The sequence below is a fragment of the uncultured Campylobacter sp. genome (genome assembly GCF_905372745.1).
In the GTDB taxonomy this organism is placed as follows: domain Bacteria; phylum Campylobacterota; class Campylobacteria; order Campylobacterales; family Campylobacteraceae; genus Campylobacter_A.
Genome location: NZ_CAJPQR010000009.1, coordinates 1 through 57,671 on the forward strand (window position 1 = coordinate 1; position 57,671 = coordinate 57,671).

The 57,671-nt window shown below is 46.1% G+C and carries 52 protein-coding genes and 1 tRNA gene (1 of these 53 running past the window's edge); 16 read left to right on the forward strand and 37 right to left on the reverse strand.

All coding sequences use genetic code 11. The features are described 5' to 3' along the window. Positions 1-44: 44 nt before the first annotated feature. From QZ157_RS03865 to QZ157_RS03895, 7 genes are all read right to left on the reverse strand, one after another. The gene (locus QZ157_RS03865) at positions 45-800 is read right to left on the reverse strand and encodes a glycosyltransferase family 25 protein (protein ID WP_295142055.1); all 756 of its coding nucleotides are present in this window, start codon (positions 798-800) and stop codon (positions 45-47) included. After that, positions 797-2,311, reverse strand: a complete 1,515-nt coding sequence (locus QZ157_RS03870) for an MATE family efflux transporter (RefSeq protein ID WP_295142056.1) — start codon at positions 2,309-2,311, stop codon at positions 797-799. The genes QZ157_RS03865 and QZ157_RS03870 overlap by 4 nt, the downstream gene beginning before the upstream one ends. Then, complete coding sequence (gene tviB / locus QZ157_RS03875; protein ID WP_295142057.1) at positions 2,311-3,543, reverse strand: Vi polysaccharide biosynthesis UDP-N-acetylglucosamine C-6 dehydrogenase TviB; 1,233 nt, start codon at positions 3,541-3,543, stop codon at positions 2,311-2,313. The genes QZ157_RS03870 and tviB overlap by 1 nt, the downstream gene beginning before the upstream one ends. Beyond that, positions 3,540-3,983, reverse strand: coding sequence for an ecotin family protein (locus QZ157_RS03880; protein WP_295142059.1), 444 nt, complete (start codon positions 3,981-3,983; stop codon positions 3,540-3,542). The genes tviB and QZ157_RS03880 overlap by 4 nt, the downstream gene beginning before the upstream one ends. Further along, the gene (locus tag QZ157_RS03885; RefSeq protein WP_295142061.1) at positions 3,980-5,302 is read right to left on the reverse strand and encodes a UDP-glucose/GDP-mannose dehydrogenase family protein; all 1,323 of its coding nucleotides are present in this window, start codon (positions 5,300-5,302) and stop codon (positions 3,980-3,982) included. The genes QZ157_RS03880 and QZ157_RS03885 overlap by 4 nt, the downstream gene beginning before the upstream one ends. Then, a complete protein-coding gene (galE, locus tag QZ157_RS03890; protein ID WP_295142063.1) occupies positions 5,299-6,285 on the reverse strand; it encodes a UDP-glucose 4-epimerase GalE in 987 nt (328 codons plus the stop codon). Before galE ends, QZ157_RS03885 begins: the two co-directional genes overlap by 4 nt. Before the next feature lie 77 nt (positions 6,286-6,362). After that, positions 6,363-6,566 (reverse strand): hypothetical protein, encoded by a 204-nt coding sequence (locus tag QZ157_RS03895; RefSeq protein ID WP_122866393.1) that lies wholly within the window; start codon positions 6,564-6,566, stop codon positions 6,363-6,365. 107 nt (positions 6,567-6,673) lie between these two features. Between QZ157_RS03895 and QZ157_RS03900 the strand changes: the two genes are divergently transcribed. Continuing rightward, positions 6,674-6,952, forward strand: coding sequence for a helix-turn-helix transcriptional regulator (locus tag QZ157_RS03900; RefSeq protein WP_295142227.1), 279 nt, complete (start codon positions 6,674-6,676; stop codon positions 6,950-6,952). Positions 6,953-7,258: 306 nt separating this feature from the next. Here the strand turns inward: QZ157_RS03900 and QZ157_RS03905 are convergent, their stop codons facing one another. From QZ157_RS03905 to QZ157_RS03920, 4 genes are all read right to left on the reverse strand, one after another. Further along, positions 7,259-8,167, reverse strand: a complete 909-nt coding sequence (locus QZ157_RS03905; protein WP_295142068.1) for a DNA ligase — start codon at positions 8,165-8,167, stop codon at positions 7,259-7,261. Further along, entirely contained in the window at positions 8,164-9,222 is a 1,059-nt protein-coding gene (locus tag QZ157_RS03910; protein WP_295142071.1) for an NAD-dependent epimerase, read from the reverse strand. The genes QZ157_RS03905 and QZ157_RS03910 overlap by 4 nt, the downstream gene beginning before the upstream one ends. 75 nt (positions 9,223-9,297) lie before the next feature. Then, positions 9,298-10,026, reverse strand: a complete 729-nt coding sequence (locus tag QZ157_RS03915) for a hypothetical protein (protein WP_295142074.1) — start codon at positions 10,024-10,026, stop codon at positions 9,298-9,300. 125 nt (positions 10,027-10,151) lie between these two features. Then, entirely contained in the window at positions 10,152-11,069 is a 918-nt protein-coding gene (locus tag QZ157_RS03920; protein WP_295142076.1) for a 3'-5' exonuclease, read from the reverse strand. Between the two features lie 63 nt (positions 11,070-11,132). Here QZ157_RS03920 and waaC point away from each other — a divergent pair, with 63 nt between their 5' ends. Genes waaC through rfaQ form a run of 4 tightly spaced genes read left to right on the forward strand, consistent with a single transcriptional unit; the run spans position 11,133 to position 14,857 of the window. Beyond that, positions 11,133-12,119, forward strand: coding sequence for a lipopolysaccharide heptosyltransferase I (gene waaC / locus QZ157_RS03925; protein WP_295142078.1), 987 nt, complete (start codon positions 11,133-11,135; stop codon positions 12,117-12,119). Next, positions 12,112-13,005 (forward strand): lipid A biosynthesis lauroyl acyltransferase, encoded by an 894-nt coding sequence (locus QZ157_RS03930; protein ID WP_295142080.1) that lies wholly within the window; start codon positions 12,112-12,114, stop codon positions 13,003-13,005. Before waaC ends, QZ157_RS03930 begins: the two co-directional genes overlap by 8 nt. Further along, positions 12,999-13,772: a glycosyltransferase family 2 protein gene (locus QZ157_RS03935; RefSeq protein ID WP_295142082.1), complete on the forward strand. Its 774-nt coding sequence runs from the start codon at positions 12,999-13,001 to the stop codon at positions 13,770-13,772. Before QZ157_RS03930 ends, QZ157_RS03935 begins: the two co-directional genes overlap by 7 nt. Then, a complete protein-coding gene (rfaQ, locus tag QZ157_RS03940) occupies positions 13,769-14,857 on the forward strand; it encodes a putative lipopolysaccharide heptosyltransferase III (protein WP_295142085.1) in 1,089 nt (362 codons plus the stop codon). The genes QZ157_RS03935 and rfaQ overlap by 4 nt, the downstream gene beginning before the upstream one ends. 186 nt (positions 14,858-15,043) lie before the next feature. Here the strand turns inward: rfaQ and QZ157_RS03945 are convergent, their stop codons facing one another. From QZ157_RS03945 to QZ157_RS03960, 4 genes are all read right to left on the reverse strand, one after another. Beyond that, positions 15,044-15,457 (reverse strand): hypothetical protein, encoded by a 414-nt coding sequence (locus QZ157_RS03945; protein WP_295142088.1) that lies wholly within the window; start codon positions 15,455-15,457, stop codon positions 15,044-15,046. Between the two features lie 75 nt (positions 15,458-15,532). After that, the gene (locus tag QZ157_RS03950) at positions 15,533-16,360 is read right to left on the reverse strand and encodes a hypothetical protein (protein ID WP_295142090.1); all 828 of its coding nucleotides are present in this window, start codon (positions 16,358-16,360) and stop codon (positions 15,533-15,535) included. 117 nt (positions 16,361-16,477) lie between these two features. Further along, entirely contained in the window at positions 16,478-17,236 is a 759-nt protein-coding gene (locus QZ157_RS03955; protein ID WP_295142093.1) for a polysaccharide deacetylase family protein, read from the reverse strand. Then, a complete protein-coding gene (locus QZ157_RS03960; protein ID WP_295142096.1) occupies positions 17,226-18,569 on the reverse strand; it encodes a hypothetical protein in 1,344 nt (447 codons plus the stop codon). Before QZ157_RS03960 ends, QZ157_RS03955 begins: the two co-directional genes overlap by 11 nt. A 162-nt stretch (positions 18,570-18,731) precedes the next feature. Here QZ157_RS03960 and QZ157_RS03965 point away from each other — a divergent pair, with 162 nt between their 5' ends. Next, positions 18,732-20,021, forward strand: a complete 1,290-nt coding sequence (locus QZ157_RS03965; protein ID WP_295142099.1) for a lipopolysaccharide heptosyltransferase family protein — start codon at positions 18,732-18,734, stop codon at positions 20,019-20,021. Here the strand turns inward: QZ157_RS03965 and QZ157_RS03970 are convergent. Genes QZ157_RS03970 through QZ157_RS03985 form a run of 4 tightly spaced genes read right to left on the reverse strand, consistent with a single transcriptional unit; the run spans position 19,969 to position 24,194 of the window. Next, positions 19,969-21,156 carry a glycosyltransferase family 4 protein gene (locus tag QZ157_RS03970; protein ID WP_295142102.1) on the reverse strand — a complete coding sequence of 396 codons (1,188 nt, stop codon included), beginning with the start codon at positions 21,154-21,156 and terminating at the stop codon, positions 19,969-19,971. The genes QZ157_RS03965 and QZ157_RS03970 overlap by 53 nt on opposite strands. Continuing rightward, positions 21,153-22,226, reverse strand: a complete 1,074-nt coding sequence (locus tag QZ157_RS03975; RefSeq protein ID WP_295142105.1) for a glycosyltransferase family 9 protein — start codon at positions 22,224-22,226, stop codon at positions 21,153-21,155. Before QZ157_RS03975 ends, QZ157_RS03970 begins: the two co-directional genes overlap by 4 nt. Then, positions 22,213-23,265 carry a glycosyltransferase family 4 protein gene (locus QZ157_RS03980; RefSeq protein WP_295142108.1) on the reverse strand — a complete coding sequence of 351 codons (1,053 nt, stop codon included), beginning with the start codon at positions 23,263-23,265 and terminating at the stop codon, positions 22,213-22,215. Before QZ157_RS03980 ends, QZ157_RS03975 begins: the two co-directional genes overlap by 14 nt. Next, positions 23,262-24,194: a glycosyltransferase family 9 protein gene (locus QZ157_RS03985; RefSeq protein WP_295142111.1), complete on the reverse strand. Its 933-nt coding sequence runs from the start codon at positions 24,192-24,194 to the stop codon at positions 23,262-23,264. Before QZ157_RS03985 ends, QZ157_RS03980 begins: the two co-directional genes overlap by 4 nt. Positions 24,195-24,327: 133 nt before the next feature. Here QZ157_RS03985 and QZ157_RS03990 point away from each other — a divergent pair, with 133 nt between their 5' ends. Beyond that, positions 24,328-25,359 (forward strand): glycosyltransferase family 4 protein, encoded by a 1,032-nt coding sequence (locus QZ157_RS03990; protein ID WP_295142114.1) that lies wholly within the window; start codon positions 24,328-24,330, stop codon positions 25,357-25,359. A gap of 28 nt (positions 25,360-25,387) precedes the next feature. Beyond that, positions 25,388-26,524, forward strand: a complete 1,137-nt coding sequence (locus QZ157_RS03995; RefSeq protein ID WP_295142229.1) for a glycosyltransferase family 9 protein — start codon at positions 25,388-25,390, stop codon at positions 26,522-26,524. 703 nt (positions 26,525-27,227) lie between these two features. On the opposite strand, the gene QZ157_RS04000 is transcribed toward QZ157_RS03995, so the two are convergent. The 3 genes from QZ157_RS04000 to QZ157_RS04010 are packed head-to-tail and all read right to left on the reverse strand — an operon-like array spanning position 27,228 to position 32,052. Continuing rightward, positions 27,228-28,616: a CAP domain-containing protein gene (locus QZ157_RS04000; RefSeq protein WP_295142116.1), complete on the reverse strand. Its 1,389-nt coding sequence runs from the start codon at positions 28,614-28,616 to the stop codon at positions 27,228-27,230. 19 nt (positions 28,617-28,635) lie between these two features. Continuing rightward, complete coding sequence (gene pckA, locus QZ157_RS04005) at positions 28,636-30,213, reverse strand: phosphoenolpyruvate carboxykinase (ATP) (protein ID WP_295142118.1); 1,578 nt, start codon at positions 30,211-30,213, stop codon at positions 28,636-28,638. Positions 30,214-30,231: 18 nt separating this feature from the next. Further along, entirely contained in the window at positions 30,232-32,052 is a 1,821-nt protein-coding gene (locus QZ157_RS04010) for a biotin/lipoyl-containing protein (RefSeq protein WP_295142121.1), read from the reverse strand. 109 nt (positions 32,053-32,161) lie between these two features. On the opposite strand from QZ157_RS04010, the gene QZ157_RS04015 reads away from it, so the two are divergent. After that, positions 32,162-33,163 carry a hypothetical protein gene (locus tag QZ157_RS04015; RefSeq protein ID WP_295142123.1) on the forward strand — a complete coding sequence of 334 codons (1,002 nt, stop codon included), beginning with the start codon at positions 32,162-32,164 and terminating at the stop codon, positions 33,161-33,163. A gap of 642 nt (positions 33,164-33,805) precedes the next feature. Here the strand turns inward: QZ157_RS04015 and QZ157_RS04020 are convergent. The 5 genes from QZ157_RS04020 to QZ157_RS04040 are packed head-to-tail and all read right to left on the reverse strand — an operon-like array spanning position 33,806 to position 39,884. Further along, a complete protein-coding gene (locus QZ157_RS04020; RefSeq protein WP_295142125.1) occupies positions 33,806-35,245 on the reverse strand; it encodes a DUF4139 domain-containing protein in 1,440 nt (479 codons plus the stop codon). A gap of 54 nt (positions 35,246-35,299) precedes the next feature. Then, positions 35,300-36,625 carry a TRAP transporter large permease subunit gene (locus tag QZ157_RS04025; RefSeq protein ID WP_295142128.1) on the reverse strand — a complete coding sequence of 442 codons (1,326 nt, stop codon included), beginning with the start codon at positions 36,623-36,625 and terminating at the stop codon, positions 35,300-35,302. Beyond that, positions 36,622-37,203 carry a TRAP transporter small permease subunit gene (locus QZ157_RS04030; protein WP_295142130.1) on the reverse strand — a complete coding sequence of 194 codons (582 nt, stop codon included), beginning with the start codon at positions 37,201-37,203 and terminating at the stop codon, positions 36,622-36,624. The genes QZ157_RS04025 and QZ157_RS04030 overlap by 4 nt, the downstream gene beginning before the upstream one ends. Further along, positions 37,204-38,544 carry a sodium-dependent transporter gene (locus QZ157_RS04035; RefSeq protein ID WP_295142133.1) on the reverse strand — a complete coding sequence of 447 codons (1,341 nt, stop codon included), beginning with the start codon at positions 38,542-38,544 and terminating at the stop codon, positions 37,204-37,206. A 2-nt stretch (positions 38,545-38,546) separates the two neighbouring features. Beyond that, positions 38,547-39,884, reverse strand: a complete 1,338-nt coding sequence (locus QZ157_RS04040; protein WP_295142136.1) for a sodium-dependent transporter — start codon at positions 39,882-39,884, stop codon at positions 38,547-38,549. 271 nt (positions 39,885-40,155) lie between these two features. On the opposite strand from QZ157_RS04040, the gene QZ157_RS04045 reads away from it, so the two are divergent. The 7 genes from QZ157_RS04045 (at position 40,156) to QZ157_RS04075 (ending at position 45,600) form a co-directional block, all read left to right on the forward strand. Then, entirely contained in the window at positions 40,156-40,455 is a 300-nt protein-coding gene (locus QZ157_RS04045; protein WP_122874270.1) for a F0F1 ATP synthase subunit C, read from the forward strand. A 44-nt stretch (positions 40,456-40,499) separates the two neighbouring features. Then, positions 40,500-40,583, forward strand: a tRNA-Leu gene (locus QZ157_RS04050). Positions 40,584-40,791: 208 nt separating this feature from the next. Next, on the forward strand, positions 40,792-42,000 hold the full coding sequence (locus QZ157_RS04055) for a tyrosine-type recombinase/integrase (RefSeq protein ID WP_295142141.1): 1,209 nt from the start codon (positions 40,792-40,794) through the stop codon (positions 41,998-42,000). 129 nt (positions 42,001-42,129) lie between these two features. Further along, positions 42,130-43,485, forward strand: a complete 1,356-nt coding sequence (locus QZ157_RS04060) for a hypothetical protein (protein ID WP_295142143.1) — start codon at positions 42,130-42,132, stop codon at positions 43,483-43,485. Between the two features lie 65 nt (positions 43,486-43,550). Then, entirely contained in the window at positions 43,551-43,865 is a 315-nt protein-coding gene (locus QZ157_RS04065; RefSeq protein WP_295142146.1) for a hypothetical protein, read from the forward strand. A gap of 150 nt (positions 43,866-44,015) precedes the next feature. Continuing rightward, complete coding sequence (locus tag QZ157_RS04070) at positions 44,016-44,969, forward strand: mobilization protein (protein WP_295142149.1); 954 nt, start codon at positions 44,016-44,018, stop codon at positions 44,967-44,969. A 28-nt stretch (positions 44,970-44,997) separates the two neighbouring features. Continuing rightward, positions 44,998-45,600 (forward strand): hypothetical protein, encoded by a 603-nt coding sequence (locus tag QZ157_RS04075; RefSeq protein WP_295142152.1) that lies wholly within the window; start codon positions 44,998-45,000, stop codon positions 45,598-45,600. Positions 45,601-46,853: 1,253 nt separating this feature from the next. Here QZ157_RS04075 and QZ157_RS04080 read toward each other — a convergent pair. From QZ157_RS04080 to vsr, 10 genes are all read right to left on the reverse strand, one after another. Next, the gene (locus QZ157_RS04080; RefSeq protein WP_295142154.1) at positions 46,854-47,705 is read right to left on the reverse strand and encodes a universal stress protein; all 852 of its coding nucleotides are present in this window, start codon (positions 47,703-47,705) and stop codon (positions 46,854-46,856) included. Between the two features lie 16 nt (positions 47,706-47,721). Then, entirely contained in the window at positions 47,722-49,917 is a 2,196-nt protein-coding gene (locus tag QZ157_RS04085; protein ID WP_295142157.1) for a polyribonucleotide nucleotidyltransferase, read from the reverse strand. Next, positions 49,902-50,612 (reverse strand): phosphoribosyltransferase family protein, encoded by a 711-nt coding sequence (locus tag QZ157_RS04090; protein WP_295142159.1) that lies wholly within the window; start codon positions 50,610-50,612, stop codon positions 49,902-49,904. The genes QZ157_RS04085 and QZ157_RS04090 overlap by 16 nt, the downstream gene beginning before the upstream one ends. Continuing rightward, positions 50,612-52,783 (reverse strand): LPS assembly protein LptD, encoded by a 2,172-nt coding sequence (lptD, locus tag QZ157_RS04095; RefSeq protein WP_295142162.1) that lies wholly within the window; start codon positions 52,781-52,783, stop codon positions 50,612-50,614. The genes QZ157_RS04090 and lptD overlap by 1 nt, the downstream gene beginning before the upstream one ends. Beyond that, entirely contained in the window at positions 52,773-53,222 is a 450-nt protein-coding gene (locus QZ157_RS04100) for an RDD family protein (protein WP_295142165.1), read from the reverse strand. Before QZ157_RS04100 ends, lptD begins: the two co-directional genes overlap by 11 nt. Next, positions 53,219-54,472 carry a phosphoribosylamine--glycine ligase gene (purD, locus tag QZ157_RS04105; protein WP_295142166.1) on the reverse strand — a complete coding sequence of 418 codons (1,254 nt, stop codon included), beginning with the start codon at positions 54,470-54,472 and terminating at the stop codon, positions 53,219-53,221. The genes QZ157_RS04100 and purD overlap by 4 nt, the downstream gene beginning before the upstream one ends. A 232-nt stretch (positions 54,473-54,704) precedes the next feature. Beyond that, positions 54,705-55,337: a uroporphyrinogen-III synthase gene (locus QZ157_RS04110; RefSeq protein ID WP_295142169.1), complete on the reverse strand. Its 633-nt coding sequence runs from the start codon at positions 55,335-55,337 to the stop codon at positions 54,705-54,707. A gap of 83 nt (positions 55,338-55,420) precedes the next feature. Then, positions 55,421-56,641: a PIN domain-containing protein gene (locus QZ157_RS04115; protein ID WP_295142172.1), complete on the reverse strand. Its 1,221-nt coding sequence runs from the start codon at positions 56,639-56,641 to the stop codon at positions 55,421-55,423. Positions 56,642-56,679: 38 nt separating this feature from the next. After that, positions 56,680-57,324 carry a cupin domain-containing protein gene (locus QZ157_RS04120; RefSeq protein WP_295142175.1) on the reverse strand — a complete coding sequence of 215 codons (645 nt, stop codon included), beginning with the start codon at positions 57,322-57,324 and terminating at the stop codon, positions 56,680-56,682. A gap of 133 nt (positions 57,325-57,457) precedes the next feature. Continuing rightward, positions 57,458-57,671, reverse strand: partial view of a DNA mismatch endonuclease Vsr gene (vsr, locus tag QZ157_RS04125; RefSeq protein WP_295142178.1) — the end only. Its footprint extends 221 nt past the window's final position; only the last 214 of its 435 coding nucleotides appear in the window; its start codon lies beyond the right edge, outside the window; its stop codon occupies positions 57,458-57,460.

Here is a 57,671-nt window from a genome sequence, read left to right on the forward strand (position 1 = left end):
ATTATTGATTTTATAAATTTTGAGCTTTATAATCGCTTAGTTTCTTATCTTTTAAATATCCGCTCATAGCCTAAAATTGCCGCTTCAAAGCGCGTTGCGGCGACATATTTTAAGCTGTTTAGGCGAGCTAGAGGCGAGACTTTTGTCTGCGCTCTTTGCACCCGCTCGGCTTGGATATTCGAGCCCGATAGATCAGTTGGATGCGCGAAGATATCGCTAAAATACATCTTTAAGCCGTTTTGTAAAAGCAAAATCCGCCAAAAATCAGCCACGCAAAGCGCCTTTTTGTGCGTTTGCAAGATCTTTTCCGCCGCGCGCCTATCAAGCACGTAGGCCGCCGCTCTGTAAATCGTGCCGTAAGATCGCTTTGAGACTAGCCAAAAATCATCTTCTAGCTTTTTACCAAAGGCGCTAAATCGCCCCTCCAGCCCGTCTTGCGCGCCGCAAATGAGAGCCGAACCCTCATCCATCTTTGCAGCCGTTTCAAACGCCTTTTTCACGCCATCCTCGTCTCCGATAACGTCGTCTTCTAAAATGAGAGCAAACCGGGCGTCGCTTTTTAAAAACTCCTCGTAAGCGCGCACGTGAGAGAGCGAGCAGCCGACCTCGGACGGGCTTAACAGCCTGCCGTAGGCCTCGAGGCTAGCTAGCGCGTAGCCATAGTACTCCTTTGCGCTCATCGCTCTACCGTCGGTCGCTTCGACGAGCTTAAATTTGTCATAATTTTTAAACCGCTCTTTTAACTTTTCACGCCGCACTACGTCGCTTTTTAGCGAAATAACGAATACTAAATTTTTCATCTTTTAAACTTCGATTTGATTTTATTTATCACGATTAGTTGCTCTCTTTTATCAAATATCAAAAATAGGCTCGCGGCGTAACCGAGCGCAAGTAAAACCGCCGAATACGCGGCAAATTCGCTCCAGCTTGAAATCTGCACGAAATTTCGCAGCCAAAAAAACAGCCCGCAAACAGCTACAAAAACGGCCAAATTTTTAAAATAAACGCCATAAAAAGTGGTAAGCGGCAAGCTCAAATTTAAGGCGGCATTTATGAGGTCAAACCCCAAAATGCGCACCGAATAAAGCGCGGCGCCAACGGCCGTCATACCGTAAATACCGTAAGGCGTAAATTTAAGCACGGCAATCTGCGCCAAAATCGTGCCCGCGCCCAAAATCGTGTTTGCTATCGCTGGGCGTTTTAGTTTATTCGTCGCGCTGTCGAGATTAAAAAGCGAAAAAACGTAGCTGATAAATATAATCGGCACTAGAGTTATCATCGAGAGATTATAGATTAGATTTATCTCGTCCGCGCTTTTAAAAGGCAACCAAAGCGTGTAAAATTCGCGCCCGAAAGCCACGAAAATAGCCGCCGGTACGCTCATAACAAAAGCCGTAACTCGCATCGAAAATTTAGCCTCCGCAACAAGCGCGATCAAATTTGATTTGGAGTAGTGCTCGACGAATTTTGGCGCAAATATCGCGCTAAGCTGCGCCACGAAGCTCTCTAAAATGATCGGAGCCGCCTTTGAAACGGCTAAAATTCCCGTCGCGTTGCCGCTTAAAAAGATGTTGCAGATAAACAGATCCATACCGCTCATAAGCACGCGGTTTAGGGCGTTAAAGCTATTATAGACGCCAGATTTCAAAAGCTCTTTTATCCGCGCAAAGTCAAATTCGCGTGGGTTAAATTTAAGCTCCGGAGTAATGCGGCGCGAAACCCAAACGCTCGTAAAAAAAACAAATAGCGACGCGACTAGAGCGGAGATCGCGATATAGGCGATCATCGGCCTGAAAAAATAAAAAAGCGCCACGATGAGAGCGGCCAAAATGGCGCTAGATGCCGCGTTGCGAACGGAGATGATGTAGAGCTTGTTTTTGATAAACATCGAGACGCTGATGACGCCGTTAAAAAGCCCGACGCAAAAATTTATAAAATAAAACGCGAAAGTAAGCCGTACGTCGCCTAACAGCGCACCGCTCACGTTTAGCACGCTTTGTAAATTTAAGATAAAAATGCCAGCGCCCAGCAAAATAAGAACGCAAAAAAAGATATTTACGACTAGAACCGACGAGTAGTAGGCGTTAGCCGCGCGCGTGCCCCCTCTGTGCCACTCGTACGCGACGAAGCGGCCGCTAACCGAGTTTATCGCAGCGGTTACGACCAAAGCGTAGGCCACGATAGCGTTAGACAGCCCGACAAAGCCGTAGGCTTCGTTGCCTAGGCTCTTTAGGATGTAGGGCGTGAGGAAAAAATTTATCCCCATCGAGACGATAAAAACGACGATGGAGCTGATCAAATTTACGAGCATTACAGCCTTGCGTCGGCGTTTTCGTAAACGTTTTTGATATCGTAAACGAGAGCTTTGCTAAATTTTAACCCTTTAAATTTATCGTGAGCGACGGCGATCACTACGCAGTCGTAGTCCGCCTCGTCAAAGCTTTTTAGAGGCGTCAAGCCGTATTCGCGCTTCACCTCGGTTTCGTCCGCCCACGGATCGTAGACGTCCACGCGACAACCAAAATCCCTAAGCTCCTCGATCACGTCTATCACGCGCGAGTTGCGGATGTCGGGGCAGTTTTCCTTAAACGTAAGCCCAAGCACCAAAACGCGAGCCGAATTTATCAAAACGCCCCTTTTTATCATTAGTTTTACGACCTGATCGGCGGCGTATTTGCCCATATTATCGTTTATACGGCGACCTGCTAGGATCATTTCCGGATGAAAGCCAAGCTCCTGCGCCTTGTGCGTGAGGTAATAAGGATCCACGCCGATGCAGTGGCCGCCCACTAGTCCCGGGCGGAAATTTAAGAAATTCCACTTCGTGCCCGCCGCCTGCAAAACAGCGTTCGTGTCGATGTTCATCTTGTTAAATATCATCGCAAGCTCGTTCATAAAGGCGATGTTTATATCGCGCTGCGTGTTTTCGATGACCTTTGCGGCCTCGGCGACCTTGATAGTAGGCGCTTTGTGCGTGCCGGCCGTTATGATCGAGCGGTAGACCTCATCGACCTTGTCGGCGATTTCCGGCGTCGAGCCGCTAGTGATTTTTTTGATTTTAGTTACGGTGTGCTCTTTGTCGCCCGGATTTATGCGCTCAGGCGAGTATCCGCAGAAAAAGTCCTCGTTAAATTTAAGCCCGCTTTGCTCAAGCAGCGGCACGCAGATCTCCTCCGTAACGCCCGGATACACGGTGCTTTCATACACGACGATATCTCCCTTTTTTAGCACCTTTGCGACGCTTTGCGTGGCTTTTACGACGGGCGTCAAATCAGGGCGCTTGTTTTTGTCTATCGGCGTCGGGACGGTAACGATAAAGAAATTACAATCCTTTATATCGTCCAAATTTAGGCTAAATTTCATACCGTTTTCTATCGCTTTTTTCATCTGCTCGCCGCTAAGCTCTAGCGTGCGGTCAAACCCGCTTTTAAGCTCCTCGATGCGGGCAGCGTTTACGTCAAAGCCCGTGACTTCGTATTTCTCGCTAAACGCCGCCGCCAAAGGCAGCCCGACGTATCCTAGTCCGATAACGGCTATTTTCATTTATTTTTCCTTTTTAATTTTTTTGGTTCTATCGTTTTTACGCGTTCATACACTCTTATTTCCGCGCCTACGCCTTGCGGAGTTATGATTTTAATAGGGCTAACGCCAGGTAAAATTTGAGTGAACTCATAATAAACCCGCCTATTTTTCTTTCCGTCCTTGCAGAGCATCATCGTTTGCGCTAGCTCGTCACCGCCGCTAAATTCGTAATAAATCCCGCGCGCGTCCTCTTTTTCCTCGAGCTTTCCGCCGAGCAAAAAGGCGAAGTTGCAGTCGATTTGCATCTCTTTAAAAAACGCGACTTCGTATTTAAAATAATCAGGCGGCATCTTTGAGATAGGTAGCTCAAAAATATTTTCCTCGGTTTTTGCCGCATTTTCGCCAGCCAAAAGCGCAAATGGCAGCGCGCAAGCCGCGATAAAAAGTAAAATTTTCCTCATGATTTCACTCCTATTTGGAAATACTTAAAGCCCAAATTTGCCAGATTTCTCGCGTCGTATTGATTGCGTCCGTCAAAGATCACGGCGTTTTTTAGCCGTTGTTTCATCTCTATAAAATCAGGCGACCTAAACTCGCTCCACTCGGTAACAAGCGCGAGCGCGTCGGCGCCGTTTAGCGCGTCGTATTTGTTTGGGGCGAATTTTAAATTTGAGTTAGGTAGATATTTTTTAGCTTCGTTTGCGGCTTTTGGATCGTAGGCGACGACGTTTGCGCCCGCGTTTTCTAGCGCCTTTATAAGCACTAGCGAGCTAGCTTCGCGCATATCGTCAGTGTTTGGTTTAAACGCTAACCCCCAAATCGCCACCGTTTTGCCGCTCAAATTTCCGCCGAAAAATGCTGAAATTTTTTCAAAAAGTACCGTTTTTTGCGCCGCATTTCTGGCCTCCACCGCGCTTAAAACCTGCGGTTCAAAGCCGTTTTGTCTGGCGGTGTAGATGAGCGCCTCGACATCCTTTGGAAAGCAGCTACCGCCGTATCCGCAGCCAGGATATATAAAGCTATAGCCGATGCGAGAGTCGCTGCCGATGCCTTTTCGCACCAAATTTACGTCCGCTCCCACGCGCTCGCAGATACCTGCGATCTCGTTTATGAAGCTGATTTTAGTCGCTAGCATCGCATTTGCGGCGTATTTGGTCATCTCGGCCGATTTCACGTCCATAGCGATAAATCTATCGTGATTTTTCATAAACGGCGCGTAAAGCTCGCGCATGACGTTTTGACCCCACTCGCTGCTAGCGCCCACTACGACGCGATCGGGCTTTAAAAAGTCCTCGACCGCCGCGCCCTCTTTTAAAAACTCGGGGTTTGAGACAACCTCAAATTTGACGTCCATATTTCTCTTTTTTAGCTCGCCTGCGATCACTTCGGTTACCTTTTCCGCAGTGCCTACTGGGACGGTTGATTTATCCACGACGATTAGCGGCGAGGTTAAATTTTGCCCGATGCTTTTTGCGACTTCTAGCACGTAACGTAGATCAGCCTGCCCGTCCGCGCCCATAGGCGTGCCCACTGCGATAAATAGCACGCTAGCGTGTGCTAAGGCCTCTTTTATATCGACGCTAAATTTGAGCGCGCCGTTTGCCCTGCACTCGGCCACGATCTCGCCAAGACCCGGCTCATAAATCGGTATGATGCCGTTATTTAGCGCGTTTATCTTGGCTTCGTCCACGTCCACGCATATGACGTCGTTGCCCATTTTAGCTAGGCACGCGCCGCTAACTAGCCCCACGTAGCCAGTGCCTACGACTGCGATCCTCACAGCCTTTTCTCCCAGTCAAGCGCGGTTTTTATGATGAGCGATAAATCCTCTCTTTTAGGCTGCCAGTTAGTTAAATTTCTTATCTTTTCAGGCTTTGCGATGAGGCACGCTGGATCGCCCTGCCTGCGAGGCGAGTTAATAACCTTAAAATCAACCCCGCTTACTTTTTTAGCCGTTTCTATAACCTCTTTTACGCTAAAGCCGCGGCCGTAGCCGACGTTAAAGATTTCGCTTTTTTCGTGCTCGCTTAGATACTCTAGAGCGCTTAGATGCGCGTCGGCTAGGTCGCTCACGTGGATGTAATCTCTCACGCAGGTGCCGTCTGCGGTTGGATAGTCGCTGCCGAAAATTCCCATACTCTCGCGCTTGCCCAGAGCCGTCTGCGTCGCGACTTTGATTAGATGCGTGGCGTTTGGATAGTTTTGCCCGATGAGCCTCTCTTCGTCGGCGCCCGCGACGTTAAAGTAGCGCAAAATCGCAAATTTGAAATTTTCATTTGAGGCGGCGTAGTCTTTGATGATCCACTCGCTCATTAGCTTGCTTCGGCCGTACGGATTTATCGGATTTGCCGCGGTTTGCTCATCGACCTCGCCGATTTCTGGCTCGCCGTAAACCGCCGCGGTAGAGCTAAATATAAATTTATTTACGCCGTACTCTTTGCAATAGGTTAAAATTTTAGCTACGTTTGCGGTGTTGTTTAGGTAGTATTTTAGCGGATCTTGAGTGCTTTCAAAAACCTCGATAAATGCGGCAAAATGGATAATCGCGTCAAATTTGCCCTCCGCAAAAATCCCGCTTAAATCATCTTCCAAATTTGCCTTTACGAACTTAAATTTACCGATTTTCTCAAGCGCGTCAAGCGCCTTTGTAGTGCCTTTGCAGAGATTATCCACGACCGTTATCTCGTGTCCGCCTTGCTTTAAAAGCGCCTTTAGCACGTGAGAGCCGATGTAGCCCGCTCCGCCTGTTATTAAAATTTTCATTGTTTGCCTTTTTGCTTTTTAGTTTGTGGAATTATATCAAAACAAATAACTGGAGGGGCTTAAAATAAAACTACAATTTAGTATTCACAATAATTATTTCCAAAAAATACGGTATATATTTTATTGTCGCTACCGCGGTAATATCCAACATAGCCCATTTGATAACCAACTTGTTCATAGTTGCAGTCTAAAAGCGTTGCATACATTCCATTAATTTGATAAGCATAAACGCTACTTTCAAATCCCAAAAACACCAATAATGGCACTAAAACTTTTTTCATCATCCGCTCCTTAAAAAAATTACTGCTATAGGAATAATCGCCATAGCAAGTTGATAAAGAATTATATGATAAATAAACTTATAGAAAACTTTTCTATAGGAATGGGCGTGTTAAATTTACCTGAGATAACGACAGAAGAGGAAAACGAGCAGTTTTTTGATACCGTAGCTTCAAATGTAAAAAGGATGCGGCAAGAGAAAAATCTAAGCCAGCTCGAAACGGCTCTAAGTATAGGCCAGGCCTCGGGCGGATTTTACGCAAATATGGAAAACAACGCACACGGCAAGCACTTTAATCTACTTCACCTTTTTAAGCTTTCAAAACTTTTTAACTGCGATATAAATGAATTTTTTAAGGAAATTTCCAAGCAAGACGGTGGCATGTAGAGTTAGATTAGGCATTAAATTTAATTTGAAATGAGCATCAAGAATAGCAAATCCAAATGTAAATTTTTAATGAAACGATGTTTGTATCTTTTAAACTAGCAGAGCGCAAATCAAGGCGATAAAAGAAGCCAAATTTAACCAAAAGACCGTCAGAATTCTTAAAATTTGAGTCCAAGCAAGCATCAAAGCGGCAAATTTGTCCGAAAGCGCTTCGTAAATTTAGCCGCCCTATCACACGCTTAGCGTAAATTTACGGCACCCTTCTCAAAGCAAACAAGCGGACAAATTTGCCCAAAACAGCTAAATTTAATCCTCTCTAACCCGCAAAAATACCGGAAATCTCGGCACTCCTTTCGCGGTTAAATTTTGATATTTATAGGTTAGTATAGAGCCGATTTTAGGCGGGTTTGCGCGGTTACGATCGCTAAAGCCCGAGCCTACCTTAAATTTGACTCCGTGCGGGATCTGCTTGTCTTGGGTTGAGCCGGCCGCGCCGAGCGATTTGCATGTTACCGAGCCCATGAGTCCCGCATACTTACCCGTGCCCGCATTTATCGCCGTTACTTCGCACTCGGCGTCTTTAAATTTTTTATATTTCAGCGCATTTTTGCTTCGTTTTCGCTCGTAGGGCACGTTTGGCTCGCGCACGACCGCACCCTCTCCGCCATTTGCGATGACAGCCTCCGCAAACGCCTCAAATTCGGCGTTATCTTTTACTTTTACTTGTTTGATTATCTTTAAATTTTGCCCTGCCTGCGGATTTTTTAGGATAAATTTTTCAAGCTCGCTAAGGCGCCCTAAAAGCCCGCCGCTAGCCTCAGGCACGTCAAAAACGTGAAATTTGATCTCGCTCCACGCCGTAACATTTGGCGTTTTATCCATCACGGTTGATTGGATTTTTTCAAATTCGCCCCGAGCCGTATAGAGCTCGCCGTCAAGTGCAAACGGCGGAAAATGCGTGCTCCAGCCCTCAGGCGCGGCTAGAATTTTGCCGTTGCGCGAGAGCAAATTTCGCCCGTCCCAGTAGGCGCGCACGCCGTCTAGTTTCTCGCTAACCAGCCAGCCGCCGACGTTTTGGCCTTTGTATTCGCTAAGTTTTAAAAGCTCAAATTTAGCCTTTTTAGCGGTATCTACACCCGCGTCGCTTATGTTTTTGCTCTGCGCCGCCAAAGCAAAATTTAAAAAGGCGGCGATCAAGAGCGCGAAAAATCTCAAATTTTAACCCCGTAAAACTCGCAGTACCACTCGATAAACCTCGCTACGCCGTCATTTACGCTAGTGTTTGGCTTGTAGTCAAAGTCCGCTACCAGATCGCCCACGTCCGCATAGGTCGCAGGCACGTCGCCGGCTTGCAGCGGGAGGAAGTTTTTCTCTATCTCGCGGCCGATTTTTAGCTCGACAGCCTTGATGTAGTCCATGAGCTCGACGGGGTTATTGTTGCCGATATTATAGACCTTAAACGGCGCGCTTGAGGTGGCGGGATCGGGATGCTTCGCGTCCCACGCGGGATTTGGTTTTGCGGGGTTGTCGATGCATTTTATGATGCCCTTTACGATGTCGTCCACATAGGTAAAGTCGCGCTTCATCTTGCCGTAGTTAAAGACGTCGATTTTCTTGCCTTTTAGCGCGGCATCTACGAACAAAAACAGCGCCATATCAGGGCGTCCCCACGGACCGTAAACGGTGAAAAATCGCAGTCCCGTAGTCGGCACGCCAAATAGATGCGAATACGTATGCGCCATCATTTCGTTGCTTTTTTTGGTCGCGGCGTATAGGCTGATCGGGTGATTTACGCCCTCGTGCGTGCTAAAGGGCATATTTTCGTTTAGGCCGTAAACCGAGCTCGAGCTTGCGTAGACTAAATTTTTAGTTTGGTTGTGGCGGCAGCATTCAAGGATGTTCATAAAGCCCGTAATGTTGCTGTCGATATAGGCTTGCGGGTTTATTAGCGAGTAGCGAACGCCCGCCTGCGCGGCTAAATTTACGACGCAGTCAAATTTCTCGCTCTCAAATAGCCTCTTCATCGTCTCGGCATCGACCAGGTCAGCTTTTATAAATTTTAAATTAGGCTGCGTTTTTGAGCTTATCAGCTTGCCCTGCTCAACCTCACTCACGTCAAAATCGGCCGTTTTTAGACGTGCAAGCTTTAAATTTACGTCGTAGTAGTCGTTTATCACGTCGTATCCGACGACCTCGTCACCTCTTTTTACGAGGGCGTTTGCCAAGTGAAACCCGATAAATCCCGCCGTTCCGGTTACTAAAATTTTCATGTTTTTCCTTTGTGATTTGACGCTATTTTAGCGTATTTTAAAAATCAAAGCTCGTAAATAAAATTAGCGTCAACTCTACGAACAACGCGCTAAGCCGAGCAAACATCCAAGCCCCCAACCTACGAAAAAAGTACCGTAAAAAGCCGCCCCGACTACAAATACGGCGGGAAAAGCCACTATCATCCCCGCGCTAGCGACGGGCAAACCAACGATCATCGCGGCACCGCCGAGATCTATCCCCGCACCGCCGCTGCTTGCGCCTATTTTTTCGCAATCTACATTCGTATATACTTTGATTGGATTTTGAAATTTACCCGAGGTTAAAATTTCTTTTCTTTTAGCGTCGCTTATGTTTGCCGTACTTCCGCTCAGATAGTAATAACCGGTTATATATCCGGACTCCAAAAAGCTTTTTATAGTCTGAGACCCTTGCATATTTTTGCTTGGATCAAACATCTCAAAAGACGCTTTTAGCGCAGCATATCTCTCATCCGAAAATAGCTTTTTATCAAGAAAAATGACGTATGTTCCGACCATCTTTTCATCGTTGCCGTATATGCAAATAGACGCAAAATCGTCTTTTATGTCATTTGCAAACTCGCTAGCGTAAAAGTGTTTGGCTTCGTTTATTTTTGCCGTTTCGTTTAGCCTAAAGCTATATTTGTCGCCGACGACGTAGTATCCGTCGTTATACGCATAAAGTCCTTGTATCTCGTCTATTTTTTTGACGCCGGCGCTTTTATCTGCGCAACCTGAAAATAGCAATGCAAATATCGCCGAAAAAGCTACGATCTTTTTATACATCGATTATCCTTTTATTTTATAAATATTAAACTATCTATACTTGCTGAAATTAAATTACGCTTTAACAAAAGCAAGCCGTTTAAATTTAGCCAAACCGGTAAAATACGCTAAATTTGCGCCCGTTCTTACTGCTCGTCTAAATTTATCTCGGGCATATTTTCTTCGGTGTAGTACTCCTCTGTCCCGGCTTGCTCGTCGTCATCATTAAGCTCCGGCTCGTCCTCGTAGTTTTGCGTTTCAAGGCGCACCAGCTCGCGCTCCACAGCCTTGCAAAACACCGGCGTATAGCCCATCTGAGCGCAGTTTGCCCCGAGCCACTCGCTCATCACCGAGATGTCGTCCGCGTAATCATCAAGCGTCAAATTTCCGCGCAAAAGCTCGTATTTTAGGAAAAGCCAGTAGGTGTTTAGCACGTCGCTTTCGCAGTATTCGTTGATCTTATCTATCTTGCCGTCAAAAAACAGCTCCATCACCTGATCGCCGTGCACGTCGTATTTGCCTGGTAAATTTAAGCTAGCGCAGAGCGTATCGAGCTTTAGCCCGCGCACGGAGCCAAACTCGCTCACGTGGTCAAGCAGATCAAAGTGAAATTTGCCGCTGTACCTGTCGCGGTAGTTGCCGTCCCATTTGCCTTTACCGAGCTCCTTGTTTTCGACCTCGTAAAAGCTCGGAAACGAGACGTTGTACCTCATCGCGCGAGTTAAAATCATCGGCAGGTCAAAGCCCCGCCCGTTAAAGCTCACGAGGCGCGGATTGTACGAGTTTACGAAACCGATAAATTTATTTAGGATTTCGCGCTCGTTTGCGCCTTTCATAGTGCTTACGCGCAAAAATTTACCGTACTCGTCCGCCATCACCGCAGAGATCGCCACGACGCGGTGAAACATCACGGGCAAAAACTCGCTTCCGCTTGCTGCCTTTTGCGCGGCAAACGCCTGCCTCGCCACCTCCGCGTCGCTTCCCTCATACCCGTAAATTTTACGCAAAAGTGCGGTATCGGGCACCGTCTCGCAGTCAAAAACGCAGATATAATTTTTAGCCATTTCAAACCTTTTTTAGCTATTTTTGCCTAAAATGATAGCTAAAAATCTTTATAAAAGCGGTAAATGAGTAAAAATTTAAGCCCAAACATCGCCGTTATCAAGCTCTCCGCTCTGGGCGACATCGTCCATGCGGCGACCGTGTTGCAGTTTATCAAAAAGCACTTGCCGCAAGCCAAAATTACGTGGTTTGCCGACGCTAAATTTAGCGAAATTTTATTTCTTTGCCCGCAAATTTCGCGCGTCGTATCGCTACCGCTAAAAAACGGCGAATACAAAAAAAGCTTGGAGCTGATCGCCTCTGCTAAGAAAGAGGGCAAATTTGACTACGTTATCGACTTGCAAGGGCTTATCAAATCCGCCGCGGTTGCGAAACTTCTTGGCAAAAACGGTTACGGATTTGATAAATTTAGCGTCAAGGAACCGCTTGCGGCGCTGTTTTACAAGCATAAATTTAGCTGCGACTACGGAGAAAATATTATCTTGCGAAATTTGGGCCTTACGGCTTTTGCTTTAGGCTTTAGTTTTAGCGAGGATGAAATTTTAGCCAAACAGCCTTGTTTTAGCGTTTCTCAAAGTAAATCACAAAGCTTAAAAAAGAAAATTTTGATAGCGCCCTTTGCTAGCGAGCCGAGTAAAATTTACGATAAATTTGGAGACGTTATCGCTCTGCTAGACGAGCCGCAAAATGAAATTTTCGTCTGCTTTAACGGCGAAAAAGAGGAGAAAAAAGCCATAAATTTGATCAAAAACTCAAACGCGAAAATGCTAAATTTGAGCCTAAAAGAGCTCGTGAGTTTTATCACAAGCTGCGATCTAGTTATCGGCAACGATAGCGGCGTGACGCATATCGCCTGGGCGCAAAATCGCCCCTCTATCGCGCTTTTTGGCAACCGCCCCGCAGAGCGAAACGCCTTTGCTAGCCCCGTAAATTTAACACTAGACGCAGGCAAGAAAATAGACGCGAAAAAGATAGATAAAAGCGACTTTTGCGTGCGAGATATCGCGCCGCAGACTATCGCAAACGCGGCAAAAAGGCTACTTGATGCGTGATTTGTTCTACCTTTGGCTTTATAGATTTTTTAAATTTATTTTTACCGCTACGCCCGCGTTTTTGCTGGATCCTTTTTTAAATTTCATCGCGTTTTTGTTTTATAAATTTGACGCCAAGCACACCAAAATCATCAGAGCAAATCTAAATTTCGCCTACGCGGGCGAGCTTACGGCCACGCAAAAAGAGCAGATCATAAAAGACACGTACCGCAACTACGCCAAATTTGCGGTAAATTTTATAAAAAACCAAAACGCGAGCAAGGAAAAAATCCTAGAAAAAGTCGAATTTAAAAACGAGCAAATCTTTCAAAACGCGCTTGCCTCTGGCCGCCCGATCATCGTGCAAACGGCGCACTACGGGCAGTGGGAGCTCTTTTCGCTGGCGATGGCGGCAAAATTCGGCGGCGTTAGCATCGTCGGACGCGCTCTTGATAGCGCGGTCATGCAGCGCATTTTGGCGGCAAACCGCACCCGCTTTGATATCGAGCTCATCGATAAAATGGGCGGCGCCAAGCAAATCCTAAAAGCGGTCAAGGCGCGCCGATTAGTCGGTATCCTAGTCGATCAAAACACCGCCAAAGACGAGGGCGTAGAGGTCAAGTTTTTCGGACGAAAAGTCCTGCATACGCCTGCGGTTAGCATATTCGCGCAAAAAACGGACGCACTCATCGTGCCAGCCTTTATCCGCGAAAAAGGGCGCAACCTTAGCGAAATTTGCTTTTTCCCGCCGATTGACGTTAAGGATTTTGATAAAGACGAAGCCGTGCTAAAGGCCACGCAAGCTCAATCAGACGCCACCGAGGCCGCCGTACGCGAGAAGCCGGACGAGTACTTTTGGTTTCATAAACGCTTTAAGCATTTTAACGAGGAAATTTATAAATGCTAAGCGTCGTAATCCTCACGCTTAACAGCGAAAAATACCTCGCCGAGGTGCTAAAAAGCTGCGAATTCGCAGACGAAGTCGTCGTGGTTGACAGCGGCTCGCAGGATGCTACGGAGCAAATTTGCTCTGGGTTTAAAAACGTCAAATTTCACAAGCAAAGATGGCTGGGATTTAGCGCGCAAAAGCAGCTGGGAGTGGATCTAGCTCGCAATCGCTGGGTTTTCGTGCTGGATAGCGACGAGGTGATTTTAGAGCCTTTGCGGGAGGAAATTTTGCAGGTTTTGCAGCGCCCCGAGTTTTGCGCATACGAGGTGGCGCGCGCAAATATATTTTTCGGCAAAGAAGTGCGCACGATGGGGCTTTACCCGGACTACACGGTTAGGCTTTTTGACAAGACGCGGGCGGAGTTTGACGGGCGAGAGATACACGAAAAGGTCGTTTTAAAAAGCGCGGCAAAAACGGGCGATCAAATCCCGGCCGACGCTGCAAACGGCGCAAATTTAACCGCCGCTAAAAATCAAATCGGCAGGCTAAAAAACCACTTCAAGCACTATGCCTACGACAGCATCGAGCAGTTTATCGCTAAGCAAAATCGCTACTCGAGCCTTGGCGCAAAGGGCGCAAAATCAAGCAAATTTAAGGCCGTTTTAAATCCCGCGTGGACGTTTTTTAAGCTATTTTTCCTAAAAGGCGGCTGGCGCGAGGGCTGGCGCGGCTACGTGATAGCAAGGCTTTATGCGCAATACACATTTTGGAAGTACGTAAAATGAAAGATAAAAAAATCAAAATCCTAGTTATGAAATTTAGAAACATCGGCGACGTGCTGCTCACGACTCCGCTCATCGAAAACTTGCGCCGCATCTACCCTGACGCGCAGATAGATTTCGCGCTAAACAAGGGCACCGAAGCGATGATCGAGGGTAACCCCAACATCCAAAACATCCATATCTACGACCGCGCAAATATAAAAGAGGTCGGCTTTTTCAAGCGACTTTGGCGCGAGCTAAAGTTTATCCGTGCTATCAAAAAGCAAAAATACGACATCGCCGTGCAGACCACGACGGGCGACCGCGGCATCATCGTCGCAAAATACGCCAAGATAAAAACCATCGTGGGCTTTGAGGGCAAAAATAAAACCGTAAACAAAATAATCACGCACAAAGCCCCTAAAATAGGCGGCCTGCGCCACACCGTGGATAGAAATCTAGACGCCTTAGCCGCGCTCGGGCTTGAGCCTAGCGGCAAAAGAGTCAGCGTGTATTTTGATCCAGAGTGCATCAGTCATCTAAATTTACCGCCTAAATTTATCCACGTGCATCTAACTAGCCGCTGGATGTTTAAGTGCGCGGACGACGAAACTATGGCTGCGATAATCGACTTTTGCGAAGGGCTTGGCGTGCGCGTAGTGCTGACGGCCGATAACAACGACGCCGAGCTAAAAAAGCTGGACGACGTCCTGGCGCTATGCTCCTCTAGCCCCGTAAATCTGGGCGGCAAACTCACCCTAAAGCAGACCGCAGCGCTATCAAAGCGCTCTGCGATGTTTATCGGCGTGGATACGGCGATCATGCACCTAGCCGCAGCCAACGACGTGCCCGTGATCGCGCTGTTTGGGCCTAGCGGGGCGTTTGAGTGGGGGCCGTGGGATAACGATCTAAACGAAAACGGCTACACGCAGCGCAACGGCAACCAAACTATGGGTAAGCACGCGGTATTTCAAAAAGACTGGGACTTCGTGCCGTGCGACAAAGAGGGGATGATAAAGCACGGCGTGGAGCGAACACTGATGAGATTTGAGGGCGAGGAGCTAGAAGCGATAAAGAGCAAAATCAGGGAAAATTTAAGCCAAAGCTAAGTAGGCTTTGTAAAATTCGGCCGCTTTGGCTAAATTTTACGAGCGAATTTGAGCCGCAAGCGGTAAATTTGGCTGTTTTGGTCAAATTTGGTGATTAAATTTATCGGCCGGGCTTGTCATAAAGTCAAATTTGATTTGAACGCCGGCCGTCAAATTTGAACTTCTTGATTTTATAAATTTGGGTGCTTAAATTTGACGCCTAAGCCTTCTTTTCATAAACATATACGAGATTACGAAAACGAGCAAACAAACGGGCGCAACGATAATAAACGCTATACTCCAGACTGCCGCACGCTCACTCCAAAAATACCCTGCTGCGAGGCACGCCAAAAAGCCGCCGTAAAAAGCGCCGAGCGATAAATTTTCTACCGAAAAAAGTAGTAAACTAAGATTTGGATTTTTTACAAACAGCTTGCTTGGCTTGAAATCTTTATACCTTTTGAGCAGATACCAAAGCAGCGCGCAAGCTAAAATCGCAAATGTTGCCGCAAAAACGGCAATCCTTAGCGTGCCATCGAAAGGCAAAACCGCCAAAATCAAAGACGTCACCCACCAAGCGAGCAAGAAAACCATCGGCACCGCCAGCAAATATCTCGCCATCCTGCGAAATTTATACCTTTGTTCTGGTTTTATCCTTTTTCGGCTAATTTCGTTAAGATAAAATTTCGACTAACTTTATCCGCCGTGAATCCACATATCCAGCTCCTGTTCCGCCGGGGCTTTGATATCAAAATCTATATTTCCGCAATTATCGTATGAGAATTTACGTCGCAGATTTTTCATATGGGTATAAGCCAAGACTTCGTTAAGGCTTTCTAAGTTCTCATATCCGTTTTTTATTCGTATTAAATTTTCTTTGCTTTTGATTTTTGTTAAATCTTCTTTATTGTTAAGCTCGATATACCAACTTATATAACCAGGTCTGGCATAATTAACAAAAAATTTATTCTCTTTTATTAAAAATGATTTTTCTAAAAACATTTTTCCGTTATGAAATGGATTTTTCTCTTCCGATAAGATAATAGGCTGTCTAAAGCCCAAAATTTCATCCTTATATACAAAATATTTTGATAGATCGGAGATATCTATTTGCGTCTTGTCTTTTATCTCATAATCAAAACTCTTTCTGTCGGTATTTTCAACTAAAAAATCAAACCAGTTTTCTTCATTGAAATCGCCGATTAGATAGAGCTTGGAGATGTGCGCCGTATAAAAACTATGGCCGAAATTTTTTATATCGTGCTCATCGATAATGGTATTTCGCAGAACCTCATAGTCGTGATATCTTTTAAAATAATTTGTAGCGGCATTTTGAAGCAGCTCTTCGTTGCTTAAAATTCTATTCTCTTTTAGACAATATCCCTTTTGATATTTGTAATAGCTAAAAATAGTAACTACGCAGGAGCCTTGCGAAGTGGAGTAATCCGGCACGATGCGGATAAACAGGGTGCAGAAAAGTAGCGCCGTGGCTATGATTTTAAATTTATATTTGCGAAATTTCATCACGATCCTTTAGACGCCAAAGCGAGCAAAAACCTCGCCGCGCGAAATTACGTCCATTATTTCGCGCCTCTCAAATTTGGGCCAAATTTTAGCTAGACTAGTCAAAATACCCAAATTTTACTTCTTTATCTTCGAGTATATCCCGCCCAAAATGTCGTTTTGATAGATAAAAAGCGTGCGTTTTAGCCATGCGGCGTCCTTTTTGGCGGCGATGCGCTTGATAGCCGATAGGTCGCCGTCTGGCCTATTTATACCTCGCTGCGTCGTAAAAAACGCCTCGTAACCGGCCTGCCTAGCTAGACGGATCAAATTTTCGTCGTATTTGCCGCGAGGCCAGCACAAAATTTTATCCTCGATGCCCAAATTTGCGAGCATAAACTCGCGGCACCGAGCGAAATTTTCCTCAGGCGGGAGCGCGCCAAAATACTCGTCAAAATGCGTATGCGTATGCGAGTGAAAGTCAAAAATGTCCCGCATCGCAGCTATCTCGTCAAGACTCAAAAATACGTCCTGCGGACGCTGGGGCGCTGCTTTTTTGTATTCGGAGTGAGTTAGCTCGATAAACTCGCCCCGCCGCATGCTCGCGCGCTCTATCCACTGCGTCACTAAAAAAACGCTCGCCCGCAGCCCAAACTCGCGCAAGATAGGGTAGGCGTAAACGTAATTATCCTTCCAACCGTCGTCAAAGGTTATGAGGACGCTTTTTTTAGGCACGGCTAGCTCGCCCTTTTTATAGGCGATAAATTCGCTCATCGTAAGCGTTTTATAGCCCGCCTCTGCCAAAAACCGCATCTGCGAGGCAAAGTCCTCTGCGCTAGAAGCGATAAATCCGCCCTTTTTTAAAACGTGATGATACATCAAAACGCTAACGCTCAACGCCGCCTCCTTTAGCTCCCGCCCGCGAATTTGCCGCCAGTAAGACGAAAAATCCTAGCATATAAAACATATAAAGTATGCGTAAATTTATCGCCTCAAACAGCCCGCGCACGCCAAAATAACACACTAGCGAGATAAAAATCGCAGCAAAAAGCAGCTCGCGCGAGCGCAGAAAATGCCTAAACGCATACGCCAAAAGCGAAACAAAACCGCCCAGTAGCAGCGCCGTACCGATCGCGCCGTAGTAGTAGTAATGCCCGATAAAAAACGGCTCGTCGTTAAACCAGTACCGCTCGCCGTTTGGCCTCGTCTGCATCATCGAGATCTGTGCGCCCTTGTCCGCCTCGTCTCGCAAAAATGCGTCGTACTGCTCCTTGCCGTATCCAAGCCCCGTTAGCGCGCGCGGACTAGCAAAAAGCAGCGGCAAGCGCTCCTTTAAAATCAAATCGCGCCCCGAGCTAAAGCCCGCACCCGCTATACGCTCTCTCATGCTCTCGTTTTCGAGGTTTGCCTCGCTCACTAGCCCGATCTGGAAAAATTTATACATCGCCGTGGGCGAACTCAAAACCGCCGACGACGCGCCCGCGACGCAAACGGCGAAGATAACGGCAAAGAGTTTAAATTTACGTTTCGCTTCGCCGCCTAAGATATACAAACAAAAACCAAACATAATAAAACAAGCCAGCATCGCTCCCCAGCTGCCCCTAACGCCGCTCAAAATATCAAGCCCTACGGCCGCCAGACAAAGCGCGCCGCACGAAACTCGCGCCCAAAGCGGCCTAAAAATAAAAACTCCCGCCAACGCAAAAGGCAAAAATCTATCCACGTAGTCCGCGTACGCTCGGCGCACGACTCGCGAGTCAAATTCGCCCGCGCTGCCAAGCCTCTCAAACTCGCTAAAAAGCGGCGCGGCGTAGTAGATGCTAATAACCGCAAAGGCCGCTATCAGCGCGTAAAAAAATAATTTTGCTTGAGCGGTCTCGCCGTTTGCCGCGACGTAGACGATGAGCAAAAAAGCAAATCCGCGCCCAAACTCGCCCGCAGCGTTGCCCAGCGAATCAAACTGCGGCGCGTAGGGAAAGGCGGAGATCAAAAACGCGTAAAAGGTGAATGCGATAAGGCAAAACGCGGGCGAGCGAGAAAGGCTGAAATTTACCCCGACCCTTGCGGCAAATCGCGTCCTATCGGTAAAATAAAGCCAGATCGCGCATACGAGCGCAAGATAAAGCGAGATGTTTTTCGCCGCCGTCATACGCGGAACGTGCTCGCAAGCGATAAAAACGCAAACGAGGTATAAAGCGGCGTTTTGTAGGCGGTTTTGTAGCTTCGTCATTTTCTCCCTTAAATTTAAAGCGCCCATTATAACGATAAAATCATTAAAATCCAGTAAGCGATTTTTAGTCGAATTTTAGCCCGCGCGCTCTCAAAAAAGTCCGTAAATTTATAAATTTATGCTAAATTTAGGCTAAATTTTTACAGAATAAAGGCCAAAATTTTGATATATTTTCTCATATATTTGCTGATTTACCCATATCTTTTTACGATAAAAAAGCTAAAATTTAAAGGCGCAAAAGGCAAAATTTTACTCATACAAACCGCTAAAATCGGCGACTACGCAAACTCGGCCGTGATCTTTGAAAAGCTGGGCAAATTTGATGTACTCATCGACGAGATAAACCTAGCCTTCGCAAAGCACGACAGCCGAATAGAAAAAATATTTACGATAAACGGCGTAAAACGCAAAAAAACCTCAAAAATAGGGCTCGCGCTCGAGCTTTTTTCGCACAACTACGAGAGCGTCTACGTGCTGATGCCAAACAGTCTAAATCTCTTTTTAGCGCGCTGCACGCTGGCTAAAAACATCGTCGCCGTGCACCACTACGCAGCATCTAGCGACTTTGCCCTGCTGGCGCTCGGTATGAAAAAAGTGCTGCATACTCTAAATGATCTCACGCTACTAACCTACCTAAAAACGGTCGGCATTAGCGAACTAAAATATGAAAAATGCTTGCAAAAACCGCTTTTTACCCCGCAAGAAAATCTAATAAAAAGCGACAAATTTAAGATTGGCGTGAGCCTAAGCGCGGGCAATAAAATGAAAACGCCTACAAAAAAGACTTGGGAAAAAATATTTGAAATTTTCGCTAAATTTGACTGCGAGGTTTACATTTTCGGCGTCGGCGAGGAGGCTACTCTGCTAAAAAACCTGCTCGCGCAAAATGCGGACCAAAAGCAGGCAAAAAATCCTAGCGATAGGCAATTTTGTGCGGATTTGGCCGCTAGCGATACGATCGAAATTTACGGCGGCCTTAAAAATACAAACGAAAAGCATACAAAAGCTCAAATTTGCAGCCAAAACGGCACCGGCGGCGAGTCAAATTTAAGCTCGCAAATTTGCGATATTTACGTGAAAAGATTTGGCGAAAATGAGCTAAAAATCATCTCCTTAATCGATAAAATCAAGCTTGAGGGGCTGCCGTTTTACCTCTCGCAGATGCAGCTTTACGCAAGCTCCGATACCGGCAACTACTACGTCGCAGATAGCGTGCGCACGCCCACGATCTGCCTGATGGGGCCCTGCTTTGCTAGCGAGCAAAGAGGCGTCGCCGACTCGCTCGTCATAAACTCGCATTTATCGCCCGTTAGCTCCGTGTTTAAAACCGTACGCGATATCGACGCGAGCGCGTTTTTCGAGCTTAGCGAGCAAAATCTCGCAGACATCGAGGCCTTCGTCAAAGCTCGCTATATATCCTATCTATCCCGCGAAGATAATTTTCTATGCTAAATGCCTTTATAACGGCATCGTCGGGGCTTTTTGAGGCTGGCTTACGCAAGCTCTCAAAGCAGACTAAAAGCGCGTCCGAGCTTCTTTGAACTATAAAAAAATCTTGCTTTTTTGAGGAGATTTCATAAATCTCCCTTATGACGGCGATGTCCGAATACACGACGCCAAGCCCGCAACCAAGCGCCTCGATGACGACTCTAGGTAGTCCCTCATCACTGGAAAATCCAAGCACGTAGTCGCACGCGGCATAAATCTCGTCCATCTTGGAAACAAAGCCTAAATACTCGGCCTTACCTGATTTTATCAGCGCGTCAAATTTGGCTTTCGCGTCCGCCTTTAGCTCGCCTCCGCCTGCAAAATAGACCTTTACATCGCTTCTTTTTAGCCCCACAAGCGCGTCAAAAACGAGCTCGTGACCTTTAAGCGTCAAGAAATTTGCAGGCATTACGATATTTATTTTTTCGGCGTCAAATTTGGCTTTTAGAGTGCCGTTTTTATCGTCGCCGCTATTTTTTAAATTTGACCGAGAACGGCTCAAATTTTCGCTCGCCTCAGATTTTTCCCGCTTTAAAACTGGCGCCTCTACGGGATTATAAACCACGTTTTTAGGCATATTTATCTGCGCGGCATAAAATTCGTAAGTCGCGTTTGAAACGCAAACGGGCGTAAATTTTAGCTGCTTTAAAATCTCAAGCTTAAAGGACTCGACGGCCGAGTTTTTGCGCAAGTGCTGCACTACCGCGATATTTAGGGCGTTTGCGGCGGCGATATAAGCAAGATTGGTTGAAAAATGATTGTTTAAATGCACTACGTCTGGCCGCACCTGCCGCAGCAAGCAAAGCGCGTAGTCGTAGTCTTTTTTATAAAGGTATTTTGCCAAAATTTGCCCGCCCAGCGCGCGTAAAAGCTCTTTTTTTAGCTTTGAGGGCTGCTTTTTGGGCGCAAATTTTATAAATTTAGCTCCGGTTTCTTCTATGATTTGCGAGATTTTGCGTCCGCCCGTTTCGTAATCGGTCTCGAAAAATGCGCAAAGCTCGCACTTTTGCTGCGCGGCAAGTTCCCGCAAAAGATACAAAAAACTCTTCGTCCCGCCGCCGTATTCGCGCCCCGTATCGACGAACAAAATCTTTTTCAAATCATTTCCTTTAGCATCTCCCAGACCTCGCGTGCCTCGATTTGCAGCATGCACTCCTGAAATTTGCAGTTTTTACCGACGCAAGGAGAACAGGTGCGCGGCTTTTTGATAAATTTATGGATATTTTCGTCAAAATCGGGATTTGAGTTTACGGGCGAAGCGACTGCAAAAAGCCCGATCGTAGGCGTTTTTAGCGCAGCTGCGACATGTAGCGGACCGGTATCGGGCGTGACAAGCACATCAAGCCTAGCTATCAGCGCGGCAGCCTCTCGCAGACTAAATTTACCCGCCGCATCTATCACGTGCGCGCTTCTTAACTCCTCGTCTAACTGCGCGGTCATCGCTCGCTCGGCGGGGCTGCCCGTTAGCACGATGACGGCGTCCGTGCGCTCCAAAATAATTCCCGCCAGCTCCCGCCAACGCTGCCAAAACCACTGCCTGGAAACCGTGCTAGCCCCCATCTGAAAGCCGATAAATTTGCGTTTGCCGTCTTTTTTTAGCATTTCATCGACGCGGGCGAAATCCTCATCGCGCAGATACAAATTTAGCCTCGTGTCGCGACTTTTGATGCCTACGAATTTAAGCTGCTCGAGGCGGTTTAGCACTACGTACCTCTCATCTCCGTAAGGCTCGGGCGCATTTGAGTGAAAGGGGCTAAATTTATTGCCGGCATTTGGCAGCTTAAAGACGTATTTTGCGCCGCTTAAAACGGCTAGCGGCGTAGCCTGCGGCTCGTTTGAGTGCAGGATAAAAACTATGTCGGGTTTTATCTTTTTTAGCTGCGATAAAGCGCGCAAAAAGCCGCCTTTTTTGCCGTCGTAAAGTAAAATTTCGTCAACATTCGGATCTGTTTTAAAAAGCGGCGCGGTAGATGGATTTAGCAGGGCGACAGTGCGAACGTGCGGGAAATTTTGCCGAAAGACGCGAAAAATCGGCGTGTTAAAAATCGTATCGCCAAGCGCGGTGTTACTAAAAAAACAGACCGTTTGGACGGGCTGCGTAACCAGCTGCGTTTTGCGCACGCTTTTAAATCGCAAAATGAGCCGCGCCGCGCTCTCAAAGAGCCTCATACATCGCTTCCGTCTGCGCAACCATCGTCTCTATCGAGAAGTTTCGCACGATAAATTCCCTCGCGTTCGCGCTAAATTTCGCCCGAAGCGCAGCGTCTTCTATCAGCGTTTTTAGAGCCGCTTTGAGCGATTCTTTATCGCCGTTTTTAAACAAAAGCCCCGTTTCGCCGCTACTTATCGCCTCGCCGATGCCGCCCGCGTCGCTACCGATGCAAGGCACTCCGCATGACTGCGCTTCAAGCAGCGCCGTACCTAGCGCCTCCATCTTTGATGGCAGCACGAAAACGTCAAAACTACCCAAAAACTCGCTCACGTCGGTGCGGGAACCTAGCATATAGATGTTTGGAGTCTTAATTTTTTTTAGATTTTCTTCCTGCGGACCGTCGCCGACCACGACTAAAGCGGCGTTTGGTAGATTTAGCTCGCTAAAAGCCTCAAATAATAGCTGATGATTTTTCGCCGCGCGCAAGACCGCTACGATACCCACTACAACGCAGTCCGCGCTCAAATTTAGCTCCGCTTTTATATCTTTGGTGAAATTTGGATTAAACCGCGCCGTATCCACGCCGGTGTAGATAACGTCTATCAAATTTCCCCGCACGCCCTGCGAGACGAGCTGGGCTTTTACGGCGTTTGAGACGGCTACGATTTTATCGTTTACGTTGTAGCTAAATGCCGACCTGATCGGCGTTTGCAGGTGTCTGGTGCGCACGACCTTAGCGCCCGTTAGCTTTGCTACGATCGCTCCGATGTTGCCGTCTTTGCCCGAGTGCGTTGCGATGATCGAAATCTTCTTTTCGCGCACGAAACGGCAAATTTTAAAAATTTCAAAAATATTATAGACCTTGCTTAGGTTAAATTCTACAAACTCGCAATCAATAGGCTTTTCAAAGCTTTTTGAGCCTGGATTTAGCGCGTAAAATACCTTAAATTTATCCTTATTTAGCCCGTTTATGACGCGCTGCGTGCGGTGCTCCTGACCGCCGAAACCCAGCGAGCTTTCAAGCTCTAAGATATTTATTTTATCTGTTTTTTTCATATATTTTTGACCGCCTCGTAGATTTCCTCGTCCGTCACGTCCTGCGCCCTTTTGCTTTCACTTTGCAGCACGGCACACTCCGCGCCGCCGTAAATGGGAGCCCAGCGAGCGGCGTCCGTTTTACCAAGCACGAGCACCGTTTTTACCCCAAGCGCCGGAGCTAGGTGCGCTACGCCGCCGTCAAGCGTTAGGACAAATTTAGTCGCCCAGATATAGCCGGCTAGCTCGTCTAAATTTTTAGTCGCGGCAAACTCCACGCCCGCTTCTTGCGCTACTTTTTCGCCAAATTTTACGTCCTCCGCACTAACGGCGACGCGTCCGAAATTTTGCTTTAAAAACGCTAAAATCCGTAAAATTTTAGCCTCGTCCATGCGGTTTTGCTCCACTCTCGAAGAGATATGAAAAAATACGAAATCCTTAAATTTCTCGCTTTTAAAGCTCGGTACGTAAAGCGTCTTTTCTCCGTCAAATTTCGCCCCCAGCGGCGCTACTAGCTCGCAGCAAAGTAGCACCTCGTGAGGCGGAGTATTAAAATTTAATCTATGTGTTATTAATGCACTGCCCTCGTTTTGCTTTGCTGCGCCTATCGTCGTTTTAGCTGCGGCGGCTCTAGCAAATATCGCGGCAGAGGGCGAATAGGCACTCCTAAAAATCACCGTCGCATCGTATTTTTCACGGCGAATTTGAAGCAAAATTTTACATTTTCCCCAAAACGCCCGCACCTTTGCCGCCGCTCCTTTTACGTGCTTTGGTTTAGTGTAGATATAGATTTTATTTAAAAATGGATTGCCGCGAACGACGCATGCGTTTAGGCTGTTTACTACGATATCTATCTGCGCGTGCAGATGAGCTTTTCGCAGCGCTTCAATCGCCGGCGTCGTGCAGATGAGATCGCCGATGTTATCGTTTCTAACGAGCAAAATTTTCACGATTTTCCTTTTTTGGCGCGATTATACCTATTTTACGCTTATACTTCTTTACGCCCGCATCCGTCGCCCACTAGGCATAACCTAAAATTCATCAAAAAACTTATAAAATACCGCTAAATTTTAAAAGGCGAACATGAAAAAAATAGTATTTTTAAGGCTCGATCTGGACGCTATCGGCGGGGCGCAGAGATATCTTTCAAGGCTCGTTAAAGCCCTAAAAGACTCGGGCGTTGCGTGCGAGACTCGCGGATTTAACGGTAGCAAAAAGCTAAGCTCGTGGATCAAAGCCCTGCTTTTTAACTCGCAGGCAAAGCGGCAAAAGGGCGCGGACGAGATTTATTTTAGCTTAGAGCGCATCACTTGCGCCGACATCTACCGCGCGGGTGACGGCGTGCACAAAGTCTATATGAAAACCAAGCCGTTTTGGTTTGTAAACCCGCTAAATTTCGTCATTCCGTACCTTGAAAAGCGCACTTTTAAAAATACCAAAAAAATCATCGCCAACTCAAATTTTATAAAGCGCCAAATTTGCGAAACCTACGGCATCGCCGAGGAAAAGATCGCAGTCGTCTATAACGGCGTAAATTTGCCTACTCGCGTGCAAAAAGGCTCGGCAAAGCTCGCTCTTTGCGAGGAATTCGGACTTGATTTTCACCTACCGACGCTGCTGTTTGTGGGAAGCGGCTTTAAACGCAAGGGCGTGAGCGAGTTTTTACGCATCGCAGCTCGCCTAAAAACGCGGGTAAACTGCCTAATCGTCGGCCGCGACAAAAACGCCGCCCGCTACAAAAATCTAGCCAAGGAACTCGGCCTAAACGCCGTATTTACGGGCGCGCAAAAAAGCGCGGCGAGATTTTACGAAGGTAGCGAGCTGTTTTTGTTTCCGACGGCGTACGAGCCGTTTTCAAACGTCGTTTTAGAGGCGCTTAGCTACGGCTGCGTCGCTATCACGACCGCTCAAAACGGCGCGGCGGAGATATTGCCCGAGGAGTTTGTGATGAGCTCGCCGCAAGACTACGACATCTGCGATCTGATCGACGAGATACTAAACGACGACGAGCGGCTAGCAGCGCTGCAAGAGCGAAATTTAGCGCTTGCTAGCGAGTTTAACATCGAAAAAAACGCGAGCGCGACGCTGGAGATCATACGTGCGAATCTTGATTGAGCTGCCGACCTGGCTGGGCGACGCCGTGATGGCGAGCGCCGCGGTGGAGGCTATCGCAAAGCACGCGGCGGCGTTTGACGCAGGAAATTCGACGGGCAAATTTGAGGACCTGGGCGAGCGAGACTTTAGCTTTTCATCCCAAAATTTTGGCCCTGTAACGCAAGAAATTCAAATTTTTACAAACAGTGCGGAAAATTTGAGCGATAAATTTGACGCGGAAGACAGCGCAAATTTGACGGCAAACGCGCAAAAAAATCAAAATCCGCAAAATTTTAAAAAAGATGCACGAGGGCCCGTAAAAATCGTATTTTTCGGCTCGTTTGCGGCGTGCGAGCTTTTTAAGGCCCACCCAAACTGCGAACGCGTCATCGTGGATAGCAGCAAAAAGGCTAAATTTAGGCTCTGGCGGCTATTTTGGCAGGCAAGAAGTCTGGGCAAATTTGACGCAGCGTTTAGCTTTAGAAGCTCGTTTGCGAGTAAAATTTTACTTTTCGGAGCGCAGGCGCAGCAAAAATTTATTTTCCAAAAGAGCAACGATAGCGCGCATCAGGTGCAAAAATACCTAAAATTCGTCAAATCAGCGTTAAATTTAAAACGCGCGGACGACGGGCTAAAGCTGTACTTTGAGCCGCGTAAATTTGATGCTCCCGTACTCGGGCTAAATCCAGGCGCTAGCTACGGAAGCGCCAAACGCTGGTATCCGGCGTACTTCGCGCAGGTAGCGCTGCATTTTAAAGATAAATTTAAGATTATGATTTTTGGCGGCGCGGGCGAGCGGGATATGTGCGAGCAGATCGAGCAAATTTTACGCGAAAACGGCGCGACGTGCAAAAATCTAGCTGGCAAAACGAGCGTGCGCGAGCTTTGCGAAAATATCGGCGGTATCTGGCGAAGCGGCGGGATATTCGTCACGAACGATAGCGGCCCGATGCATATCGCAGCAGCCTACAAGACGCCTACGATCGCGCTTTTTGGACCGACGAGATTTACGCAGACCTGTCCGTGGCGCAATGAAAACGCTCGCATCCTACACCTAAATTTAGAGTGCATGCCGTGTATGAAGCGCGTCTGTCCGCTAAAAACCCACGCCTGTATGAAAGACCTCTCGCCGCAAGCCGTCATCCAAACGATCGAGCGAGAGTTTATTAAAAAACGTGAAAAATAAATTTATAAAAATAGAAAATTGCGTTTTAACTCTGCTTTTAATCGGCGCTTCGTTATTTTAGCGCTAAAGCGTCGCGATACTTATAAAAGAGCGGTTCTATATAACTAAAACGTCAAAAGCAAGCCGCCCAAATTAATAAAATTCTCAAGATTTCGCATTAATTTAGAAGCAACAAAAAGTAAAGTTATCGCTAACGGACTCGGTTATTTTCTTTGATATTTAAACGGTAGATACTTGAAGATTTTTGAAACGACCGCGTAAATTCGAGTTTTAAAAATAAAAAATTCGTATCGGTATATTCATAGATTTAATTATTTTTAAATGCACATATACTAACTTTATCAAAACCAAAATACCCGCACATAGTTTTACGGCGAAATTCGCCTCGCGCATGCCGTTTGTCGCCTTTAGTTTGCCGTAGCGTATTTTTCGCAGATCTTGATTTTTAAATTATATTGTTTACGAGCCGATTTCGTATCCGCGGCTCGCCTACGGCTTACTGAAGCTAATCCCAGGTCATAACCGCCTGGTTTGATTTGCGTCCATTTTTGCCACATTCGCAAGGTTGGCTTATCGTAAACGCCGTGGCATATTTTGCGATTTTTCCAAAATTAGCCGAAAATAGCCGACTTAGAGTCGCGATTTGATTAATCGCCGTAAAAAATAAGAGATTTATTAAGATTACGCTAAGCTGTAGCTAATCCTACCGCCTCATCTTTCTGCCGATTAGCGCAAAAATCACGATCACGCCGGCAATCATCAGCCCAGCCTTGACGTAAAACGCCCTCCTCTCGCGCACGGCTTCTGGCGAGCTGGTTTTGAGTCGCACCTTGACGCTAGTGCTGCCCGCCGTTATGCTTAGCGTATCGCCGGCCATGCCCTTTAGCTTCACGCTTAGCGTGTTCGTGCCGCTTTGTTTTATTTGCGCTTCGGCAAAACCGGAGACCTTATAAACATAGCGCGTCATTAGGTCGTTGCAGTCTTTGGGGCGGAAAAATATCTCGTAGGTCTTATCCGCATCCACGCCCAGCACGTCGCCGTCACGCGCGTCAAAATACGGATTTTGCGGAGTTTTGGTTTTAAAGCTCCATTTTATCTGCTTTACCTGCGCGCCAGTGCTTTGGGCGTTTGCTTGCTCGTAGCTAAAAACCGCCTCGTACTGCACGCCGAAGTCAAAAACCTCGCGCGAAAAAACCGCAAACTGCCCTTTGCTAAATTTAGAATTTACGTCATTTTTACTCGTGATGACGTGCAAATTTTGAAGTTTTCGCCCGTCTTTAAATATCTCAAAATCCTTAAATTTTATCTCGCCCACATTTGCGTTAAACTCGATGCTAACGGGATTTGCCGTGATCTTGCACTCGGGGAAGGGATCTGGGATCTCGCCGCTAAAATATGGCGTCACGGCAGTGGCGTCGGGAAATTTAACGAAAGACTTGCTGGAGCCGGTGAAATTATCAAATTTAGCGTCTTTTATTTTTAGATTTTTATCGGCGCAGACGTTGGTATAAAACCGCCCCGCGCCCGTATCGCTCGCACCTCTAGAGCAAAAGGCGTTAAGGCGCGAGTTGCCCATTTCAAAGACGAAGGTATTAAATTTATCCTTAGACGCAAGCGCGTAGCCGACCTCATCGACGCTCAAATTTAAAAACGCGAATCGGTGATATATCGCCGAAAATAGCCCGTCCACCGCCTCTTTAAAGTCGTTTTTATAAGCGATGTTTTCAAGCACTAGAGTTGATTTGTAGCCCACGGCTAGAGCTCTGTCGGCCGGAGTCGCGCCGCTAAATTTAGCCCGTCCGGCCGTCTCGTCGTGCCCCATGTATTCGTTTTGAGCGCTATAGTCGGCATGGTTTTTGGCGGCTTGGCTTAAAATTTGATTTTGTCTTAGGCTGGAGAGTCCGGAGCCTCGGCGGTACTCATTTAGATACGCGACTGCATCGGAGTCCGGAACGAAAGAAAACTCGGGCTGCTTGGCGGACTTTAGCACGGAATCTTTACCCTGCCCGCCCAAGATATCGCAACCCGCAAGAAAAAAGGCGCAGGCTAAAAGGCTAAATTTAAGCCCGCGTTTTACAGAGTAAAATTTCAAATCCTGCGCCCTTTTAAATTTAAGCCTTAGGGCCTGCTTTTGCGTATTCTACGCCCTCTTTTACGTCCTCGTAGCGTTTAAAATTCGCCTCAAACATACCCGCTAGTTTATCGCGAGTCGCGATGTATTCGTCCTTGTTCTCCCACGTGTTGATCGGATTTAGCAGCTTCGTCTCGACGCCCGCAAGCTCTTTTGGGATCGCGAGGTTAAATTTTTCAAAATTTTCAAATTCGCACTTTTTGATACTGCCGTCTAGGATCGCATTTATGCACGCGCGCGTGGCTTTTATGCTCATTCGCTTGCCCACGCCGTACGCGCCGCCGCTCCAGCCTGTGTTTACGAGATAGACGCTGACGCCATGTTTGTCGATCTTTTCGCCCAGCAGCTTAGCATAAACGGTCGGATGCAGCGGCATAAACGGCTCGCCAAAGCACGCGCTAAAAGTCGCCACAGGCTCGGTGATACCGCGCTCGGTGCCTGCGACTTTGGCCGTATAACCGCTTAGGAAATAATACATCGCCTGCTCTTTGGTTAGCTTTGCGACCGGAGGCAAAACGCCGAATGCGTCGGCGGTTAGGAAGATTATGTTTTTCGGATGGCCGCCTGCGGAGCTTGGCTCGTAGTTATCGATATGATAGATCGGGTAGCTGACGCGGGTGTTTTCGGTCTTGCTGCCGTCTTTGTAGTCCACGACGCCAGCCTCATCCGCGACCACGTTTTCAAGCAATGCGTCGCGCTTGATCGCGGCGTAAATTTCAGGCTCGCTGCTCGGGTCTAAATTTATACACTTCGCGTAGCAGCCGCCTTCGAAGTTAAATATCCCCTCATCGTCCCAGCCGTGCTCATCATCGCCGATTAGCTTGCGGTTTGGATCGGTCGAGAGCGTCGTTTTACCAGTGCCGCTTAGGCCGAAAAATAGCGCCGTGTCGCCATCTTTGCCCACGTTTGCGGAGCAGTGCATACTTAGCTTGCCCTCAAGCGGCAGCCAGTAGTTCATCATAGAAAAAATTCCCTTTTTCATCTCGCCGCCGTACCACGTGCCGCCGATAACCGCGACGTTTTCCTCGACGTTAAAGATAACGAAAACGTCGGAGTTTAGCCCCTGCTCTTTGCACTCTTCGTTTTTGCATTTGCACGCGTTGTAAACGACGAAATCGGGATGAAATTCCGCGAGCTCGCTCTCGCTTGGACGGATGAACATATTTTTAACAAAATGCGCCTGCCACGCGACTTCGGTTACGAAACGAACCGATTTTTTGCTCTTTTCGCTCGCGCCGCAAAATGCGTCTTGGATAAAGATTTCCTTGCCGCTTAATTGGGCTTTTGCCTTAGCTAAAAGCTTATCGAAAAGCTCTTTTGAGATAGGCTGATTTACCTTACCCCAAGCGATGTATTTTTGGCTCGGGTCTTGCTTTACGAAGTACTTATCTTTTGGGCTGCGACCCGTAAAGATGCCCGTATCGACCATAAAAGTGCCGTTACTTGACACGCGTCCCTCGCCCATCGCCTTTTCAAGCTCAAAAAGCTCGTCGTAGCTTAGGTTGTGGTTGATTTTTTTTATATCTTTAAGACCTAATTTTTCTATTTCGTTTACCATTTTTCTTCCTTTTTTAGATTAAATTTTCGCTAAAATTTGACCGTTTGCTACGGTTTGTCCCTGCTGTACCTCGATAGAGGTCACGAGCCCGTCTTTTGGGGCGTTTACGTCTATTTCCATCTTCATGGCCTCTAGCACGAACATCCTTTGTCCCTTTTTCACGCTATCGCCCACTGCGACCAGGATTTTAAACACGTTTCCGGGAAGCGTGCTTTTCACCGGCTCGCCGCTACCGCCGGTCGTTTTGGCCGGAGAGAGTTCAGGAGGCGGCATGTGCGCTACGCTTGCGGGTTTTACGCTTTTTATCTCGGCTTTGCCCTCAGCGTCCGCGACCTCGACGTCAAATTTCTTGCCGTTTACGGTGACGCTATATTTTTCGTTTATCGGAGTTTTCGCGCGAGGGGTCGGCGCGCTAGTTTCACACGCATTTGCGGATTTTTTTCGGATATTTACTTTGCCTTCGCCTTTTAAAAACGCGATGCCTTTTTCCTTGCACGCCGCAGCGATAAAGATATTTTCCTCGCTAGGCTCGATACCCTCTTTTTTAAGTAGCTCGCGCGTAAATTTAAGCGACTTGCTCTCGTCTTTGTCCGCGATATCCATGGCGTGTTCTTTAGTCGGTTTTAAGCTTAACTGCTCGCTAGCTAGCTTAACCACGCTCTTATCTGGCTCTACGGGCGTCTTGCCGAAGTAGCCTAGCACCATTTTACCGTAACCCTCGGCGATCTTTTTCCACGGGCCAAACATTACGTTATTAAACGCCTGCTGGAAATAAAACTGACTCACAGGCGTCACGCTCGTGCCGTAGCCGCCCTTTTGCACGACTTCGCGCATAGCAAGGATAACTTCTGGAAATTTATCCAAGATATTATTATCGCGCATCATTTGGGTATTTGCCGTTAGCGCGCCGCCTGGCATCGGGCTAAACGGTATGAGCGGGCTAACCTGCACAGCCTCTGGCGGCAGGAAATAGTCTTTCAAGCACTCATTTAGCACGCTTTCGTATTTTAAGATTTTCTCCACGTCAAGTCCGCCCAGATCGTAGTTTTTGCCCTTAACGGCATGTAGCATCGTTAGGATATCTGGCTGGCTGGTGCCGCCGCTAACCGGGCTTGCGGCTAGATCTATGCCGTCTGCGCCCGCTTCTAGAGCGGCCATATAGCAAGCGACGCTAACGCCTGCGGTTTCGTGAGTGTGGAGTCTGATGTGAGTGTTTTGCGGGAGGAGTTTTCGAGCCATTTTGATGGTCTCATATACTTTTTGCGGGCTAGAGGTGCCGCTGGCGTCTTTGAAACAAACGCTGTGATACGGGATGCCCGCGTCTAAAATTTCGCGCAAAATCCGCTCGTAAAACGCCACGTCGTGCGCGCCCGAACAGCCCGCGGGCAGATCCATCATCGTGACGACCACTTCGTGCTTTAGTCCGTGATGAGCGATACGCTCGCCCGAGTATTTTAAATTTTCCACGTCGTTTAGCGCGTCGAAGTTTCGTATCGTAGTCGTACCGTGCTTTTTAAAGAGCTTTGCGTGCAGATCGACTAGATCGCGGCTGCCCGTATCTAGCGTCACGGTATTTACGCCACGGCTTAGGGTTTGCAGGTTTGCCTCGGGCCCGACCGTTTCGCGAAATTTATCCATCATCGCAAACGCGTCTTCGTTTAAGTAAAAATAAAGGCTCTGAAATCGTGCCCCGCCGCCAAACTCAAAGTGCGTTATACCAGCCTCTTTAGCCGCGCTAACCGCGGGCAAAAAATCAGCCATCGCCACGCGCGCGCCGAAAACCGACTGAAAGCCGTCTCTAAAGGTAGTATCCATAACGTCTATAAATTTTTTCGCCATTTTGCCGCCTTGTCAAATTTCAAAATCGTGCTAATTTTACCTAGTTTTAGATTAAGTGGATATAATAAAATCAAAGCATTATCACAAAAATGTTTAACGAGGGGAGCAAATGCAAGAGCGCACGCTAGAAGAGCTTTATAAAAAGCTAAAAGAATTTGATAGATTAGCGGATAAAGAAGAGTTTTTGTTTGACGAGATAAGAGACGCCGTAGGAGCGCAGGATTTGGCGTTTGCCGCGCAAATTTGCGACTTTGTTTTAAACGACGATTTTGAAAAATTCGGCGCGTTTCTAAGAACCAGAGCGCTAATGTGGCTCACGGGCTACATCGCGCAAAATTTAAAAGAAAGCGAATACCCGAATTTTAACGACTTTACGGACTGCCTGTGGAAATTTAAATGGATCGTCTCGGGCGTCGCTCAAAGCTCCGTGATAGAAAAGGAGCTCATAGACGAGGCAAACGAAGCGATGCTGTTTTACTACGAGCGCATGGAGCTCTCGCTGGCTGCGTACTACAAGGCCTTGATGAATCAAAACATCGACATGGGCGATACTAGAGAGGCGAAGGCAAACTACGAGCTGTGGAAAAAGCTAGCCAAAGACGATATGGCCGACTGCGAGGCGTGCGAGGCATCGGGTGAGATCGCGTATTTAAATTTTGCCGGCGAGCACGCAGCGGCGCTGGAGCTTGCTGCACCGATACTCTCAGGCGAGCTAACCTGCGGCGAAGTGCCTCACACTACCTACGCGCCGATACTTTTTAGCATGATTAAAACAGGCAAGATAGAAGAGGCAAAAGCCCTGCTACCCAAGGCCGCGGCGACGATCGAGTCAAATCCTCGCGTCATAAACGAGATCGCGCCGCTAATCGAGATCGCCGTTAGGCTGGACGAGCGCGAGACGGCGCTAAATTTGGCGCGCAAGCACTCCGCGGCGATCCTTGATGGCAACGACGATCTAAACGACCTGCGATTTTTCATCGCTGTTAGCGCGTTTGGCGACGAGAACGACTACAAGATAGCTGTGGAGATAGCGGGCAAATTTGACGCCAGAAACGGCAATACCTACTACTCAGACTACCTGAACGAATTTTATGCGGAGTTTGGTTTTTAACTTTTGCTGGTTAAATTTTGCGGATAAATTCGGCAAATTTGACCAAGATGAATTCGCTAAATTTTACTCACCGAGACCCGCATCTTTAAGGTTCTAAATTTGGGTTTGTCAAATTTAGCGTCGCACTCTTAAATTTTTTAAACAAACATGATTGCTTGAAGTCGTCTTGTTTCTTTGTTATAAAGGAGGGGGGGGCTTGAATTACGCTCTGCTTGCAGTTGCGAGGCAAAGCCGAAGCAAAAGAGCTCCTTAGCGATTTATCTGTTTTTTTTCTTTGGGAGAGGAAGGGGTTTCTACTTACGAAGCGTCGCCCCTTCCTCTCCCATACCCTCTCCAACCCCACTGCACGTGAGATGTGGCGACATAGCTTTACTGACGCAAAGCGTCGCGAGCTTAGTAAATTTTGATGGAGTTAAATTTATAAATTTGACTTCAAATTTTAACGTAAAACGATAAGGCGAAGTATCTTGTGATGAATTTAAATGTTTTGCTTCCCTTGCGGTCGCAACTGCAAGCAGAAGCGACGAAATTTCCGACCGAAGATAGAACACGTAGTTCATCGAGGGAGGAAATTTCTAGCTCATTTAAAGGCGCGCAAGAGACAAGCCTTTACAAAGCAAATTTAAGCTAAATTTTGTGCCATTATTTCCCAGGCCTAGTAAGCTCATAGGCGAAATTTATCTCCTTGCTCTCGTTTGGCTTAAGCGCGAATTTCCACGTCACCCTGCCCTCTTTATCCAGTTCGCTCTCTTTGGGGTCGTTTTTCATGCTTACGCTTACGCTCTCATGCGCGCTAACTGGCGCTCGCTCCTGTAAAACCACGTCCCACGCGAGTTTAGAGCCGTTTTTTACGGTAAATTTATAGCCCTGCGAGATTTTATTTTTCGAGCCGAAAAACGACTCTTTCGTAAATTCGCCGTTATTTTCCTTTTTTACGACCACAAGCTCGTTTTTGCCGAAAAACTCCTCGGCCTCCTCGCCCGCAGCGTAGCCTACGTATCTTTTGCCGATATTTACGTCGCCGATTTTAAACTCCGCGTCCGAGCTCTCTACGCTTCGTTCGGGCTTAAATTTAGCTCTAACGTATGCGTTTGCTCCGCCGTATCCGTCGATAACTAGGTCAAATTTCGCATCAAGGCTTTGCTTGTCGTAGCTAAAGCTCTTTTCCTCGCCCGCTTTTAGACTTACGTTATCGATGCGCCAAGTATTTGCAAGCTCGTTTTGGACGTTGCTAGCCTCCGTCTCTTTAGCATAACTATGAGATACTTGCTTTGCCTTTTTCATCGGCGTAACTACGGCTCTATCGTAGGCCTCCATCGCTACCGGAGCCGCTGCTAGCAGGGGCTCTGCCTTGCCTTCGTACCACGGATAAAAAGGCTCAGGCGTCAAATTTGACGAGTAGTAAAACGGATAAAGCGCGATCGTAAGGTTTGATAAATCCGTATCGAGAGGATTTTTTAGGGTCAAATTTTGCGAGATTTCGACCCTGCCTTTTTCGACCAGGGCGGAAATTTTATTTTTTAAATTTACGCTAACGTCCACCGGATAGGAGATTTTGACCTGTTTTGGATCGCATTCGAATTTAAGGTCAAGTTTTTGAAAATTTACGACCTCTATTTCCAGTTCCTGCATTTTTAGATTCGCGTCGTTAAGCAGCTTTTTAGCCTGAGAGGCTTCGGCTAGCGCTTTTAGCGTTATATCGTAAAATTTATCCGCATCGGCGCTCAAATTCTCGACGCTTTGCTCTTTGAAAGCCGAGAAATTATTTAAAAATTTGTTTTTCGCGTTTAGCGCGCCTACTTTATTTCCCAGCTCCTCAAACTCGTTTTGAGCTTTTTTAAATTTATCGTATCTTTCGTCTTCTAACGGTTTTGGTTCGTTTAAATTTAGACTGATTAGCTCGCAAGACGCGCTTACGTCGATATCCTCAAGCGCTACGAACTCGGGCAAATTTAGACTAAATTCGCTTTTTTGATCGGCGAAGCTTTGATGGATGAAGGACTTGTTTTTGTAGATCTCCAGTAGGTTGCTCTGCGCGCTAGCCAGCGCGGCAAGCGTCGAGATCAGGGCTATTTTTTTCATTTTTTTCCTTTGGATAAATTTGAAAGATTATAGCCCAAAACGTTAAATTTAAATCTAGCTCAACAAAATAACGGCAAAAATCGCTAAAACTAAAATTTGCAGTCCGATAAAAGGCACGACGCCTTTGTAGATATCAGAAGTCTTAATCTCCGCGGGCGCCACGCCTTTTAGGTAAAAGAGACTAAAGCCAAACGGCGGCGTGAGAAACGACGTCTGTAAGTTCATCGCGATAACGATAGCAAAATATAGCGGATTTATGCCTAAATTTACCGCAATCGGCGCTAAAATCGGCAGCACGATATACGAAATCTCGACAAAGTCTATAAAAAATCCCAGCGCAAAAATCGTAATCATAGATAAGACGATAAAGCCCCATTTTTCGCCCGGTAAATTCGACATAACTTCTTCAACTATCTCGTCGCCGCCGGTGTAGCTAAACACCATCGAAAACGCCGTCGCGCCGATAAGGATAGTAAAGACGACGGCCGTGGTTTTTACGCTCTCTTCAAGCGCTTCTTTTAGCATCTTAAACGAAAAAGTTTTATAAAAAACCGAAAGCAAGATCGCGCCAACGCAGCCAAACGCCGAGCTCTCCGTCGGCGTAGCGATGCCTTCAAATATCGAACCAAGCACCAGCACGACAAGTACTAGCGGCGGCAAAATAGCAAGGATAGCGTTTAAAATTTGCTTTGATTTAGGCATATCGCTCTCTACTACGACGGGCGGCGCGTAGTCCTTTTTGACGTAAGAGACGATGAGGATATAGGCTATATATGCGCCAACAAGCGCAAGACCCGGATATATCGCCTCGCGGAAAAGATCGCCGACCGGTACCGTAAAGACGTCGCCTAGGATAATCAAAACGATCGAAGGCGGGATGATCTGCCCAAGCGTACCCGAAGCACAGATAGTGCCGCAGCCTAGAGCTTTGTTGTAGTTGTACTTTAGCATCACGGGCAAGCTCATAACGCCCATAGCTACGACGCTAGCGCCCACGACGCCCGTAGATGCGGCTAATAGCGCGCCCACTAGCACGGTACTGATCGCCACGCCGCCGCGAATCTCGCCGAATAAAAATGCCATAGACTCGAGTAGCCTCTCGGCTAGCTTGGTCTTTTGTAAAATAATACCCATAAAAACGAAAAGCGGCACGGCGATGAGGATTTTGTTTTCCATTATCGAGTAGATGCGGTAAGGCATGAAGTTAAAGGTCTCTTTAAAAATCTCAAGCCCGCCCATAAAGCCGTTACCGTCGCCAAAGCTCTCGACCATGCCGCCGATGAGTCCGAAAATAACGGCTATCGCGCCAAAGGTAAATGCGACGCTAAAGCCGATAGCAAGCATAAAAAGCGCGGATAAAAACATTACTATGCCGGTCATTTTCCCTCTCCTTGTTGCGCGGTTTTACTTAAATTTGCGTCAAATTTGCCCGCCTCGCTTAAATTTGAGCGAGCGTCCAGATAGACGTTTAGCCACTTTATAAAGTATCCGACGCTAAAAAATATAAGTAGCCAGAAGCTAAACGGGATAAAGGCCTTGATAACCCAGCGATACGGCAAACCGCCAGGATCTGCGCTACCTTCGCCGCTCTCGTACGCCTCTACGACGTAGTCCCAGCTCAGCCACGCGACCAAAAGCGCAAGCGGCAGGATAAAAAGGATGACGCCCGCCATATTTATAAGCGCCCTTTTCTTTACGCTCATCTTTTCGTAAAATATATCCACTCGCACGTGTGCGTCGTCTTTTAGCGCGTAGCTCATGCCAAGCAGGATGATGACGCTAAAAAAGTGCCACTCAAGCTCTTGAAGGCCGACGTTGCCGTATTTGAAAAAATATCTCGTCGTGACGTTAAAAAAAACGTCCGCAATCATCAAAAACATCACGAATATACAGACGTAGCCCACGACGTTACCGAATTTATCGAAAAATCGCTCTACTTTTTTTAAATTTCGTTCCATTTAACTCCCCAAAATTTGTCTTATCATTATAGCTAAAATGCAAATCGGCGCGACGAATCGCAGTAAAAAATACCAAATTTCAAAAACCGCCCTACCCATATACGGTAAAAATAGCTCCTCTAGGCTGCCTCTTTTCATCGCGTAGCCGACAAATACCGCTATCACGATACCGCCCAGCGGCAGCATGATATTTGAGCTTAGATAGTCTAAAACGTCGAAAAATCCCTTGCCGAAAAACGTGAGCGCATCTTTAAATTCGGTAATATTTGAAAGCGCGCAAAGCGTGCCCAGGCAATAAACGCAAACGCCAACGATCGCGATCGCGCCTAAGCGAGGGATCTTAAACTCGTTTATGAGGTAAAAAACGAGCGGCTCGACCATCGAGATAGCCGACGTAAGCCCCGCAAAAATAAGCGCGGTAAAAAACATAAAGCTTAGGACGTTTCCCATCGCTCCTAGCTTAGCAAACAGCGTAGGCAGCGAGATAAAGGCAAGTCCCACGCCCTGGCTAGGCTGCTCGCCGTACTCGAAAACAAAGGTAAAAACAATAAGCCCAATGACGACGCTAACGATGATGTTTAGCGCGACGACGTAGAGCGAAGAGGTAAAAAGATTAGTCTTGTCATCTAGACTTACCGAATACGTAGCGATCGCTCCGATACCGACGCACATCGTAAAAAACGCTAGCCCCAGAGCTACAAACACCGCCTCGCTCGTGATTTTAGAAAAATCAGGCACTAGCAAAAACTCCGCCGCCTGCGAAAATCCGCCCATCTGCATCGAGTAAATCAGCATAAAAATAAGCAATAAAAAAAGCGTCGGCAAAAGCCATAAATTTATGCGCTCGATACCGCCTTTTATGCCCTTTGAGAGGATGAAAAAATAGGCAGCAAACGCGATGCTAAAGTATAAAATTTGACCCGAGATGTCAGAGCTTATAAATTTGCCGAAATTTTCGCCCGAAACCGCGATACTTTGCGGAAGCTCGCCAAGAGATAAGACCGAATACCTAATAACCCAGCCGATGATAACCGTATAAAACGACGCGACCAAAACGCCAGTTATCATTATGACGCCTGCATACCCCCAAAATTTGCCGTTTTTAGGAGCTAGCGAGCGAAAGGCGTTAACGGGATCGGCGTTTGAAATTTTACCCATAGCCATCTCGGCAAAAAATATACTAAGCCCGACCGCAACGGCAAAAACTAGATACAAAAGCACGAAAGCCGAGCCGCCGTTTGCACCGACCATGTACGGGAATTTCCAAGCGTTGCCAAGTCCGATGGCGGCGCCCACGATGGATAATATAAATCCGATTTTAGAAAATTTATCGCTTGCCACGGTTAGCCTCTTAGCGCATTTATGGTGATGATGACGATGCTAACGGGAGCAACAAATCTAATCATAAAATACCAAATTTCAAAAACCGCCCTGCTCATATACGGCCCAAAAAGTATGTAAAGCGCGTCTTTTTTGATCACAAAGCCGACAAAAATCGACACAGTGATGCCGCCGATTGGCATGATGATGTTTGAGCTGAGAAAATCAAGGCAGTCAAAAAAGCTCTTGCCAAAAAACGTCAAATTTTCTTTAACGCCTTCGATGCTTGAAAGTATGCACAAAATGCCCATGCAGTAGATGAAAGCGCCGATTAGCGCGAGGGCTTTTTTACGAGAAAAGCCAAATTCGCGGATGAGATAGTGCGTGAAAGGCTCTAGCATCGAGATGGCCGAAGTTATGCCCGCAAAAAGCAGTGCCGAGAAAAACGCGAACGCTAGCACGTGTCCGAGCGTGTCCAGCTTCGCAAAGAGCGTCGGCAGCGAGATAAACACGAGCCCCACGCCCTGACTAGGCGTCGCGCCAAACTCAAACACGAAGGTAAAGATAACAAGCCCCATCAAAATGCCCATCACGACGTTTATCACGACGATGATGATCGAGGAGCTAACGAGATTCGTATTATCAGGCAATGACGCAGAGTAAACAATGATAACGCCGACACCTAGAGATAGCGTAAAAAACGCGAGTCCAAGCGCGGTTAAAATGCTACTTACGCCTAGTTTTGAAAAATCCGGAACCAATAAAAATTTAGCCGACTGCACGAATCCGTCCATCGTAAACGAGTAGCCAAGCATAATGATAAGCAAGATAAGAAGCGATGGCATCATCCAGACGTTTACGCGCTCTATGCCGCTTTTTATGCCCTTTGAAACGATAAAAATGCAGAGAAAAAACACGATCGTAAAGTAAAAAATTTGAGATGCGGCGTCGTTGGCGTAGAAATTTCCGAAAATTTTCTCCGAAGCCTCGACGTCTTTTGGCAGCTCGGTTATCACCATTACTGCGTATTTTAGTATCCATCCGATGATGACCGTGTAAAAAGAGGCGATGATGATCGCGCCTATCATCGTAAAACCCGCAAATTTCCAGGTTTCTTTGCGTTTTGGAGCAAGCTTTTTAAAGGCATTTACGGGGTCAGACTCCGAAAGCTTACCGATAGCTATCTCGCCGAAAAATATCGCAAGTCCGATAAAAAACGTCATAAAAAGATACAAAAGCACGAAAGCCGAACCGCCGTTTTGACCGACTAAATACGGGAATTTCCACGCGTTTCCAAGCCCCACCGCAGAGCCTGCAACGGCTAAGATAAAGCCGATTTTAGAAAATTTATCCTGCGCCAAATTTAACCTTAGTATTTAAAATTTCAGAAGCGAGGCTAGCATAAAAAAGCTTTTAAAATTCTAATTTTTAAATAAATTCGTAGAAAAACGAAACATCGCTGAAATTTTTTGTAAATTTGTAGCACTAGCGGCGACAAATTTTGACGAATAGAAAATTTATGAAAATTTTCTCGGTTTTAAGTAACTCAAAGCTAAATTTTTATAAAATGCGCTCTCAAAGCTTCAAAGTAGGGGTCTGATCCGAAATGGCTTAATTTTACAAGGAGACTTTATGAAAAAAGTTGTTTTTTTAATGATGGCTCTTGCTAGCTTCGCGTTTGCGGGCGACGGTGAGATGTTAAGATCTTACTCTGTTCTTGCGGCAGCAGTCGGTCTAGGCCTAGCGGCTCTTGGCGGCGCTATCGGTATGGGAAATACCGCTTCTGCGACAATTTCAGGCACGGCTAGAAACCCGGGCGTGGGCAGCAAGCTAACTACGACGATGTTCGTTGCTCTTGCGATGATCGAAGCGCAAGTTATCTACGCGCTAGTTATCGCGCTAATCGTTCTTTACGCAAACCCAATGTTTTAATATCGGGCGGGTTCGTCCCGCTCTTTTGTTGTTTTAATCCACGTGCGACCTTGGTGGAACGGTAGACACGCTACTTTGAGGTGGTAGTGCCGAAGGGTGTGCGAGTTCAAATCTCGCAGGTCGCACCATTATACTTACTAACCCCGATAAAAACCCCTAAAATAGCCAAATGTATAAAACCCGTCGACGGGAAATCTATCGAAATCTTGCCGATTAACTGACCAAATTTACTGACTGGCTTAAATTTAGTCAGTATCTGCAAAAACACTTGAGAAAACGCTCTTAGTCCTCAAAAACGTAAACGTTATAATTAATAAAAAACGGAGGACTAAACCTATGACAAACATCTCAAAACTCGATGAGTTTCGTCGTGACCCTGACGCCTATTTAAAAGAGTTAAAACTCCCATACGGCAAAACTACCCTGCGCCAAGTCTTAAACGCCGATGGGCTAACCATCCGCATCCAAAAAATCAAATGCGTTAAAGCCCCGCTAATCCGCTATCGTAAGGATTACTACTATAGCAAGGGCGGTCAAATAGTCGCGAAAATAGGCTCAATAGATGATCTGACTTATCGCCAAGCTACAAAAAAGCTTTATGAGGTTAGGGCTGAAGCTCTTGACCATCAAGATCCGAAAAAAATAAAAATCACGCTAAGAGATGTTTTTGACGAGTACGTCGCGAGTTCGACTCTAGGATGTGGCTCTCGCACTATCGAAAAAAAAGGCATAGCATTTAACAAGCTCCAAAAATATGCTAATATGCCTGCAAAATCTTTAAAGCTCGAACACATTTTGGAAATAGCTCAAGCTAGCTATACCCGTAACGAGTTTTCTGCGCTCCGCGACTTCTCAAGTTTTATGGGGCAATTCCTAGCCTTTGCTATACGCCGAAAATATATCTCAAGCGATCCTTTGGGTGGTGAAAAGCTTACGGCGCATTTTGCCTTGGGTAAAAAAGGCGAATATCCTTGGATTGATTCCGATGAGGACTTACGGGCTCTTTGTCTGTACGTTTCAAACTATCCCGATACCGCAAGCGTCCGCAATGCCTTAGTTTTCGGGCTTTGTACGGGATTGCGCCCGGGTAATATTCGCAACTTGGCTACAAAACATCTAAGAACTGATGAAAACGGCGAATACTTCCTCTTTTTTGAAGCTGACGAGATGAAAGTCGAAGCAAACGGGGACATATATATCGGGCTCCCCCGTGAACTTGGCGATTGGCTTCAAAGCATAACTAAAAACGGCTTATATTTCCCGTCTCGAAAAAATACGCTCCTATCCGACGCTGTGCTTAGCAAGGCTTTGAGAAAATGCCCCTTACAGAACATTAAGCCTAAAGGTAAAACCTCGATAGTCTGTCATAGCTTCCGAAAAATCTTGAGCACCTTTGTAAATGAGTCTGACGATAACGGAGTAAGCGATTATGACGTAGAGCGCGCCTTAGCTCACAAGGTCGGCGGAATGGCAGGGCGATATAATAAATCAAAAGCTGTTGCTACGACTCGGCGTGTTTTAACTTGGTGGCTTTCATATTTGTAAGAGCGGGGGTTAAAATTATGAAGTTAAAAATGGGGGTAACGGGCAAGCATTTTAGGACTATAGCGAAGCCCGTTAGTGCTGTAATTATAGCACTTCTAACTTTAGCTGTTCTAATTTTTGGCGGTCAGTATGAGTAATTTTCGCTCTGATTTCGATAATTTCAAACCGGGTGAGCTACACCTGCGCCAAAAACTTTTAAATCGAGAAATCAAACAACCCCTTGATTCTCGGGCTATCGAGATATCGACTTTCGACGTTTCTGCGGATTTCCTTGCCTTGGGTTTTTCTTGTGTCGGCATAACTCTAACTGCCGATAATACGGGCATTTGGCGAAACGGCACGCCGGGGCGAAAGAACAACAAAGAACTTGCGGAAGCCTTAAAAAAAGCGCTCTACGGGTTAGTTAAAAAGACTTTATCTACGATCCCGCTTTGGGTCGCGTGGGTGTTCGAGCGCCATAAAAACGGCTCTCCGCATATCCATGCTATGTTGTTTTGTCCCGTGCGCGATCTTGCTCACGTGATAGCCCTCTGCAAGCGGTTATATGATTCTAAATCCGTACAAGTGAACGTGCTCAGTCCGATGTATGTTTTCAAGGATGAAAAATGGCAGTGGGTTTTGGCTGAAAAAAACGAGGACTTTCCCGCCGCTCTTTGTTCGAAAATTCTTGCTCGAACTACTGCTGAAATCGATCCTATTAAGGACAAGCTTGTCCGCCGAAATGTAGCCAAAATAAAAGACGTCCAAACTACAAAAGAACTTCATAGTGTTTGCAATGCAAAGCTTCGTAAAAAATATCCTAACGCCGAACTAGTACTCGGAAATCTTTTTCATGAACTCTGGCGCTACTGGAAATATGCGCATTGTCGCTCAAAACGAGAAAGGGTTGCCGAGGATGTGAACCGATACGATAGACTTATTCTTGGCATAAAGGACGAAAACGAAAATGAAACTGATGATGAGCCTTTTCCGGTAAACCGATTCGTCATCACTCAACCCGTGCTTGGATCTTTCGGTCGTGACGTAGCTTGTAAGTTAAAAACCAAGGTTGATGATACTTTGCAACAGCTCGACGTAACGCTATGGACCAAGCACCATACCGAACGTCTGCATGTGAATCTAAAAAACATTTACTTAACTAAAACGCAGATTCATAATCTCAAACTTTGGGCGAAAAAATGCCGAAACAAGGACGATCTCCTCGTTCTTTATCGCACTCTTTTTAGCGGTAAAAAAATCGGCGGTAAAGACCCTTTAAGAATGCTTGATTTTGCCCCAAAAGATCTATCTGATTATGATTGTGAGCTTTTGGAAAATCGATTCGATATCCGCTCTTGGCTAGCCTATGTTTTTCCGCTTATTCGCGCTCAAAAACAAGACGACAATTCTGATTTTGATCTTGCTACTTTCCTTGCTACTTGTGGGCTCGATGAATTCTTTCGACCTATCCCTGAACCTGCTCCGCCCGAGTTTTGTAGTGTGTAGCGATTTTTAACTACTTTTGATCTATCATGTTTTTATATCTAAAATTAAGCAAAAGGAGGCCTTAAATGGCAAACGATTTTCTCGCAAATGTTGCTCAACCGCAGAGCCAAAAACCTGTTCAACCTCAAGACCAAAAAGCGACTCAAGTCACGCCAAAACAGGCTGAGGTTACGGATAAAAAAGAGCTAAGTCCTCGAGGGAAGCTCATTAAAGAACTAAATGCTCTTGTTCTGAAAATAAAAGGCATTGACAAACGCGAAGCCAAAGCGAAAAACGCTTTGGAAAATGCCAAAAAAGCTGTGGCGAAAATCGAAGAGGAACGCGCTGAAGTTGAGGCGCTTGCTAAAAAGTTCGAGCTCTCGAACTCCGCCTCTCTTTAACCCCCCTTGCGGGCGAACTTTCAGCTACGGCTTTATGCTGTAGCTGATTAGTGAGCTCACTAATCAGCCGCAAGCTGACATTCGCTTTTAAGGGGCACAAGACCCCTTAAAAGAAAATGCAATGCAATAATACTATAACAAGGAAAATACATGGATAATAGCGCTAAATCTTGTTTCCATATTGATCCAATGAAAGAGTTCGCATACTGGCACGATTTCCGACAAGGTTTTCAAGCAAGCAACGTGCAAGGGGACCTTACCAAAGATAACGAGTATTCTTGCTCTTTCCAAGAAGCTCGGGACAAGGCAAAAAAAATGAAAGACGAAGCTGACGCCGCCTATCGGGCGCGTACGGGGAGGCGACCGGGCTACAATGCTGAATCTATCTATTGGGAAGCTACGGTGAATTTGCGAGGCTTTCATTCTAAAGAGGATATCGAAAAAGTTGTGAAAATTCTCGAGAAGCGTCTCGGCTATCGAACCGTTTTTTGGACTCGGCATCGCGACGAAGGTCACGAGGCGACCGAGGATGAAATTGAGGAGTTACGAGAATCGGGGAAAATTGATCCGCACTCGTTGGAGCATAAAATTTTCATAAACAACGATCACGTTCATATCGCTATGTTTTCTCTGGATGAAGGCGGGAACTCTCTACATCGTCGAAATTTTGGAAAGCCTAACCTTATCAGTCAAATTCAGACGGAAATCGCGCAAGCCCTCGGCATGGAGCGCGGCATCAGTAAAAAAATCACGAAGCGAACGCATCTCAGCCCTCGTCAATATCGTCAAGCTATGAGCCTGCAGGAGCCTCTGCAAGTCAAGCTTGGAGAAGCCAAAAAAGATTTGGCTGAGGCAAAAAAACAAATAAAAGAGCTAGAGAGGCAACTCAAAGAAGCGAATAAACAAGCCCGCGCTGATCTGCAAGAGCAAGGGGGTAAGCGCGAGGATTACGCGGCTTTAGAGCAAGAAAACCGATTGCTTAAAAATGAGCTAGCTGAGCTTAAAAAAGCGCCCGTTACTGTAAATATAGATTGTGAGATGGCTAAGATAATGGAAAAAATCGAAAAAATCGAAAAAATCAAAACGGGTTGTTGCAGAGGCTGAGACTGAAATCTCTAAGCTCAAGAACTCTTTGGGTATGTTTGATTGCGAGAAAGTATCTGCCTTTGTATGCGAGGCCGTTGCTTTAGGTTATGCAGCTCATGGACAAATAGAAAGCTATCTGCCCGTTTTAAATGACGTTGAACGTTATAAGGCGGAAGCTGCGCAAGCGGCGAATCTTAAAGACAATAAGATTGCTAGGGCGTTTTTTGGCGGTATTGCTTCAAAGCCTGACGTAGATGTAGACGCTCTAAAGAAAGAAAATACTGCCCTATTGCAATCCTTCGATAAATTACAAAAACAAAACGCCGAGCTACAAAGAATGCTAAAAAGCTCTGCTGACCTTGCCAAACAAAAAGACGCTCAGATCGCCGAGTTAATGAAAGCGAATCAAGAGGGTTTTAGTTCTATTGCTAGTGATAATTTTCAGCTTGGTCAGGCTGTAATGCTCTCTGAATTGATTGCTAACAAGAAGCTCTATATTGAGCCAAAAGGTCAATCTTTGGTTGTGGGGCTTGATAGCATTGTTTCGGGGGAGTACCCTGCTAAAAACTTTGAGGGCATAAAAAGCGGCCTTCTTAGCTATTGCCCCTCTTTTATTACTCAAAATAACAATCTAGAATATACTCGTTAACCCTCTTTGCCCCTCGATGTATAGGGGCTTTGAGGCACTTTTTCCGCGTTTCTTAATAGTATTATATATTTAAATTTAAGCGAACCGAAAATCTAAAAGCGTCAATCATAAAAAAACAACTCAAGCAAAAGCAAAGCAATACAAAAGGCACGGTGGCGGCTGTTTTTTGTTTTTCCTTAGCTTTGCGGGTTGTGCGAACGGCTTTTACAGAGTCAAGGGCGGATTTTTAGAGGTGAGCGCTAATCGCGAGCCCTTAAAATCCTGCTCGTATACCCTTGACCTTGTAAAAAACGGCTCGCTACAATGCCCGCAAATAAAAGCTAAAAGCAGAGCGAGAAAAAATAGGCTCTATGCGCGCCGTTAGCTGTTCGCGGCGTGCATTAGCTTATTTTTTCGATACGAGCCTCAGCGAGTATCAAAGCGCCCGCCCGTGCCGTCCTTTATTGCTTCTGTATAACAAAGTTGTATTTTTTAACGCTTCGCCGATCAGCTCGAAGTGCTCACTGATACGGCTACGCTTGGCCGTGGTATGAATACATTTTTTACCCAATTTGCAAAAAATAAAAAAATTTGCTATGATGCATTTCAATAAAAAAGGACTATGGCGAAAGAAAGAGATTAATTTCTCTGCTTAAGCTTAGAAGCTTAAATATCCTTAGACATTAAAAAACTGTTTAACAAAATCGTTTAAGTTTCGGCTCTTTTTCCTAGCATTTCCTTTGTATTTTTGCAGTTATTTAAAAATACTTAGTCAGTCTTTTAAAAATACTGACCTAGTTTTTACATTATCCCTATTTTAGGGCTTTGTAAGCATAATGCGAACCCCGCAGGTCGCACCATCATACTTATTAACCTCAACAAAAATCCCCAAAATAGCCAAATACATCAAACCCATCGACGGGAAATCTATCAAAAAACCACCAGCTAAATGGCCGAATTTACCGACTAACCAAGTTTTAGTCAGTACTTGTAAGTTATAATCTAAAAAACACCTTCTAAAATATTATTATGATTATTTAATATATCTTGGCTGATTTCCAATTATATCCGATTTTTAGACCTCATTAAAAACCATAAACCGTAATTTAGCGATATTTTTGGACTTTGCTTAGTAATAAGCCTCAATAGTTATGCTTTATTTGGAGTCGAATTTAGCATATTTTCTCTTGAATTACGATATTATAACCCTATTTCAAGCTAAATTTAGATTTTGGAGCTAAATTTAAGCCGTAAATTTAGCTCAGATCTTTGTCTTACATAAATACCGGTATCGTGGTATTTTGTAAGAAGTACTTGGTCGTACCGCCCAAGAAAATCTCTCTAAAGCCGTTTTCTGCATATCTAGCCGCTACGATTAGGTCAAAATTTCCGTCCGTCGCGGCTTTTAAAAGCGGTTCGCCAGGGACTGAAAAAGTTCCTACGATCTCAAAATCCGCATTTATGCCGTGCAGTGCGAAGTATTCATCCAGCCTCTTTAAGCTAGCTTCGCTTTGATCGCCCAAATTTGCCTTTGAAGTGATGCATTTTACGCGCTTAGCCTCTTTTAAAAGCGGTAGCGAGCTGGTAATGGCGCGCGAGCTCTCAGGCGTACCGGTCCAGCTTACCAGGATATTTTCCGCGCTAAATTTAGTAAGTTTTCTAGGGATAGCGATAACGTTTTTACCGCTTTTTAGTACCGCCGCTTCAAACGTACCCGTTATCTTACCGTCAAGCGGTACGGCTGCTACGACCATATCGCAAAATTTAGACTCCTGCTCGACGATTAGGCTTCTTTTTCCGCTTTTGGTTATAAATTTCGCGCTCGCCTCGCCTTTTAACGGAGTATCGCTGACGCGTACGCCAAGCTCGGCGCAAAGCTTATTAAAAATAGCCTCGTTTTGCTCGTGCTCAAGCCCCAAATCAGCCTTAGCAGCTTTTAAAAACTCCTCGTAAAGCACTCCGCCTCGAAGCGTCATTTTCATATTATAAACGACGCTAGGATCGAGCTGGCAAGCCAAAATCTCGATATGGCTGTTGAAATGCTTAGCGACCAGCAAAGCACCTTTTATACGCTCTTTGACGTCGTCGCCGGCACCTATGGGGAAGAATATTTTTTTATACTGCATCGGTTCTCCTTTAAATTTATTGCGCCAAAGAAAGGGAAATTTTGTGCCCTTTTTGCTCGCTGATTTTTACTTTGACCTTATCGCCTGCTTTTAGAGGCGTTTTGATCTTTGAGATGTGCAAAAGTCCGTCCACGCCGCCCGGAAGCCCGATAAAGGCGCCAAATTCTACCACGCTTTTTACCTCGCCCTCAAATTCGTCTCCAATATTAAATTCAGGCGTCTTATGTGGCTTGCCGTCTCTGCCGCCTCTTTTACCGCCAAAACCCTTGCCGCCGTCTTTTGAAACGATTTGTATGATGTAGTCTTTGGCCGCATCTACGCTTGATTTTTGCGCGCCGGCGATCTTTACCTCGCCTTTTTCGCGGTCAAGGTCGATGGCGACGTCAAATTTTTCTATGATCTCTTTTATCGTTTTGCCAGCTTGCCCGATGATATCGACGATTTTGCCCGGATCAACGCTAAAAAGCTCTAGTTTAGGCAGTATGTCTTCGTTTACGGAGATATTTTCGTTTGCCTTTTCCATCAAATTTAATATATGCAGCCTGCCCTCGCGCGCCTGCAAAAGCGCCTCTTTTAGCACGTCAAGGCTAATACCGCCCAGTTTTATATCCATCTGAAGCGCTGTTATGCCGTCTTTGCTACCTGCGACTTTAAAGTCCATATCGCCATCGTGATCCTCTAGTCCCATGATGTCTGTTAGTACGGCGTGTTTTTCGCCTTCAAAAATTAGCCCCATAGCAACGCCAGCGACTAATTTTGGCGTATCGACGCCTGCAGCTCTCAGTGCCAAAGAGCCGCCGCAAACGCTAGCCATCGAGCTTGAGCCGTTACTTTCTAAAATTTCGGACACGAGTCTAATGGTATAAGGCGAATTTACGTCTATACTAGGCGCAAGAGCACGCTTAGCGAGGTTGCCGTGACCTAGCTCACGTCTACCCGGAGCCTTTAGCGGGCTAGCCTCGCCGACGCTAAAGCCAGGAAAGTTGTAGTTAAACATAAATTTATCCGTCACGGCGCCTTTTTCCGTTAGCATATCGTACATCTGCGCATCGCCGTCGGTGCCTAGAGTGGCTACTACGAGAGCCTGCGTCTGACCGCGGGTAAAGAGGCAGCTGCCGTGAGCGTTTGGCAGGATATTGGTCTCGATGCTGATCGGGCGAACCTCTTTAAGCCCTCTGCCGTCGGCGCGAACGCCCTCGTTTATGATCTGCTCGCGGACGATTTTTTTCTTAAATTTAGCTAGGACGTTAGAGACGACCTCCTCCTCCCAACCCTCTTTTTGAGCTACTTCGTCGGTCAAAATTTGCTTAGCGATCTTGGTTAGTTCGCTAGCGCGCTCGCTTTTAGCCATCTGATTTATAGCGGCTTTTACGTCGTTTTTATAAAATTCGTTTAGATAAACCGCGACGCTCTCGTTTTCGATCTCCGGTTTTAGCTCTAGCTGCGCGTCTTCTTTTTTATGCTGACTAAATGCCTCTTCATAAGCGTTTGAGGCGCGAAGTATGGCTTTACCGGCCTGCGCGATCGCCTCCACGATGAGGTCTTCGCTAAATTCGTTCATATCCTGCATCGCTATAGCGCCGCTTAAATTCGGATCCATCATAGGATCAAGCGCGATAGGCACTATCTCGTCTTTTTCGGTAGCGATACTTCTCATCTCGATCATCAAAAGCTCGTCTTTAACGCCTGCTACGTAAAGATCGAGTGCCGAAGTTTTTAGCTCGGAGTTGCTAGGATTTATTACGAATTTGTTATCTATATATCCCACGCGTACGCCGCAAACAGGCGCATTTACGGGGATGTCACTAAGATAAAGCGCGACTGAGGCTGCATTTAGAGCGACGACTTGCAGATCAACCTCGGGGTCGCAGGATAGCACCATCACGACGATTTGCGTCGGATACGCGTAGCCTTTTGGAAAGAGCGGACGAAGCGAACGGTCGATGATACGCGAAGTTAGCGTCTCAAAATCTCCGGGCTTGGTTTCTCTTTTTACGTAGCCGCCGGGAATCCTACCCGCAGCGTAGCTTTTTTCGATGTATTGCACCGTTAGCGGTAAAAAATCCTCGGTAACTTGCGTATCCTCGCGAGCGACGGTGGCCAAAACGACGGTGTTTTTTACGCGCAAAAGCACTGCGCCGCTAGCTTGCTTGGCGACCTTGTCTATATCGTAAATTTCAACTTGATTATTGACTTCTATTGAATACTGCATGCCCTAACATCTCCTTGTTTTTGTAATGGTATATAAAACGGACTCTCCTCTAATATGGAAAGTACGGTTTCGGGTTTTGGTTCGATTTTGTTTTTGTAGTAAAAATCCACTTCGATAAAATTTGCGATCTTATGCACGGCGTAAATTTCATCCACCAGCGGCGCGATAGCCGCGGCCACGTCGGTAGCGATGAGCGGCGTAGCGTAGGTGACCGATTTTACCCGCTCGCGCATGAGCGTTTTTAGACAAGTTAGCGCTGTAAGACCCGTCTCGCAGCCCTCATCGATGAGTAGGATGTTTCTATCCTTTAGATCGCCGATGAGATTGCCTTTTCTAAATTTATAGACGTTTTTTAGGATTTTTTCGTCGTACTTACGATCAGCCTCGCCGTAGACGAAGTCATAGCTAATGCCAAAGCTTTTAATCAGCTCGTCGTTTAACACCACGTCGTCCTTTTCGCTAACCATCGCGATTTCGCACTCGGGGTTATTGGGCGCAAAAATGCGCTCGCAAAATAAAATCTCGTAGCTCAAATTTAGCCCGCGAGCTACGCTATCGACCATGATGACCGAGTCTATAGAGCCACATATCATCAGATATTCGCCCGCGACTAGCTCTTTTTTGGGCAAAATTTCAAGCAGTTTTTCGGCCGCCTCGAGCTGGTTTTCAAAGACCAAATCCTCGTAGCCGCTCATCAGCTACCCTGCGTCTGACCTACCGAAAAGTCGTAATGCACGCCGCCCATCGGATAGAAATTTATAAAGAAATAAACGCCTCTTGATTTCTTTGCGGCCGTTCCACTCGTAGTCGTCGTAGGCTCCAGCTCCTCTTCATAGACGAATGTATAATTCCAGCACTTTCTGCGGTGAGAGACACCTAGTTGCCACTGCTTATTGTAGTCTCGCTCGAGGTCGTACTGCGAACCGCCAAAAAGCCTATAGTTATGCGGAAGCTCGACGTAACCGTTTAGGTGTAAGTAGTTTTGCTTTTCTTGCGCATTTTTCCTTTGCATCGTATGCCAGAGACTGGCGCCGAATTTATCATGCGTATAGCTCGCGCCGCTTTGAACTTTTTCAAAGTATTTATTGTCGTAAGAGTACTCAAGCCTGTTGTAAAAAGACAAATTCGGTAGCGGATACCAGCCGATTATATTTTTCAAATTCGAGCGCTTGTTCTCTTTGGTATAATAACCCTGTGAAATCGTATGTCGTAAAAATTTTCTTCCGTTTTCGTTAAAGAAATACTGCGTCGCTCTGGCCGAAATCTCGTCTCTAGTGTGCTGAGGATTTATAAAGCTTTGGTACTTTCGTCCGAGCATATCGTAGACGTATACGTTGCCGTCATCCTCGGCAGTTTCGTATTTATCTGGCAAGTCGCCTTCGTTGTAGGCTTTTACGACGTAGTCAACGCCTAAATTTACGCTATGATAAAAGCTCTCGTAAGCTTTAGCTAGATCCGTATAAAGCGAGAATTTGTGATAGTTTTCTATATAGTTTGCGCTCCTGTCCTCGTCTCCGGTCGGGCGATACATTTTTTTTGCGTAATCCACGTGAGTGGCGTATAGATAGTGATAGTAAGAAAATTTAAGATAATCGTCCGCCAAGGGTAGGTGAAAGGAAACCGGCAGATTAAACTCATAGTGCGTCGCTTTTACGCCGATTCTTCTCGTGTAGTTATGCGAGCTCAAATCAACGGAATAAAGTACGTTAGGCAAGATAAAGCTGTCGGTAAATTTATGATATTGGAAGCTTGGATACTCTTGGAGCGTATCTTTGTTTTCGTTTGGGCTACCGATTTTTGAGGTATTTACGTAATATCTCGCATATGCGCCAAAATAGTGCTTATCGCTACTTAGAAAATAGTTTAGCTTTGACGTCACGAGAGGATTGTCGTCGCTACCCGCGCCGCGCTTTTTCAAATTTATATAATCGATATCGTTTAGCGCCGTAGCATCAAGCCACAAGCCCTCCTGCAAATCCTCGCTTATGAGGTGCTTAACGAGCCTATCGCGCTCGTATTTGACCTCGGCGCCTTTATGCGTTTTATTTTTTAGAGGAAGTCTTAGCGAGTTTTTCTCGATCTGTCTTTGACGGTAACCCTCGGTATCTCTAAACGCGCCTAGCGTCACCGAGCCTCTGGAATACGGCGAATCGGCAAATCTAAACGTACCGTAGATACCAGTGCCGCGTCTAGTGCGAATTTGGGGATCAAACTGCAAGTCCCAGCTGTCGTATTCGGCGATATAGATCGGTTGTTTGTAGTAAAATCCGTCGTTTTTGCCGTAGCCAAGCTCCGGCGGCAAAAGCCCGGTACGTCTGCGCGTATCGGTGGAAAAACCAAAATACGGCAGGTAAAACACCGGGACGTTTCCGACGTAAAATACGGGATTATAAAGGTGTAAAAATTTACTTTCGCGGTTTAGCTTGCCGCTGCTAAATTTGATCTTCCAGTCCGGATCTTGGACGTTACAGCTTGATACGACTGCACCGTTTACCTCGTAAAATTTAGAAGTACTATTGCTCTCGTCGCTTTGCATCCACACTTCCATGTCGCGGTTCATCATAAATAGCGTCTCGTAGTTACTATCTTTGCTATTTAGATCGATCTTTGCATACGAGCAGCGCGAGATTTCGTCTTTGTTTCTTATCAAATTTACGTTACCGAAAAGCTCCAAAATTTCTTTTTGCTGATCGTAAACGGCCCTATCCGCGCTCATCAAATAATCCTGCGAATAAACAAGTACGTTTTTATCCGCCGTAACAACGCCGTTGTCGCGTTTTACGTCATCGGCCAGAAGCTCGAAATTTTGAGCCGCAAAGCAACTAAAAGCCCCAAACATTAGTAACGAAAAAATTCTAGTAAACATCTATAACTACCGTTTTCGCGGCCTTATCTTGCCACGTTTGAAATAATGGATTTGAAAACGCCCATGCAAAACCAAGAAAGCACAAGTTTTCGCTAACGATACGCATAAAGGCGCGGACTAAAGAGTTTAAAAAGCTCGGTTTATCGAGCAAATTTACGTCTACGCAGACGATTTTCATAGCTATTTTGCCCATCGTAGCGCCGCAGTACCACGTAAAAAAAGTCTGATAAATCACGTCTAGCAAAACGATTTGAAGGGTTAAATTTGCAAGCAAAACGACGGTTTGCTCAAAGTCTATTCCGTCAAATTTATCGTAATAAATCACAAAAAATAATGCCGAAAGTAAAAATTTATCTATCCCCCACGCGACGGCTCTTTTGCCGATGCTAGCGAGCGTGATATTTTCGTTTTCGAGCTTGTCTATGACGCTCCTGCTCATTCGCGCCCTTTTAGCATTTGCCAGGCGATATCTTTTCGGTACCGCGCGCCGTCAAATTCTACGTTTTCGCAAAGCTCATAGGCCTTTTGTTGCGCTTGTTTTATGCTTTTGCCAAGCCCCACACACACGAGCACTCGTCCGCCGTCGGCATATATCTCGCCGCCCTGCTCGCTCACGCCGGCAAATGCTATGTGCGAGTTTTCAGGCACGTTTTTTACGCTGATTTTGGCCCTAGGCGAGCTTGAAAAAGGATAATTTTTACTAGCCATCACGACTCCGACGGCAAATTCGTCTTTTAGCTTTACGGGTTTTAGATCGCCTTTCGCCGCATTTAATAAAATTTCGCCCAGGTCGCCGTCGATCAGCGGCATTAGCACTTCGCACTCGGGATCGCCGAAACGCACGTTAAACTCAAGAACGTACGGCATACCTTTAACCACCATAAGCCCCGCAAAAAGCACGCCGCAGAAAGGATTTCCCTCGGCTTTCATACCTTTTAGAGTCGGCTTTACGACCTCTTCTTCGACCTGTTTTATTAGCTCGGGGCTTGCTAGCGGACTAGGAGCGTATGCGCCCATGCCGCCGGTATTTGGACCCTCGTCGTTATCTTTTAGGCGTTTATGATCTTGCGCTACGGGCAGGCTAACGAAATTTTCGCCGTCGCAAATCGCAAAAAAGCTAAGCTCAAATCCATCCAAAAACTCCTCCACGACCACGCGTTTGCCCGCCTCGCCAAAGCTCTCTCCGCTTAGCATGTCTCGAGCCGCGGCCTTTGCTTCCTCGCGGCTTTGCGCGATTATCACGCCTTTGCCCGCACACAGTCCGTCGGCCTTAACGACGACCGGAGCGGCAAGAGAGTCGATAAATTTAGCCGCAGCATCGTAATCATCAGTATTTAGATAGGCAGCCGTTCTGATAGCGTTTCTAGCCAAAAAATCCTTCATAAACGCCTTGCTACCCTCAAGCCTGGCCGCAGCCTTGCTCGGTCCGAAAATATTTAAATTTCGCGCCTTAAAGATATCCACGATGCCGTCGCTTAACGGCGCTTCGGGACCTACGATAGTTAGCTCTATTTGCTCTGATTGGGCAAATTCTGCAAGCTGATTATAATCTTTGATGTTTAGATTTGTGCCGAGCTTTGAAGTGGCTCCGTTGCCCGGAGCAAAGAAAAGCTCGTGTTTGCGGGATTCTTGAAGTTTTAGAGCTATGGAGTACTCGCGCCCGCCGCTTCCGATTATCAAAATTTTCATAATTTCTCCAAAAATAAAAACCCAAGTGAGCGGTGCGCATATAAGTGGCCCGAAAATTCAAAGCCAACCTTGCAAATAGGCGGTTCCTTTAGGTCGCAACTTCTCGCGCTCGCACGCTCAAACGAAGCCGCGTCGCACGGTCGCCGCACATCTTCGCCGAAACTAATGTGTTGGACCCTATAAAAATACGCTGCCAAATCACTCAGGCAAGGCTATTATATAAAATTTTAGCTTAAAGTAGCGTTTTTGCGAGGCTTACGCAGGAATTTATATTTTGCTGAGCACTCACTGAGGGCGCCGTAAAATTTCCCAGCTCTTTTGCCGTCGTAAATCCTATGGCGACGGCTTTATAGCTCTCATCCCAGCCGAAATTTCGAGTAAAATTTCGCACCGCCGAAGGAGCGGTAAAAATAATCACAGAGTTTTTGGGCGGTTTTTGCTCCTCGTTAAGCGGTTTAAGAACGTTTTCGTAAGCGATTATCTGCGTCAAATTTACGCCGCTTTCCCGCAAAATTTCGCCCACTCTTGAAGCCGTCTCGCACGCTCTTAAAAATAATGTTTTTTTGCCCTTTAGAAGCGGTGCGATCTCGGCGGCAAAGTCGTTTCCGTGAGCATTTTTTGCGGTGTAAATTTGAGCAAAGCCAAATTCGCTAGCCGCGCGGCTAGTGCCGTCGCCGATGGAGTAAATTTGCAAACTAGCGGGCAAAATTTGATTAAATTTTAGCGCATTTACGGAGTTTTTAGAGGTTAGAACCAGTGCGCCAAATTCGGCTAAATTTACGCTAAATTTATTAAATTTGATCTTGTTTAAAACCAGCGTTTTTACGCCCTCAAATTCCAAATTTGACCCGACCAGATAGATCATTTTCGCCCTTAAATTTATAATTTTACGACCGAATTTTACCGCAAATCCTCAAATTTTAAAAGCCGCAGCCAAAAACGCTAACTCTATTTCGCTGCGTTGCGCCTGCTTAGGTACTCTTTTGCCTTTTGTTTTAGCGCTTTATATAGCTTGCCGGCGTCCTCTGCGCCGTATTTTTTAACCAGTCCGTTATGAAAATCGCCCAAATTTTTACTCTCAAACGCGATTTTTCTTATCTCTTGCTTTTTAGCCTCGTCTATTTTGATCGAGGGCTGCGGTTTTGCCGTATTTTCGGCTTTATTTTTTGCCTCGTTTTGCGGCGTAGGAGCTTGCTTTGATTTTTGAGTCGGACGCTTGTTTGATAAATTTTGCCCTTTTTCCTCCGCTTTAAGATCCTCGCTAGAAGCCTTGTCGCTCAAATTTTGCTCCGCGTCTTTTGGCTGCTCGATAGGATCGAGATTCTCGTCTAAATTTGACTCTACATCCTTAGCTTCTTGTAAATTTCTCTCCTCGTTTGCCGCCACGTCGTTTTCGCTATCTGAGGGTTGCGCTTTTTCAGGCTCCGAATTTTGATCGATTTGCGAGCGATTTTCTAAATTTTGCTCTTTTGTCTGAGCGGTTTGGGTGTGTAAAACCTCGCCGCTTAAATTTGACTCCATTTGCGACTTTTCTCGCTCGTCAAATTTTTGCTCGTCGCCTTGCGTCGCTGGCTTAGATTTTTTGGAATTTGGGGCTGCAATACGCTTTACTTCGCCTTTTTGCGAGTTTTCGAGCTGAGGCTTTTTGTAGATTTTTCTCGCGTCTTCTTTGAGTGCGTTATACACGCCGGCGCCGTTTTTGCTGCCAAATTTTGAGATAAATTTCATATGAAGCTCGCTGAGGCTGCCCGAGTTTCGTATCAAGATCGCGATTTCGTCTTGATTTTCTTCGATGAGCTGCGCCGTATGCGAGCGATTAAAGTCAAATTTGAGTTTATGAAATTTGCCACCGTTTTTATCTTGTTTATTAAAAAAATCTATCACGTCGTCGTAAAATTTATCGTTGCTAACGATGTAAATTTTGTCTTTTTTGTGCGAGAGTTTGCCCATTAGAAACGTAATTATTTTATCGGCATAGTCCTTATGAGCGCTTTCTAAAAGTATGATTTTTATTTTGATTTTTCGCGCCAGAAACCACGCCAAAACGGAGATGCTTAGCTTTTGTCTATTGTTGGTTACAATATAAATTTTATCTTTTTCGCCTAGCTTTTTTAGCGTCGCTAGATTATCTACGCTTATGTTTTCGTCATCTATTATAAATCTTGCCATATATTTCCTAAATGAGTCGGGGCAATCGCCCCAAAACTCTACATCTTATCTTTTGTTACGATGAGTAACATTTTAAATTTTTCCGGGATCTTAAGTCCGTGCGGGATTTTGCCCGGAAGCACGATAGTATCGCCTTTTTTGATATCAAAATGCTCGTCGCCGATGGTTAGCTTCATCTCGCCGTCAAGCGCGACCAAAAGCGCGTCGCCCGGAGCCGCGTGAGTGGAGAGCTGTTGGTCCTTTGAAAACGACAGTAGCGACATCGAGCCGCTTTCGTTTTTGACGAGCGTTTTGCTCACGATTTTGCCTTCTTCGTATTCGACCGCATCTACTAGGCTAAAAATAGCCGCCTTAGGTAAATGATCTATCATTAAGTCCTCCTTAAAATCGATTGAGACGTATTTCGTCGGTTCGTTGAAAACTAATTTTCGCCACACTTTTTTCTCTATCAGGCAGGCCTGTTCGCCGCCTAAGCGCATCTGCTTTTCGCCGTAGTGCAGGCTCGCGTCGCCCTCTACGACCCACGCGAGGCTGTCGCAAAACAGCATCTCGTGATCTAGCTCCTCGCCCGTATCGAAAGCAAACACGTCGACGTGAGCGTTATCGCAATCAAAAATTCTCTTACTAACGACGCTTTTTGCGACGACTTTCGTGTCGGCGTTTAGATTGTAAATTTTACTCATTTTTCTTCCTTTCGTAAATTTACGCGTCATTGTAGCGAAAATTTTCGGAGGATTTGTTGATAAGGATTATCTCTTTATCATATGTTATATTTTTGGTTCCAATATTTTTAGAATACATTAAAACTATACACTTTTAATAGTCGTTTATGTTGCGTAACCTTATCTTATTTGCAAGTTCGTCCAATGTTTTCTCTCTTTCTTTAATGCCTAATTCGCACTGCCAAACAACTAACACTTTATACCCTATGCCAGCTAGTTCAACATATGTTTTTTCATCACGAATAATATTACTTGATATCTTTTTAGACCAGAATTCGGCATTGGTTACAGGCAAGGCTGCTTTTTTA

Excerpts from the sequence above, each read along its gene's own strand:
- QZ157_RS03865 (WP_295142055.1), bottom strand. The coding sequence starts at position 800 with ATGAAAAATTTAGTATTCGTTATTTCGCTAAAAAGCGACGTAGTGCGG.
- QZ157_RS03870 (WP_295142056.1), bottom strand. The coding sequence starts at position 2,311 with ATGCTCGTAAATTTGATCAGCTCCATCGTCGTTTTTATCGTCTCGATG.
- tviB (WP_295142057.1), bottom strand. The coding sequence starts at position 3,543 with ATGAAAATAGCCGTTATCGGACTAGGATACGTCGGGCTGCCTTTGGCG.
- QZ157_RS03880 (WP_295142059.1), bottom strand. The coding sequence starts at position 3,983 with ATGAGGAAAATTTTACTTTTTATCGCGGCTTGCGCGCTGCCATTTGCG.
- galE (WP_295142063.1), bottom strand. The coding sequence starts at position 6,285 with ATGAAAATTTTAATAACAGGCGGAGCGGGCTACATCGGCTCTCACGTG.
- QZ157_RS03895 (WP_122866393.1), bottom strand. The coding sequence starts at position 6,566 with ATGAAAAAAGTTTTAGTGCCATTATTGGTGTTTTTGGGATTTGAAAGT.
- QZ157_RS03910 (WP_295142071.1), bottom strand. The coding sequence starts at position 9,222 with ATGAAAATTTTAGTAACCGGAACGGCGGGATTTATCGGGTTTCACTTG.
- QZ157_RS03915 (WP_295142074.1), bottom strand. The coding sequence starts at position 10,026 with ATGTATAAAAAGATCGTAGCTTTTTCGGCGATATTTGCATTGCTATTT.
- QZ157_RS03920 (WP_295142076.1), bottom strand. The coding sequence starts at position 11,069 with ATGGCTAAAAATTATATCTGCGTTTTTGACTGCGAGACGGTGCCCGAT.
- waaC (WP_295142078.1), top strand. The coding sequence starts at position 11,133 with ATGAGTAAAAATTTAAGCCCAAACATCGCCGTTATCAAGCTCTCCGCT.
- QZ157_RS03930 (WP_295142080.1), top strand. The coding sequence starts at position 12,112 with ATGCGTGATTTGTTCTACCTTTGGCTTTATAGATTTTTTAAATTTATT.
- QZ157_RS03935 (WP_295142082.1), top strand. The coding sequence starts at position 12,999 with ATGCTAAGCGTCGTAATCCTCACGCTTAACAGCGAAAAATACCTCGCC.
- rfaQ (WP_295142085.1), top strand. The coding sequence starts at position 13,769 with ATGAAAGATAAAAAAATCAAAATCCTAGTTATGAAATTTAGAAACATC.
- QZ157_RS03945 (WP_295142088.1), bottom strand. The coding sequence starts at position 15,457 with ATGGCGAGATATTTGCTGGCGGTGCCGATGGTTTTCTTGCTCGCTTGG.
- QZ157_RS03950 (WP_295142090.1), bottom strand. The coding sequence starts at position 16,360 with ATGAAATTTCGCAAATATAAATTTAAAATCATAGCCACGGCGCTACTT.
- QZ157_RS03960 (WP_295142096.1), bottom strand. The coding sequence starts at position 18,569 with ATGACGAAGCTACAAAACCGCCTACAAAACGCCGCTTTATACCTCGTT.
- QZ157_RS03975 (WP_295142105.1), bottom strand. The coding sequence starts at position 22,226 with ATGAGGCTCTTTGAGAGCGCGGCGCGGCTCATTTTGCGATTTAAAAGC.
- QZ157_RS03980 (WP_295142108.1), bottom strand. The coding sequence starts at position 23,265 with ATGAAAAAAACAGATAAAATAAATATCTTAGAGCTTGAAAGCTCGCTG.
- QZ157_RS03990 (WP_295142114.1), top strand. The coding sequence starts at position 24,328 with ATGAAAAAAATAGTATTTTTAAGGCTCGATCTGGACGCTATCGGCGGG.
- QZ157_RS03995 (WP_295142229.1), top strand. The coding sequence starts at position 25,388 with ATGGCGAGCGCCGCGGTGGAGGCTATCGCAAAGCACGCGGCGGCGTTT.
- pckA (WP_295142118.1), bottom strand. The coding sequence starts at position 30,213 with ATGGTAAACGAAATAGAAAAATTAGGTCTTAAAGATATAAAAAAAATC.
- QZ157_RS04010 (WP_295142121.1), bottom strand. The coding sequence starts at position 32,052 with ATGGCGAAAAAATTTATAGACGTTATGGATACTACCTTTAGAGACGGC.
- QZ157_RS04015 (WP_295142123.1), top strand. The coding sequence starts at position 32,162 with ATGCAAGAGCGCACGCTAGAAGAGCTTTATAAAAAGCTAAAAGAATTT.
- QZ157_RS04020 (WP_295142125.1), bottom strand. The coding sequence starts at position 35,245 with ATGAAAAAAATAGCCCTGATCTCGACGCTTGCCGCGCTGGCTAGCGCG.
- QZ157_RS04025 (WP_295142128.1), bottom strand. The coding sequence starts at position 36,625 with ATGACCGGCATAGTAATGTTTTTATCCGCGCTTTTTATGCTTGCTATC.
- QZ157_RS04030 (WP_295142130.1), bottom strand. The coding sequence starts at position 37,203 with ATGGAACGAAATTTAAAAAAAGTAGAGCGATTTTTCGATAAATTCGGT.
- QZ157_RS04045 (WP_122874270.1), top strand. The coding sequence starts at position 40,156 with ATGAAAAAAGTTGTTTTTTTAATGATGGCTCTTGCTAGCTTCGCGTTT.
- QZ157_RS04055 (WP_295142141.1), top strand. The coding sequence starts at position 40,792 with ATGACAAACATCTCAAAACTCGATGAGTTTCGTCGTGACCCTGACGCC.
- QZ157_RS04060 (WP_295142143.1), top strand. The coding sequence starts at position 42,130 with ATGAGTAATTTTCGCTCTGATTTCGATAATTTCAAACCGGGTGAGCTA.
- QZ157_RS04065 (WP_295142146.1), top strand. The coding sequence starts at position 43,551 with ATGGCAAACGATTTTCTCGCAAATGTTGCTCAACCGCAGAGCCAAAAA.
- QZ157_RS04070 (WP_295142149.1), top strand. The coding sequence starts at position 44,016 with ATGGATAATAGCGCTAAATCTTGTTTCCATATTGATCCAATGAAAGAG.
- QZ157_RS04080 (WP_295142154.1), bottom strand. The coding sequence starts at position 47,705 with ATGCAGTATAAAAAAATATTCTTCCCCATAGGTGCCGGCGACGACGTC.
- QZ157_RS04085 (WP_295142157.1), bottom strand. The coding sequence starts at position 49,917 with ATGCAGTATTCAATAGAAGTCAATAATCAAGTTGAAATTTACGATATA.
- QZ157_RS04090 (WP_295142159.1), bottom strand. The coding sequence starts at position 50,612 with ATGAGCGGCTACGAGGATTTGGTCTTTGAAAACCAGCTCGAGGCGGCC.
- lptD (WP_295142162.1), bottom strand. The coding sequence starts at position 52,783 with ATGTTTACTAGAATTTTTTCGTTACTAATGTTTGGGGCTTTTAGTTGC.
- QZ157_RS04100 (WP_295142165.1), bottom strand. The coding sequence starts at position 53,222 with ATGAGCAGGAGCGTCATAGACAAGCTCGAAAACGAAAATATCACGCTC.
- purD (WP_295142166.1), bottom strand. The coding sequence starts at position 54,472 with ATGAAAATTTTGATAATCGGAAGCGGCGGGCGCGAGTACTCCATAGCT.
- QZ157_RS04110 (WP_295142169.1), bottom strand. The coding sequence starts at position 55,337 with ATGATCTATCTGGTCGGGTCAAATTTGGAATTTGAGGGCGTAAAAACG.
- QZ157_RS04115 (WP_295142172.1), bottom strand. The coding sequence starts at position 56,641 with ATGGCAAGATTTATAATAGATGACGAAAACATAAGCGTAGATAATCTA.
- QZ157_RS04120 (WP_295142175.1), bottom strand. The coding sequence starts at position 57,324 with ATGAGTAAAATTTACAATCTAAACGCCGACACGAAAGTCGTCGCAAAA.